Raw genomic sequence first — 56,093 nt, 5'->3', positions numbered from 1 at the left:
TCGCCCTGCTGGTGACCCTGATTACTTTCCGCCAGAACGGCAATGCCGAGCTGGCGCCTGCTTCCAACTGATCAACTTCCTTAATTAAAGAGAGGCTTTTAGACATGGCGACTATTTTCGACCCGATCAAACTCGGCGACATCGAGCTGAACAACCGAATCATCATGGCTCCGCTGACTCGCTGCCGCGCCGACGAAGGCCGTGTGCCGAACGCGCTGATGGCCGAGTACTACGTACAACGCGCCTCGGCCGGCCTGATCCTCAGCGAAGCCACTTCGGTAACGCCGATGGGCGTCGGCTACCCGGACACCCCGGGCATCTGGTCCAACGATCAAGTGCGTGGCTGGGCCAACGTAACCAAGGCGATTCACGGCGCTGGCGGCAAGATCTTCCTGCAACTGTGGCACGTTGGCCGCATTTCTCACCCTTCGTACCTGAACGGTGAAGCACCGGTCGCGCCAAGCGCCATCCAGCCAAAGGGCCACGTCAGCCTGGTTCGCCCACTGGCCGACTACCCAACGCCGCGCGCTCTGGAAACCGCTGAAATCGCCGACATCGTCGACGCCTACCGCACCGGTGCCGAGAACGCCAAAGCCGCCGGTTTCGACGGCGTGGAAATCCACGGCGCCAACGGTTACCTGCTCGACCAGTTCCTGCAAAGCAGCACCAACCAACGCACTGACCAGTACGGCGGCTCGCTGGAAAACCGTGCGCGCCTGCTGCTGGAAGTGACCGATGCCGCAATCGAAGTCTGGGGCGCTGGTCGCGTCGGTGTGCACCTGGCTCCACGTGCCGATTCCCACGACATGGGCGATGACAACCTCGCCGAAACCTTCACCTACGTCGCCCGTGAGCTGGGCAAGCGTGGCATCGCGTTCATCTGCTCGCGTGAAAAAGAAGGCGCCGACAGCCTTGGCCCGCAATTGAAAGAAGCCTTCGGTGGCCCCTACATCGCCAACGAGAAATTCACCAAGGAAAGTGCCAACGAATGGCTGGCCAGCGGTAAGGCAGACGCCGTAGCGTTCGGCGTGCCGTTCATTGCCAACCCGGATCTGCCGGCACGTTTGCAGGCTGATGCGCCGTTGAACGAGCCGCATCCGGAGACGTTCTACGGTAAAGGTCCGGTCGGTTACATCGACTATCCGACCTTGTAATCACGCTGTAGCGCAGAAACAAGAAAGCCCCTGACTCGTGAGAGTCAGGGGCTTTTTGCTATGGGCGCAGGACAAGCGCAAGCAAACACCGTTTAACAACAGCGACACAATTTCCCTACAAAATCCGCGACTGGCTACGTTTAAACTCTCCGCCGCGATGATCAGCCATGAGGGCTGATTGACATCTCACCAGACAATTGCGCATTTTGTTTCATTTGCGCAGGCTTGGGCTCAGGCGCAGCATGTCCAGCCCGGTGTCGACCCAGCGTTCAGCCTCGGCATGCAGTTCAAAGCTGTCCGGAGCCAGCAGCCAGCCGTACAGCAGGCCGTCGATGTAGGCATGAATGCTGATCGCCGCACGGGCAGTGTCGAGATCTTCCGGCAACTGGCCGCGGTTCACTGCATTACGCAAGGTCAGGCCGATGCGCAGGTTGCAATCGAGACTGGCCGTCCGGCGCTGCTGGCGCAGATCGCACATTTCATCGGTGAATTCGCACTTATGAAACAGAATTTCGTTGATGCGCCGGGTTTTCGGGTCCAGTGCAACTTGATGAAACAAATGAATCAGCAACTGCCGCATGCAGCCCAGCGGGTCAGGTTCGTCCTCGCTTTCGCTGGCCTTGGCCAGTTCATCCAGCGGTTCGTGCAGGCTGTCGAGCATCGCCTGGACCAGGTCAGCCTTGTTGCTGAAATGCCAGTAGATGGCGCCACGCGTCACGCCGGCGAGGGTCGCGATGTCCGCCAGGGTGGTGCGGGCAACCCCCCTTTCATAGAAGGCTTTCTCGGCCGCTTCCAGGATCTGGCTGCGGGTTTCCTGAGCTTCCTCTTTGGTACGACGGACCATGGCAGTAAAACCTCAAACAGGATGTTTCAGGGATGGCTGAATATCCGCTGAATAAAGAGGGGGCGATCTCTCGTGAATCGACTCCCCGGCCTACAATTTCAAACCTTGCGACGACTTTTGTATCAGGGTGGGTACGCGGCGCAGGTGTTTACAAACAACCATGAACGTAAGTATATTACTTAGCAAGCTACTTATCCACCCGGTGCCCGATTTTTACTCTTTCACACTTCTTGTGCGCTTCTTGCGCGCCTGACCCGAGGATCTTCATGCAATTCAAGCCAGCTGTTACCGCTCTGGTCACTGCCGTCGCCCTGGCATCGCTGCTCAGCGGATGTAAAAAGGAAGAAGCGGCCCCTGCCGCTCCGCCTCCTCAGGTCGGCGTCGTCACCCTGCAACCACAAGCCTTTACCCTCACCTCCGAGCTGCCGGGTCGCACCAGTGCGTTCCGCATCGCTGAAGTTCGCCCGCAGGTCAACGGCATCATCCTCAAGCGTCTGTTCAAGGAAGGCGCCGACGTCAAAGCCGGCCAGCAGCTGTATCAGATCGATCCGTCGGTCTACGAAGCGACCTTGAAAAGCGCCGAAGCCAACCTGCGTTCGACCAAGTCGATCTCCGACCGCTACAAGCAACTGGTTGATGAGCAAGCGGTGAGCCGTCAGGAATACGACACCGCGCTGGCCAACCGTCTGCAATCGGAAGCGTCGCTGCAGACTGCGCAGATCAACGTGCGTTACACCAAGGTCTACGCGCCGATCTCAGGCCGTATCGGCCGTTCTTCGGTCACCGAAGGCGCTCTGGTCAGCAATGGTCAGGCCGATGCGATGGCCGTGATTCAGCAGCTCGACCCGATCTACGTCGACGTCACCCAGTCGTCGGTGGAACTGCTGGAACTGCGCCGTGAACTGGAAAGCGGCCGTCTGCAGAAGGCTGGCGACAACGCCGCAGCGGTCAAGCTGACCCTGGAAGACGGCAGCCAGTACAAGCTCGACGGCAAGCTGGAATTCTCCGAAGTCTCGGTTGACCAGACCACTGGCTCGGTGACCCTGCGCGCGGTGTTCCCGAACCCCGATCACACCCTGCTGCCAGGCATGTTTGTCCACGCCCAGCTGCAGGCCGGCGTCAACAGCGCAGCAATTCTCGCACCGCAGCAAGGCGTGACCCGCGACCTCAAAGGCACCCCGACCGCACTGGTGGTCGGCGCCGACAACAAAGTCGAGCTGCGTCAGCTCAAGGCCAGCCGCACCGTCGGTAGCCAATGGCTGATCGAAGACGGCCTGAAAGCCGGCGATCGTCTGATCACCGAAGGGCTGCAGTACGTCAAACCGGGCGTCGAGGTCAAAGCGACCGAAGCGACTAACGTCGGCACCAAGAACCCGGCCCCCGCACAGGCAGCTGACAAAGCCGCCGGCGGCAAAGGGGAGTAACCCATGTCAAAATTCTTCATCGACCGTCCGATTTTCGCCTGGGTAATCGCCCTGGTGATCATGCTGGTCGGGGCACTTTCGATCCTGAAATTGCCGATCAACCAATACCCGAGCATTGCGCCACCGGCCATTGCGATCCAGGTGACCTACCCAGGTGCGTCCGCACAAACCGTGCAGGACACCGTGGTTCAGGTCATCGAGCAACAGCTCAACGGTATCGACAACCTGCGTTATGTGTCGTCGGAAAGTAACTCCGACGGCAGCATGACCATCACCGCGACCTTCGAGCAAGGCACCAACTCCGACACCGCGCAGGTCCAGGTCCAGAACAAGCTGAACCTGGCCACCCCGCTGCTGCCGCAGGAAGTGCAGCAACAGGGTATCCGCGTGACCAAGGCAGTGAAGAACTTCCTGCTGGTGATCGGCGTGGTGTCGCGTGACGGCAGCATGACCAAGGACGACCTGTCCAACTACATCGTGTCGAACATGCAGGACCCGATCTCGCGGACCGCCGGTGTCGGTGACTTCCAGGTCTTCGGTGCGCAGTACGCGATGCGTATCTGGCTTGACCCGGCCAAGTTGAACAACTTCAACCTGACCCCGGTCGACGTGAAAAACGCCATTGCTGCGCAGAACGTCCAGGTGTCGTCCGGTCAGCTCGGTGGGTTGCCTGCCGTACAGGGCCAGCAACTGAACGCGACGATCATCGGCAAGACCCGTCTGCAGACCGCCGAGCAGTTCAAGGAAATCCTCCTCAAGGTCAACAAGGACGGTTCGCAGGTTCGCCTCAAAGACGTGGCTGAAGTCGGCCTCGGCGGTGAGAACTACGCGATCAGCGCCCAGTTCAACGGCAGCCCGGCGTCCGGTCTGGCGGTGAAACTGGCCAACGGCGCCAACGCCCTCGATACCGCCAAAGCGCTGCGCAACACCATCGACAGCCTCAAGCCGTTCTTCCCGCAAGGCATGGAAGTGGTGTTCCCGTATGACACCACCCCAGTGGTGACCGAGTCGATCAAAGGCGTGGTGCACACCCTGGTCGAAGCGATCGCGCTGGTGTTCCTGGTGATGTTCCTGTTCCTGCAGAACTTCCGCGCCACCGTCATCACCACGATGACCGTGCCGGTGGTACTGCTCGGTACGTTCGGCATCCTCGCCGCCGCCGGCTTCAGCATCAACACCCTGACCATGTTCGGCATGGTGCTGGCCATCGGTCTGCTGGTGGACGACGCCATCGTCGTGGTGGAAAACGTCGAGCGGGTGATGAGCGAAGAAGGCTTGTCACCGAAGGAAGCGACGAAGAAATCCATGGGCCAGATCCAGGGTGCACTGGTCGGTATCGCCCTCGTGCTCTCGGCGGTACTGCTGCCGATGGCGTTCTTCAGTGGCTCCACCGGTGTGATCTACAAGCAATTCTCGATCACCATCGTGTCGGCCATGGCCCTGTCGGTACTGGTTGCCCTGATCTTCACCCCGGCGCTGTGCGCAACCATGCTCAAGCCGATTCCGAAAGGCGAGCACGGAACCCCGAAGAAAGGTTTCTTCGGCTGGTTCAACCGCAACTTCGACCGTGGCGTACGCAGCTACGAGCGTGGCGTCGGCAACATGCTGACCCGCAAGGCGCCGTACCTGCTGGCGTATCTGCTGATCGTCGTGGGCATGATCTGGCTGTTCACCCGCATCCCGACCGCGTTCCTCCCGGAAGAAGACCAGGGCGTTCTGTTCGCTCAGGTGCAGACCCCGGCCGGTTCCAGTGCCCAGCGCACGCAGGTGGTGGTGGATGAAATGCGTGAGTACCTGCTGCGTCCGAACAAGGACGGCGGTGAAGCGGACGCGGTGGCTTCGGTGTTCACCGTGACCGGTTTCAACTTCGCCGGCCGTGGCCAGAGCTCGGGTATGGCGTTCATCATGCTCAAACCGTGGGGCGAACGTAACGCCGACAACAGCGTGTTCAACCTCGCTGCGCGTGCCCAGCAACACTTCTTCAGCTTCCGCGACGCGATGGTATTCGCCTTCGCCCCGCCAGCGGTTCTGGAATTGGGTAACGCCACCGGTTTCGACGTGTTCCTGCAAGACCGCGCCGGCATCGGTCACGAAAAACTGATGGAAGCGCGTAACCAGTTCCTCGGCATGGCGGCGCAAAGCAAGGTGCTGACCCAGGTGCGTCCGAACGGCCTGAACGATGAGCCGCAGTTCCAGCTGGAAATCGATGACGAGAAGGCCAGTGCCCTCGGCATCACCATCAGCGACATCAACAACACCTTGTCGATCGCGCTGGGCAGTAGCTACGTCAACGACTTCATCGACCGTGGTCGGGTGAAGAAAGTCTACGTGCAGGGCCAGCCGGACTCGCGCATGAGCCCGGAAGACCTGAAGAAGTGGTACGTGCGTAACGCCGAAGGCACCATGGTTCCGTTCTCGGCATTTGCCAAAGGCGAGTGGGTCTACGGTTCGCCGAAACTGGCGCGCTACAACGGTGTGGAAGCGGTCGAGGTCCTCGGGGCTCCGGCGCCTGGCTACTCCACCGGTGAAGCGATGGCCGAAGTCGAAGCGATTGCCAAGAAACTGCCGTCCGGTGTCGGTATCTCCTGGACCGGTCTGTCCTACGAGGAGCGTCTTTCTGGCTCGCAAGCGCCAGCGCTGTACGCCCTGTCGCTGCTGATGGTGTTCCTGTGTCTGGCGGCGCTGTATGAAAGCTGGTCGATTCCGATCGCGGTCATGCTCGTGGTACCGCTGGGGATCATCGGTGCACTGATGGCGACCAGTCTGCGCGGTCTGTCCAACGACGTGTACTTCCAGGTAGGCCTGTTGACGACCATCGGTCTGGCGGCTAAAAACGCCATTCTGATCGTCGAATTCGCCAAGGAACTGCATGAACAGGGACGCACCCTGCGTGAAGCGGCAATCGAAGCCTGCCGCATGCGTCTGCGCCCGATCATCATGACCTCGCTGGCCTTCGTCCTCGGTGTGGTACCGCTGGCGATCTCCACCGGCGCCGGTTCAGGCAGTCAACATGCGATCGGTACCGGCGTGATTGGCGGTATGCTCACGGCCACGATCCTGGCGATCTTCTGGGTCCCACTGTTCTTCGTTACTGTGTCGTCGATCGGTCAGCGCAAAAAGACCGACGCGGATGAGACTACTGAAACTCCTAAAGAGGCTGGCCAATGAGCAAGTCGCTACTCTCCATCGCAGTCGCCGCCTTCGTGCTGAGCGGTTGCTCGCTGATACCTGACTATCAGCAGCCTGAGGCTCCGGTCGCAGGCCAGTACCCGCAGGGGCCGGCATATTCGCCGGCCCAGGCTCCGGCGCAAGCCGCTGCCGAACAGGGCTGGAAGCAGTTTTTCCATGATCCTGCCCTGCAACAGCTGATCCAGGTCGCCCTGGAAAACAACCGCGACCTGCGGGTCGCGGCGCTGAACATCGACGCTTATGCAGCGCAGTACCGCATCCAGCGCGCCGATCTGTTCCCGGCGGTGTCGGCCAACGCCGCCGGCAGCCGTCAGCGGGTTCCGGCCCGTGCCTCGCAGACTGGCGAGTCGGGGATCACCAGCTCCTACTCGGCGACCGTCGGCGTCAGCGCCTACGAACTCGACCTGTTCGGTCGGGTGCGCAGCCTGAGCGAGCAAGCGTTGCAACAGTACTTCGCTACTGAAGAAGCACGCCGCAGCACACAGATCAGTCTGGTGGCCAACGTCGCCAATGCCTACCTGACCTGGCAAGCGGACAAGGAACTGCTCAAGCTAACTCAGGACACCCTCGGTGCCTTCGAAGAAAGCTACAAGCTGACCAGCCGCAGCAACGAAGTCGGTGTGGCTTCGGCGCTGGACCTGGCGCAGTCGCGCACTTCCGTGGAAAACGCCCGGGCACAACTGGCGCGTTACACCCGCCAGGTCGCGCAGGACGAAAACAGTCTGACCCTGCTGCTTGGCACCGGTATTCCGGCCAATCTGCAAGCGGCCAAACCGCTGTCTGATGACTTGCTCAGCGACGTGCCCGCCGGTCTGCCTTCGGATCTGCTGCAACGTCGTCCGGACATTCTGCAGGCCGAGTACAACCTGAAGGCGGCCAACGCCAACATCGGCGCGGCCCGTGCAGCGTTTTTCCCGAGCATCAGCCTGACCGCCAACGCGGGCAGCCTGAGCCCGGATCTGTCCGGCTTGTTCAAGGGCGGTTCGGGGACGTGGCTGTTCCAGCCGCAGATCAACCTGCCGATCTTCAATGCCGGCAGCCTGCGCGCCAGCCTCGACTACGCCAAGATCCAGAAAGACATTGGCGTGGCGAACTATGAGAAGTCCATTCAAACAGCCTTCCAGGAAGTCGCCGACGGCCTCGCTGCCCGCCAGACCTACACCGAGCAGTTGCAAGCGCAGCGTGACTTCGTTCAGGCCAACCAGGATTACTACCGCCTGGCCGAACGTCGCTACCGCATCGGCGTCGACAGCAACCTGACCTTCCTCGATGCCCAGCGTCAGCTGTTCAGCGCGCAACAGGCACTGATCACCGACCGCCTCGCGCAGCTGAACAGCGCGGTCAACCTGTACAAGGCACTGGGCGGTGGCTGGAACGCGCAAACTGCGCAGAACGAACCGCTGAAAGAAGAAGCGCCGAAGATGAAGTTGTTCTGATCATCGGCTGAAAGCCCACCAATTGGTGGGCTTCTTTTGGCATCAAACTACTTCTCGATGATTTTTGCGCTGAACTCTTTAACCACGACCCTGGTTTTACCAGGACTGCCGAATTCTTTGAATTCAAACCAGCAATTTCCCGACACAGAAAAAAGATTTGGTTCAACACTGGTAATCTCATTCAGCGTCATCTCTCCTGTTCCTTGTTCGTGGAACCCGCCCCCTCCAATTGTTCCTTCTCCCATAGAAGCACTGGTGACAGTTTCGCTAGGGCCCGGTGCTATCTCATACTCCCCCGCCTTATGTGACTTCATAAAAGAAAGTGCAATTATCGGACCTTTAACACCCGGCTCTCCGAAATGAGCGCCGACAAACCAAAGATCACTGGACTCTTTATGGCTAATGTTTACTTCGTTGGTTTCCAAAGAGGAAACGCTTCCGTCTTTATAAACTTCCAGACTAAAAAAACCTTTTACTATTTCGCTGTTCATCTTGACTCTCCAATACGTTAAGAAAGCAGACCTGCATCAGCAGACTATTACAGAGCTGAAAAGCTGCATACTGTCAAACCTGACAGGTGTAATCTGCTCAAAGATAAATTATAAAGGTGATTTAATAGCGCACAGAGATTACCACCCCTTAGTAAAAAAAACATTTCTCGCAGATTCCAATCTTGAGAACATGATTATTTATATGGATCGCACAGTTGAACATAACGAAGCTCCCGTATGAAACTTGCTGCCTGTCAGCCCGAAAAGAGACGAAAACAGTCTGACCCTGCTGCTTGGCACCGGTATTCCGGCCAATCTGCAAGCGGCCAAACCGCTGGCCGACGACCTGCTCAGCGACGTGCCCGCCGGTCTGCCTTCGGATCTGCTGCAACGTCGTCCGGACATTCTGCAGGCCGAGTACAACCTGAAGGCGGCCAACGCCAACATCGGCGCGGCCCGTGCAGCGTTTTTCCCGAGCATCAGCCTGGAATGCGCAGACCGCGCAGAACGAAGCTCTGAAAGAAGAAGCGCCGAAGATGAAGTTGTTCTGATCATTGTTCGAAATGAAAAGCCCACCATTGACTACCAATTGGTGGGCTTTTTAATTGCCAGTTTTTTCGCAAAAATATAAGCACGCGCGGCACGCACTCACCTTCAAAAAGTTTGTTCATCCAACATTTTTCGCCCAAAAAGCCACGCCTTTAACATTAACTGCAAGACCATAACGATCAATATAATTAAAATCAAATGAACCTCGGATCGACTTAGAAGTCGGCGAGTAAAAGAACTCATCTACTACAAACTCTCCCTCGCCAAACGCGTCTCCTCCAATACCAGTTGGACGGCCGAAGCCATATATCGCCGTAACCTCACCCGAGGATTGAATCGGGTACTTACCGACTCCAATTCCACGCATAGTGATAAAAACCGACGGAACGTTCTGTCCTGTGTCCTCTCCAAACAACGCCCGAATACTCCCTTTGGCATATTGGTCATTCTCAGAATAACCAAAAATAACCCAGTTAGTTTTTAATCTTGAAACAAGCCCGGCTCTTGTGACTTCGAGTTCAACATCCCCCGAACTGGTCCCGGCGACAAAATCTCTTTCCGGCAGAATATCAGCCGTAGAAAACTCAATTTCGTGCTTCATCTTAAATACCTCTTTCACTTGAGATTTATTAAACTTCCAATGAAACACTAGCCGCAAAACAAAACCTAGTACACTGTCAGGTCTGACAGTGGACATACCTTCCTTTATTATTCAAAAATGATAAGTTTTCATCAGCTTTTTCCAAGCAATCCTCCCCCATTAACCGACCTGCTCGCGTACAGGCTCAATCTTCACCACAAAACGCAGCTACATCTAGCGTTCGATAACCGCCCAAAACCCGCTACGACCAATTGAATCCCACCATTGCGCCCCGCACCATTCGCCTCAGAAAACCAATAACAACAAGGTTCGACAACATGCTCCAGCGCCCTGCCCCCCCCGGCTGACCGCCACCGTTCCATCTCAAACCTGCACTTCCCGCCTGCGCCGCACCCGCCGCGACAGCGCAGCCGTTCGCCTTACAAAAACAAGAGAGACCCAGTCATGACAGTTTTCCCTGTGCCCTACGCATTGCCCGGTGTGATCGCCCTGGCCATCGCCGGTCTGGCCCTGCCAGCCAGCGCCGAAGAAGGTGGCTTCGTTGAAGGCGCCAAGGTCAACCTCAACCTGCGCAACTTTTACATCAACCGCAATTTCACCAATCCGACCAAGGCCCAGGGCAAGGCTGAAGAGTGGACGCAGAGTTTCATCCTCGACGCGAAATCCGGCTTCACCCAAGGCACCGTCGGTTTCGGCATGGACGTGCTCGGGCTGTATTCGGTCAAGCTCGATGGCGGTAAGGGCACGGGCGGTACGCAGTTGTTGCCGCTGGACCATGACGGTCGCCCGGCGGACAACTTCGGTCGCACCAACGTCGCGTTCAAGGCCAGATTTTCGCAGACCGAAGTCAAGGTCGGTGAGTGGATGCCGGTGCTGCCGATTCTGCGTTCGGACGACGGGCGTTCGCTGCCGCAGACCTTCCGTGGCGGCCAGATCACTTCGAAGGAAATCGCTGGCCTGACCCTCTATGGCGGCCAGTTCCGCGCCAACAGCCCGCGCGATGACAGCAGCATGAGCGACATGTCGATGACCGGCAAAGCCGCGTTCACCTCTGATCGTTTCAACTTCCAGGGCGGCGAATACCTGTTCAACGACAAGCGCACGCAGATCGGCCTGTGGAACGCGCAGCTCAAGGACATCTACAGCCAGCAGTACCTCAACGTGCTGCACAGCCAGCCGCTCGGCGACTGGACGCTGGGCGCCAACCTCGGTTTTTTCTATGGCAAGGAAGATGGCAGCGCGCGTGCCGGCGATCTGGACAACAAGACCTGGTACGGCATGTTTTCGGCCAAGTACGGCGGCAACACGTTCTACCTCGGCCTGCAGAAACTCACCGGCGACAGCGCCTGGATGCGCGTCAACGGCACCAGTGGCGGGACTCTGGCCAACGACAGCTACAACGCCAGTTATGACAACGCTCAGGAACGCTCGTGGCAGTTGCGCCACGACTACAACTTCGCCGCCATGGGCATCCCTGGCCTGACCCTGATGAACCGCTACATCAGCGGCGACAACGTGCACACCGGGACGATCACCGACGGCAAGGAATGGGGTCGCGAATCGGAACTCGGTTACACGGTGCAGAGCGGCACGTTGAAGGATTTGAACGTCAGATGGCGCAACTCGACCATGCGCCGGGATTTCAGCAATAACGAGTTTGATGAGAACCGCTTGATCGTCAGCTACCCGATCAGCCTCCTGTAACCACCGATTACGTGTAGGAGCTGCCTTCGGCAGCTCCTACACAGGAATGCATTCCAAGGTGGCAGCGAGCCTGCTCGCGAAGGCGATGGCTCAGGCAACATCAATCGCGGGATTCGATACCCAATTCATCCCACACCGATTCCGCCAGATGAAACGTCGCATTCGCCGCCGGGATGCCGCAGTAGATTGCGCTCTGCATGATCACTTCCTTGATCTCGCCACGGCTCACGCCGTTGTTGGCCGCGGCGCGCAGGTGCAGTTTCAGTTCGCCTTCGCGGTTCATGCCGATCAGCATGGCGATGGTGATCAGGCTGCGGGTATGGCGTGGCAGGCCCGGGCGGGTCCAGATGTCGCCCCAGGCGTGGCGGGTGATCATCTCTTGGAATTCCGAGTTGAACTCGGTCAGCGTGGTCAGACTGCGATCAACGTGGGCATCGCCCAGCACCGCGCGGCGCACTTGCATGCCTTCGTCGTAACGTTGTTTCTCGTCCACAAATTCTTCCTCACTGAGCCTGCAGAAACGTCAGCACCCGATCACTGAAATCGGCGCCAGCCTGCACGTTGGACAAATGCGCCGCATGGAACTCGGCGTACTCGGCGCCGCGCACATGGTCGCGAATGAAGTGCCCGCCGGACGGCGGCGTTACCGCATCTTCGCTGCCGGCAATCACCAGCAACGGCACGTTGATCGAAGCCAGTTGGTCACGGAAATCGGCATCGCGCACGGCTGCGCAGTTGGCCGCATAGCCTTGTGGATTGGTCGCGGCGAGCATGTCGGTAATCTTCTTCGCCGCGTCCGGGTGCGCCGCCGAAAAATCCGGGGTGAACCAGCGCGCGATCGAGGCATCACGCAGCGCGACCATCGCCGCCGGGCCGTCGCGCAATACGGTTTCGATGCGTGGATTCCACACCGACGGATCACCGATCTTCGCCGCTGTGTTGCAGACGATCAGTTTGTGCAGACGCTGCCCGGCATTGATCCCCAGCCACTGACCGATCAGCCCACCCATCGACAGTCCGCAAAAATGCGCGCGCTCGATGTGCAGCGCATCGAGCAGACCGAGCACGTCGCGACCGAGTTGTTCGATGCTGTACGGCCCTTCGGTAACCAGCGATTGCCCATGGCCGCGCGTGTCGAAACGCAGCACGCGGAAATGCTCGGTGAACGCCGGCATCTGCGCGTCCCACATGTGCAGGTCGGTGCCCAGCGAGTTGGACAGCACCAGCACCGGCGCATCGGCCGGGCCTTCTATTTGATAGTGCAGTTCGCCATCGGCGAGTTGAACGAAAGCCACAGCTCTCTCCTTCAGACAGTCAAAGCGTTGTGTTCGGCCACCGCGCGCTCGACCCAGACTTGCGCCTGACCAAGGTAATGCGCGGGGTTCAGAAGATCATCGAGTTCCGCGCCACTGAGTTCGGCGGTGACTTGCGGCTCGTCAGCGAGCACCGCACGCAAATGGCGTTGCTCGGCCACGGCGCGTTTGCAGCACTGCTCGAGCAGATGATGCGCGGTGTCGCGACCGACGCGTTGGGCGAGGACGATGCTCACCGCTTCGGCCAGCACCAGGCCTTGGGTCAGTTCGAGGTTGCGGGCCATGCGCGCCGCGTCGACCTCCAGACCGTCGGCCAGCAAGCGCGCCTGTTGCAGCGAACCGGACACCAGGCAGCAGATCTCCGGCAGGGTTTCCCATTCGGCGTGCCACAAACCGAGGCTGCGCTCGTGTTCCTGGGGCATGGCGCTAAACAGTGTCGACACCAGCCCCGGCACCCGCGTTGCCGCGCCGATCAGCACCGCCGCGCCGACCGGGTTGCGTTTGTGCGGCATGGTCGACGAGCCGCCCTTGCCCGGTGCCGCAGGCTCGAAAACCTCCGCTGCTTCGGTCTGCATCAACAGGCTAATGTCGCGGCCGAATTTGCCGAGGCTGCCGGCGATCAGGCCCAACACAGCGCCGAACTCGACAATGCGATCGCGCTGGGTGTGCCACGGTTGCTCGGGCAGGCTCAGTTGCAGTTCCTCGGCCAGCGCTTGAGCAATCGGCAACGCCTGCTCGCCCAGCGCCGCGAGCGTGCCCGACGCGCCACCGAATTGCAGCACCAGCAGCCGTGGCTTGAGTTCTCGCAGACGCTGGCGGCTGCGCGTCACAGCGCCCAGCCAACCGGCGATCTTCATGCCCAGCGTCACTGGCGTCGCGTGTTGCAGCCAGGTGCGCCCGGCCAGTGGCGTGGTGGCGAAACGTTGTGCCTGAGTGGCGAGCGAGTCGGCCAGTTGTGCCAGTTGGTTTTCGATCAGCGCCAGCGCCTGGCGCAATTGCACGACCAGTCCGGAATCCATCACGTCCTGACTGGTCGCGCCCAGATGCACATAGCGCTCGGCTTCGGCGTCGGTCGAGGCGATCTGCTTGCCCAACGCCTTGACCAGTGGAATCGCCGAATTGCCGGCCGTGGCAATCGCCTCGCCCAGCGCCGCGAAGTCATACAGGCCCGCGTCGCACGCTGCGGCAATCGGTGCCACGGCCGATGAAGGAATCAGCCCGACCCGCGCTTCGGCCCGGGCCAGCGCCGCTTCGAAATCGAGCATCGCCTGCACCCGGCCCTGATCGCAGAACACTTCGCGCATATCGCGGGCGGTGAAGTAGGCATCGAACAATTGATTGCCCGGTCGCTGAGTCATAAACAGTCCTTGCCGGCGCGGGCCTCGCAGCCCGCGCACATGGGTTTACAGATCGTGGTGCAGATACTTCGCCTGCTTGGGCAAACGCAGACTGAACAGGAAGGCCACCGCCATCATCGCCGTGACGTACCAGTAGAAGGCGTTTTCCATGCCGCCGGCCTTGAGGCTCAGGGCAACAAATTCCGCCGAACCGCCGAAGATCGCGTTGGCCACCGCGTAGGCCAGGCCGACACCGAGGGCGCGGACTTCCGGCGGGAACATCTCGGCTTTCACCAGACCGCTGATCGAGGTGTAGAAGCTCACAATCGCCAGCGCCAGGGTGATCAGTACGAAGGCGAGGAACGGGCTGCTGATGCTTTTCAGGCTGAGCAGAATCGGCACAGTGAACAGCGTGCCGAGGGCGCCGAACCAGAGCATCGAGTTCCGTCGGCCGATCTTGTCGGCGAGCATGCCGAACAACGGCTGCATGCACATATACAGGAACAGCGCGCCGGTCATGATGTAGCTGGCGGTCTTGGCGTGCATCCCGGCGGTGTTCACCAGGTATTTCTGCATGTAGGTGGTGAAGGTGTAGAAAATCAGCGAGCCGCCGGCGGTGTAACCGAGGACGGTGATGAACGCCGCTTTGTGATCGCGGAACAATGCAGTGATGCTGCCGGCGTCTTTATGCGCACGGGTTTCCTCGTTGGTGGTTTCCTTCAGCGAACGACGCAGGAACAGCGAAATCAGCGCCGCCACCGCACCGACCACGAACGGGATCCGCCAGCCGTAGGCACGCAGGTCTTCTTCAGTGAGGAACTGTTGCAGCACCACCACCAGCGACACCGCCAGCAGTTGTCCGCCGATCAGGGTCACGTACTGGAACGAGGCGAAGAATCCGCGCTGGCCCTTGAGCGCGACTTCGCTCATGTAAGTCGCGGTGGTGCCGTATTCGCCGCCCACCGACAGACCTTGCAGCAGACGCGCGAACAGCAACAGCAGTGGCGCCCAGACGCCGATGTCCTTGTAGGTCGGCAAACAGGCAATCAACAGCGAGCCGAAGCACATCATCAGAATCGAGATGAGCATCGAGTTCTTGCGCCCGTGCTTGTCAGCGACGCGGCCAAAGATCCAGCCACCAATCGGCCGCATCAGGAACCCGGCAGCGAACACGCCAGCGGTGTTGACCAGTTGCACAGTCGGGTTATCGGAGGGGAAAAACGCCGGGGCGAAATAGATCGCGCAGAAGGCGTAGACGTAGAAGTCGAACCATTCGACGAGGTTGCCGGACGAAGCGCCGACGATGGCGAAGATGCGCTTGCTGCGCTCTTCGCCGGTGTAGTGGGAGGTGGTGGTTGTCATTGTTTTTTCACTCGATAGGGACAGTCACAGTCTAGACATACTTTGCAACAGTCCCGTTCCACAAGGCGAAACATCAAAAGATCGCAGCCTTCGGCAGCTCCTACATGGGGATGGAGTACACCCTGTAGGAGCTGCCGGAGGCTGCGATCTTTTGATCTTAATAATCGAAGAATACCGTCTCGGCATCGGTGCCCTGCAGAACGACATTCCACTGGTACACACCCGACGCATCCGCCTTGGCCAGCAACGTCTGACGACGCTCCGCCGGCACACACTCGAGCAACGGATCAGCAACGTTCGCCGGTTCGCCTTCAAAATAAATCCGCGTCAGCAAGTGCTTGACCAGACCGCGAGCAAACACCAGCACCACCAGATGCGGCGCCTGGGTCGAGCCCTTCAAGCCTTGCACGGTCCCCGGTTTGATCGTGGTGAAACGAAACCGCCCTTCGGCATCCACCGGCACCCGGCCGAAGCCTTCGAAATTCGGGTCGAGCGGTTTGTCCTGCTGATCTTCCGGGTGGTCGTACTTGCCGGCGGCGTTGGCCTGCCAGACTTCGAGCATGGCGTCGTTGACGACATCGCCGTTGCCGTCCACCACCTGGCCGGTGATTGCCACGCGCTCGCCAAGGGTCAGCTCGTTGGCCAGGGTTTCGCGGTTCAGCCAGGTCAGGCCGATGTGGTAATACGGCCCGACGGTGTGGGACGTGGTCGCATAGAGCGTCATCTTATTTCTCCATCGGCGTGGCTTCACGGCCGCGCAGCACGATGTCCCAGCGGTAACCGAGGGCGTAGGACGGAATGGTTTTTTCCAGATCGAAAGCAGCGATCAGGCGTTCCTTGGCCGAAGTGTCCGGCACGCAGTTGTAGATCGGGTCATACGCCAGCAACGGGTCGCCGGGGAAGTACATTTGCGTGACCAGTCGGGTGAGGATGCTCGGCCCGAACAGGGAAAAGTGGATGTGCGCCGGGCGCCAGGCGTTGTGGTGGTTGCCCCACGGATAGGCGCCGGGCTTGATGGTCTGGAACTGATACCAGCCATCGGCATCGGTGACGGTGCGGCCGGTGCCGGTGAAGTTCGGGTCCAGCGGCGCGTCGTGCAGGTCGCGGGCATGGTTGTAGCGGCCGGCGGCGTTGGCCTGCCAGATCTCCACCAGAATCCCCGGTACCGGCAGACCGTCCTCGTCGAGCACACGGCCGTGAATGATGATGCGCTCGCCCAACGGCTCGCCGTCGTGCTGCGCGGTCAGGTCATTATCCTTCTCGGCAACATGCTCGGCACCGATGGTCGGCCCGGTGATTTCCGAGAGTGAATGGGGCAGGTACACCAAAGGCTTGGACGGCGAGCGCAGGTTGGTGGATTGATACGTCGGGTGCAGGTATTCAGGCTGAGTGCCTGCCTGTGGGCGACGGTAACCAGGCTTGTCAGTCATTTCGCTTTCCTCAGTTCTTGTAAGTGCCGCAGCGCGTCAGACGCGTTCGATGGCCAAGGCCAGACCCTGGCCGACACCGACGCACATGGTCGCCAGACCTTTCTTGCCAGCGGTCTTTTCCAGATGATGCAACGCGGTCAACACCAGCCGCGCACCGCTCATTCCCAACGGGTGACCGAGAGCGATCGCGCCGCCATTCGGGTTGACCTGCGGCGCGTCATCCGCCAGCCCCAGTTCACGCAGTACCGCCAGACCCTGGCTGGCAAACGCCTCGTTGAGTTCGATCACGTCGAAATCGCTGACCGCTACGCCAAGGCGCTCGGTGAGTTTGCGCACCGCTGGCACCGGGCCAATGCCCATCACCCGAGGTGCGACACCGGCGCTGGCCATGCCGAGCACTTTTGCGCGAGCGGTGAGGCCGTGTTTTTTCACCGCTTCGGCTGACGCCAGAATCAGCGCAGCAGCACCATCGTTGACCCCGGAGGCATTGCCGGCAGTAACGGTTTTGTCAGCGCCGTTGACCGGTTTCAGCTTGGCCAGTGCCTGGATCGTGGTGTCGGCGCGCGGATGTTCGTCCTGGCTGACCACGGTTTCGCCCTTTTTGTGGGCGATGCGCACTTCGACGATTTCTTCAGCGAAGTAACCGGCAGCCTGCGCGGCGGCGGTACGTTGCTGACTGCGCAGAGCAAAGGCGTCCTGATCTTCGCGCGAGACTTTGTAGTCGTCGGCAACGTTGTCAGCAGTCTGCGGCATGGCATCGACGCCGTACTGCGCCTTCATCAGCGGGTTGATGAAACGCCAGCCGATGGTGGTGTCTTCCAGTTTCATGTTGCGCGAGAACGCCGCGTCGGCCTTGCCCATCACGAACGGTGCGCGGGACATCGACTCGACGCCGCCGGCAATCGCCAGCTCCATCTCGCCGCTGGCAATCGCACGGAATGCGGTGCCGATCGCATCCATGCCCGAAGCGCATAGGCGGTTGAGCGTGACGCCGGGCACGCTGTCCGGCAGACCGGCGAGCAGCAATGCCATGCGCGCGACGTTGCGGTTGTCTTCGCCGGCCTGGTTGGCGCAGCCGAGGAACACTTCATCGACGGCATTCCAGTCCACCGAAGGATTGCGCTCCATCAGGGCCTTGATCGGCACGGCGGCCAGGTCGTCGGCGCGCACGGCAGACAATGCGCCACCGAAGCGGCCAATGGGGGTGCGAATCGCGTCGCAGATATACACGTCACGCATCATGCTTCTCCCGGCGCCTGACCATGAGCGGCGGCGGTGCGCGCTTCAAGATCACGCAGCGCCGTCAGCTCGACTTCGGTCGGCTCAGCGGTGGTTTCAACAGAGTCGGCAAAACGAATCGCCCAACCGGTGGCGGCGACCACTTGCTCGCGGGTCACGCCCGGATGCAACGCGGTAACCACGAACTCGTGAGTGCCCTCCTCCGGTTCCATGATGCACAGGTCGGTGATGATCCCCACCGGCCCGGCGCCCGGCAGACCCAGGCGTTTACGCGAATCACCGCCCTCGCCGTGACCGACGGAGGTGATGAAATCGAGTTTGTCGACAAACGACCGCGCCGACTGTTTAAGGATGATCAACACGCTTTTCGCCGAACCGGCAATCTCCGGCGCGCCACCGGCACCCGGCAGGCGCACTTTCGGCGCGTGGTAGTCGCCGACCACGGTGGTGTTGATGTTGCCGAAACGGTCGACCTGCGCGGCGCCGAGGAAACCGACGTCGATGCGCCCGCCTTGCAGCCAGTAGCGAAAAATCTCACCGGTCGGTACCACCGTGTCGGCGGTCTCGGCCAACTCGCCGTCACCGATGGACAGCGGCAGCACGCTCGGCTTGGCGCCAATCGGGCCGGATTCGTAGATCAATACCACGTCTGGCGATGAAGTCAGGCGCGCAAGGTTGGCGGCTTTCGACGGCAGGCCGATACCGACGAAACATACCGAGCCGTTCTTCAGGCGCCGGGCCGCAGCGACGGTCATCATTTCATTGGTGGTGTAAGTCATTACTTGGCCTCCGAAGCAGCGGCCAATTTGGCCTGGAATTCGCTGAAGTCAGCGCAGCCATGGATGTATTCGTTGATCCACGCGGTAAACGTCTCACGGTCGCGAGCGATCGGGTCCCACGCCTGATAGAAACGATTGTCACGCTCGGTGTAACCGTGGGCGTAGGACGGATGCGCGCCACCTGGCACATGGCAGACCGCACTCAAGGCCCAGGTCGGCAGTACGCAAGCGTTCATCGGTGCATTGAGGTCGTCGACGATTTCTTCTACGGTGACGATGCAACGCTTGGCGGCCAGCGCGGCTTCTTTCTGCACACCGAGAATGCCCCAGAGCAACACGTTGCCCTTGCGGTCGGCTTTCTGCGCGTGAATCACGGTAACGTCAGGACGCACCGATGGCACTGCCGCCAACACTTCGCCGGTGAACGGGCAGGTCACGGTTTTGATCAGCGGATTGACCTTCGGCAGGTCGGAGCCGGCGTAGGCACGCAGCACCGCGAACGGCAGGCCGGAAGCGCCGGCGACGTAAGCGTTGGCGAGGTCGGCGTGGCTGTGCTCTTCGATTTCCAGCGCGTGCGGCCATTGTTTCTCGACCGCGTCACGCAAGCGGTGCAGCGAGCCCACGCCCGGGTTACCGCCCCAGGAGAAAATCAGTTTGCGCGCGCAACCGGCGCCGATCAGTTGGTCGTAGATCAGGTCAGGCGTCATCCGCACCAGCGTCAGATCTTTCTTGCCTTGACGAATGATTTCATGACCCGCTGCCGTAGGGATCAGGTGAGTGAAGCCTTCGAGGGCGACGGTGTCGCCGTCGTTGACGAATTGCTTCACCGCGTCGTGCAGCGAAAGGATCTCAGCCATGGAGCGGGCTCCTGTTCTTGTAAGGAATCGCCAGTGATAAAAAGGCGCGAGGTTCAGCGCCGGAGTCACTGGAGATTAAGCTCGGGAAATTCACCAAACAATCCGATAATCGACTGAGTGTTCGTTTATCGAACGGATTGTTGCTTCCCTATCGTTTTGTGTTGCCAGCAAAAGATCGCAGCCTTCGGCAGCTCCTACATTTGAAATGCATTCCCCCTGTAGGAGCTGCCGAAGGCTGCGATCTTTTCGCTCTAAACGGAAATATCAGGTCGCATCCGCATGACTGACCATGCCCTTGATCAGCACCGCCGCCGTCGCCAACCCTGCCGGGATCACCAGTGCAGTCAGCACCTGCTCGAAATTCCAGCCCAGGCCAAGCAAGGTTGCGCCCATCCACGCGCCGAGAATCGCGCCAAAGCGGCCGATGCCGAGCATCCACGACACCCCGGTCGCGCGGCCTTGGGTCGGGTAGAAGCGTGCTGCCAGTGATGGCATCGCCGATTGCGCGCCGTTGACGCACATGCCCGCCACCAGTACCAGCGTTGCCAGCAAGGTGATGTTGCCCAGGCTCTGCCCTACCGCGTAGGCAAACACCCCGGCCAGCAGGTAGAAAATGCCGATGACCTTGTGCGGATTGAAGCGATCCATCGCCCAGCCCACCCCGACCGCGCTCAACACGCCGCCAAACTGGAACAACGCGCCGATGAACGCGGCCTGTTCCATGCTCGCACCGCTGTCGCGCATCAGCGTCGGCAGCCAACTGGTGAGCAGGTACACGATCACCAGGCCCATGAAATAGGTCAGCCACAGCAGCAAGGTGCCGGTGCTGTATGTGCCGGAGAAAATCACCGCAAAGACATTGCGCGCCTTGACGGTTTTCTGTTCCGGCACGCTGAAGCTCGAAGCCTGGGCGACGGTGACAGGATCGATCGGCGCGAGGGTCTTGCGTACTTTGTCGGTGCCACGATTGCGTACCACCAGGTAGCGCGCCGATTCCGGCAACCAGAACAGCAGCACTACCGCGAGGATCAGTGGCAGGATCCCGCCGATCATCAGCAAGGCGTGCCAGCCGAACGCCGGAATCAGTTTTGCAGAGATGAAGCCGCCGCCGGCCATGCCAAGGTTGAAGCCACAGAACATGCTGGTCACCAGCAGCGACTTCTTGCGCTCCGGGGTGTATTCCGAGAGCAGCGTCGTGGCGTTGGGCATCCCTGCGCCGAGACCGAGGCCTGTGAGAAAGCGCAGCACCAGCAGCTGTTCGACGTTGGTGCTGTACGCCGAGGCCAAGCTGAAGCCGCCGAACAGAATCACCGCACCGACGAGGACGACTTTGCGCCCGAAGCGGTCAGCCAGAGGGCCGGAGCCGAGTGCACCGAAGACCATGCCGATCAGCGCGGCACTCATTACCGGGCCGAGGCTCGCGCGGTCGATACCCCAGTCTTGCGACAGCGCCGGGGCGATGAAGCCCATGGCGGCGGTGTCGAGGCCGTCGAGAAATACGATCAGGAAACACAGGATCACCACCCGCCATTGATAGCGCGAGATCGGTTGGGCGTTGATGAAGGTCTGCACATCAAGGCAGTTACCCACAGCGGACTGAGGCTGGTTCATTATTTTTATTCCACGCAAAAAACGCAGTCGAACGGCGGCCGGCCAAAGCACGGCACGGTCAAGAATAGAAGGTTGTAATCAGGCGTTGCGGTGAACCCGGCAACAACGGGTGAAACATGGACAGACGGGGAGCGGGCGCATGGTGAGTTGCCTCTTGTCATTATTATCGAGGTCGACAATCCGGCGGGCTCATTCACTTCAGCGCCGGATGACGCTGCCGCGACATTAATGATCCGAGGGATTTAGCGTCAATTCGATAAACGCAACACTGTGCGTTTATCGAACAGCTTCCTCAGGCGAACAACTGCGCACTGAGGTCGCGACTGGCGCTGAGCAGGCCCGGTAAAAAGCGTTGCTCCAGCTCGGCACGGCTGACCCGGCCAGCGTGAGTGCTGACATTCAGTGCCGCGACCACCTGGCCGGAGGCGTCGTACACCGGCACGGCAATCGAACGCAGCCCCTGTTCCAGTTCCTGATCGACAATGCACCAGCCCTGCTGACGCACCTGCTGCAAACATTCGAGCAAAGCGTCGGGGGTATGAATGGTGCGGCTGGTCTTGGCCACCAGTTCGGCGTGGTCGAGGTATTCGCCCAGGGATGTGTCGTCCAGCGCTGCCAACAGAATCCGCCCCATCGACGTGCAATATGCCGGCAGCCTTCCACCCACCGAAAGGTCTACCGAGATCAATCGTTGAGTGGTCGCCGAACGAGCGATGTAGAGAATGTCGTCGCCCTCCAGCGTCGCCATGTTGCAGGCTTCGTGCAGTTGCTCGCTCATCCGGTCCAGATACGGCTGGGCGGAAACCGCCAGCGGTGTCGAGGAAAGATAGGCATGGCCGAGGGTCAGCACTTTCGGCAGCAACGAATAGGTGCGGCCATCGGTGGTGGCGTAGCCGAGCTTGATCAAGGTGTGCAGGCAACGGCGCACGGCGGCGCGAGGGATTTCCGTGCGGTGGCTGATCTGCGCGATGGTCAGGTGGCGTTTGCGTTCCTGAAACGCCTGCACCACCGCCAAGCCTCGAGCCAGCGAAGTCATGAAATCCGGATCACCGGTCAGCGCCTGAATGCGTTTGGCCGGCGATGCGACGATGGGCGGCGCCACCGACGTGAAGGAGTTGCGCATTTGATCGTTCATTTCTTGTCCTTGTCCGGCACGCATCGATGCCTAGTCAAACGGCTCGCCGCGCGATGCACAAGCACCGGGGCGCCAACATTGGGCGATTATCGAACCGCCGACCGATTATCGCAATCGAGACCATTTTTCCTCCTCTTCATCCCTGAGGCGGCTTTATCGATTCTGCTCGCAACTTAGTTATTCCACTTAATGGCGCCAAAAACACAACGCCTGTTTTATAACGCTGTCTTTACACTTAACTAGCGGCAAAAGTTGCCGGCAACAAAACCATCACACATTCAGAACCGTTTTTAACTTGGCAAAGATAGTCATTCCCGAATCGGCCGCTATAATGCACCCTAGTCGCGGCGCTTTAATCAAAAGCCCGCGACTTGCTGAAACGAGGTCCTTCGTCTCAGCTCCGGCCAGCGCCCGGCGCCCATCACACATGCAACGCCAGCGCTCGCTGAAACAGGAAACTGATGCTGCGTCAGTTTTTATCTGGTGCCGTAGCCGCCTGTAACACGGAAGTCTTGATCGCCTCTCCAATGCCACCCGGCCTGATCGGGCCGTGGATGACTGGCGGGGGCGCGCAATTGACTCGTTGCAGTGTGTTTCACCGGATATTCAATTCAACTCATACAGGTAGCACCGTGACGAAAGACGAACTGCGCGCGGAACTAGAGCGCCAGGAACAACGTTACAAGGAAGTTTACGGCGGGGAAGTCACCACCTACGCCGCTCAGCCGGAACCGGAACGCAAGGCATGGCGCAAGCGCCCTACCGTTCAGGATCAGGTGTTCAAGCAGGAAATCGAAAAGATCGAAAAGGAACTCAAAGCCGAAGAGCCATGAGCCACGGCGGTTGAGCATTCGAAAGTCGCCGTCCACCTCGACCACAGCGCGGTGGCAAGACGACACCTCGCGCGCCCGCTATCCGCGGGCAGCGGCTGCATCGCTGTTCTGCGGCTTATGAACGAGCGTCCCACAGGTTTCAGAGATATTTCAGACAAACGTTTGAGCCTATGCGGCATCGGAAAAATCGCCGCAAAAATCCTGTTTCTTAAATAAAATCAAACAGTTGAAAAACCCTGCGCACCGCTTGGTTTTCACGCCCTGCAACAAATTAGATCGCAGATGTCTGTGACCAGTGAGCAGACGGGGCATCGATTTCCTGTCTTTTCTGGCATAATCGCGCCCCCTTACGACCGGGTCAGAAAACCTTCATGATCGATTTATTCAGCGGACTGGATGCTTGGGTGCTTGTGAGCCTCTTGCTCGCCCTGACGTTTGTCCTCGCCTTCGAGTTCATCAATGGATTTCATGACACCGCTAACGCGGTAGCCACTGTTATCTACACCAAAGCCATGCCGCCGCACCTGGCGGTGTTCTTTTCCGGTGTGTTCAATTTCCTGGGCGTGCTGCTGGGCGGCGTTGGCGTGGCGTATGCCATCGTCCACTTGCTGCCGGTAGAGCTGCTGATCAATGTGAACACCGGCCATGGCCTGGCGATGGTGTTCTCGTTGCTCGCCGCGGCCATCGCCTGGAATTTGGGCACCTGGTACTTCGGTATCCCGGCTTCCAGCTCGCACACCCTGATCGGCTCGATCCTCGGTGTCGGCCTGGCCAACGCGTTGATCAACGACATCCCGTTGAGAGATGGCGTGAACTGGCAGAAAGCGATCGACATCGGCGCCTCGCTGGTGTTCTCGCCGATGGCCGGCTTCCTCATCGCCGCGCTGGTGCTGATCGGCCTGAAATGGTGGCGGCCGCTGTCGAAGATGCACAAGACGCCGGAACAGCGCCGCAAGATCGACGACAAAAAGCACCCTCCATTCTGGAACCGTCTGGTTCTGGTGATCTCGGCCATGGCCGTGAGCTTCGTGCACGGCTCCAACGATGGCCAGAAAGGCATCGGCCTGATCATGCTGGTGCTGATCGGTATCGTCCCGGCGCAGTTCGTGCTCGACCTGAACAGCACCACCTACCAGATCGAACGCACCCGCGACGCAACCCTGCACCTGAGCCAGTTCTACCAGCGCAACGCCGATTCGCTGGGTGAATTCCTGGCCCTGGGCAAGAGCGTGGAAGGCGACCTGCCGGAGAAATTCCGCTGCAACCCGCAGCAGACCGAACCGACCATCACCGCCTTGCTGCATACGCTTAAAGGCGTAGCGGACTACCATTCGCTGTCGTCGGACAGCCGCATCGAAGTGCGTCGCTACCTGCTCTGCCTGGACGACACGGCAAAGAAAGTCGGCAAATTGCCTGGCCTGGAAGCCCGTGAAAAGGCTGACCTCGACAAGCTGCGCAAAGACCTGACCACCACCACCGAATACGCGCCGTTCTGGGTGATTCTGGCGGTCGCCCTGGCCCTGGGCCTGGGCACCATGGTCGGCTGGAAACGCGTAGTGCTGACCATCGGCGAGAAGATCGGCAAGCAAGGCATGACCTATTCCCAAGGCATGTCGGCGCAGATCACCACAGCCAGCCTGATCGGCATGGCCAATATTTTCAGCCTGCCGGTGTCGACCACTCATGTGTTGTCTTCGGGTGTTGCCGGGACCATGGTTGCCAACAAGAGCGGCCTGCAGGGTGGCACGGTGAAGACTATTCTGCTGGCCTGGGTACTGACCCTGCCGGCGACAGTGGCGCTGTCGGCCGGGTTGTTCTGGTTGGCTTCGAAGGCTTTGGGTAGTTGATCGTTGGCTGTTGATTGGAAAAGGCGTGATTCGTGAGGATCACGCCTTTTTTGTTATTGGGGATTGGGAGCATATCCGTTGCTACCGTAACGGCTGCTTATGGTTTCGCTTTTACAGCGTTTCACTCTTCAAGACGTCGACCGATCCCGATCGCAGCCCGAGCCTTCGGCAGCTCCTACAGTTGGATCGTGGGTATCTGGGAGAAATGGGTTGGTCGACAGATTGCCTTCGCGAGCAGGCTCGCTCCCACAGAACAGCAAGAGCAAGAGCAAGAGCAAGAGCAAGAGCAAGAGCAAGAGCAAGAGCAAGAGCAAGAGCAAGAGCAAGAGCAACAGATCGCAGCCTTCGGCAGCTCCTACAGTTGGATTGGTACCACTTCAAGAACAGGTCGGCTGTCAGGCCGCCTTCGCGAGCAGGCTCGCTCCCACAAAAGCAAAGCAAAGCAAAGCAGCGCAGCTGCCCCGCGGCAAAGCCGCCCCACTCAACAATGAGCGCAAGCTCGAGTGCCCTTGATCTTGATCCACCGGCGACGTCGGAAGGCTGAGTGGAGGGATTGATCCGGGCGTGGGAGCGCAGCGACCGTCTGGCGCAGCCAGACACAGCGGAAGGAGGTGCAGCGAAGCAAACCGTAGCCGCTGCGCCCGGATCAGTCCCGCAGCGAAGGAACCCGAGCCTGCGAGGGCCGAACGTAGGAGCAAGCGTTTTGGGTTACCTTTTTGGCGTTTGAAAAAGGTGACTCGCCGTAAGGGCGAAACCGCCAGCAGCCGCTACCGAAGCAACGGATATTCACCCAAAACCCCAAGAGCCTGGTCGGCCCAAAGGCCGCCAAGGCACAAAAAAAAAGGGGCAACCGAAGTCGCCCCAAAATGCCTTGCGTGCCCATCAATCCAGAAGAACTCACTTGCGCCGCTTATGCGCATCCTTCCAGATAAAAAATCCAAACCCTGCAAAAAACAGCACCATGAGCCCCACCGTGAGAACCCCGGCAAACACCACGTTATCGAAAAACATGACTGACCTCCCGGCCCTGCTTTGCTTTGCTTTGCTTTGCTGCGATGGATTCAAATTAACAAACACACAGGCGCACACATTGACCGGGATCAATATCCGCAACGAAGAGAAATAAAGGAGGGCAAATAACTGACCTGCATCAACGAATGCAGGGGGAGATCAACGCTTTTTCGGTTTGTTCTTCGACTTTTTCTTGGTTTTTCCCAACGGCATCGCCTGCTCGAAAGCGTTGCGCACTTCGATCAAGCGTTTCTCGTTGAGGTCATGCACACGCTTGGCGCGTTCAGTGCTGAGGTCGATCAGTTTATCGTCTTGGCTCATGGCGTCCGGCACATCGCAAAAGAGATCACAGCTGCCGTCACCGGCAGGATTGCGCCAATCATGCCGCTTGGCGCTGGCGCTGACCAGTCACCGCTCAAATCTCGATATCAACCCACAAACCCTGACGCGGCTGATCGTCTATCAACGGCACCACCGGTACGGTGTTATCGGCGTTCAGCTCAGTGCCCGGCACGGCCAGATGCTCTTCCGGATCCTCATCCGCCTCACGGCGTCGACGGTCACGTTCCTGCTGGCGACGCTGTTCTTCGCGCGCCTGCAGGCGATCCTCTTCCGGATCACGCTTGTGCAGATCGATCGTGCTTTCGTTGGAGCTTTCCTGCACCGGCACCACCGGCGGGATGTCCGGCCGCTGGCGGATCGGATCCTGCTGGGACGTGATCGGCACGGCGCTCAAGGGGAGCATCGGTGGCAACATATAAAGGTCTCCTGTCTGCAGGCTATCGGCTGGGGTGCAGGCGCCTTGAGCCGCCTGTCGCAATTGTGTGATGCACCTCGCACCTGTAGGAGCTGCCGCAGGCTGCGATCCTTATCAGACAGCTCAAACCTGAAGGGTTCTCAAAGATCAAAAGATCGCAGCCTTCGGCAGCTCCTACGCCAGTAATCTTTGGCCCTGAAGCCGTCATTCCGTTAAGATAGCCCGCTTTTTCAAGGTGGGAGTCAGGCAGCATGGCGCAGCAGTATCAACCGGGGCAACGCTGGATCAGTGACAGCGAAGCAGAGCTTGGTTTAGGCACCGTTCTGGCACAGGACGGCCGCTTGTTGACCGTGCTTTACCCGGCCACTGGCGAGACCCGCCAGTACGCGCTACGGAATGCGCCCCTGACCCGCGTGCGGTTCTCGCCCGGCGACTCCATCACCCATTTCGAAGGCTGGAAGATGACCGTGCAGCAGGTCGATGACGTCGACGGGCTGATGGTCTACCACGGCCTCAACGGGCAGAACGAAGTTGTCACCCTGCCGGAAACCCAACTGTCGAACTTCATTCAGTTCCGCCTGGCCAGCGACCGTCTGTTCGCCGGGCAGATCGACCCGCTGCCGTGGTTCTCCCTGCGCTACAACACCCTTGAACACACCAGCCGCCAGTTGCAGTCCTCGCTGTGGGGCCTGGGTGGCGTGCGTGCGCAACCGATCGCGCACCAGCTGCACATCGCCCGCGAAGTCGCCGACCGTATCGCCCCGCGCGTATTGCTGGCGGACGAAGTGGGTCTGGGTAAAACCATCGAAGCCGGTCTGGTGATCCATCGCCAACTGCTCTCGGGCCGCGCCAACCGCGTGCTGATCCTCGTTCCGGAAAACCTCCAGCACCAGTGGCTGGTAGAGATGCGCCGCCGCTTCAACCTGCAGGTCGCGCTGTTCGACGAAGAACGCTTCATCGAAAGCGATGCCACCAACCCGTTCGAAGACACGCAACTGGCGCTGGTCGCGCTGGAGTGGCTGGTCGACGACGAGAAGGCGCAGGACGCCTTGTTCGCCGCTGGTTGGGACCTGATGGTGGTCGACGAAGCGCACCACCTGGTCTGGCACGAAGAAAAAGCCAGCGCCGAATATTCGCTGGTCGAACAACTGGCCGAAGTGATTCCCGGCGTGCTGCTGCTCACCGCGACCCCGGAACAACTCGGTCAGGACAGCCACTTCGCCCGTCTGCGCCTGCTCGACCCGAACCGTTTCCACGACCTGGCCGCGTTCCGCGCCGAGAGCGACAACTATCGCCCGGTCGCCGAAGCCGTGCAGGAACTGCTCGACAAGGGCCGCCTCTCGGCCGAAGCGCACAAGACCATTCACGGCTTCCTCGGCAATGAAGGCGAAGCCCTGCTCACCGCCGTCAACGATGGCGACAGCGAAGCCAGCGCCCGCCTCGTGCGTGAACTGCTCGATCGCCACGGCACTGGCCGCGTGCTGTTCCGCAATACCCGCGCCGCCGTGCAGGGGTTCCCCGAGCGCAAACTGCACCCGTACCCGCTGCCGTGCCCGGCCGAATACCTCGAACTGCCGCTGGGCGAACACGCCGAGCTGTACCCGGAAGTCAGCTTCCAGGCCCAGCCGGAGGCCAGCGAAGAAGAACGCTGGTGGAAATTCGACCCGCGCGTCGAGTGGCTGATCGATCAGCTGAAAATGCTCAAGCGCACCAAAGTGCTGGTGATCTGCGCCCACGCCGAAACCGCGATGGATCTGGAAGACGCTTTGCGCGTACGCTCCGGCATCCCGGCCACGGTGTTCCACGAAGGCATGAACATCCTCGAGCGTGACCGCGCTGCCGCCTACTTCGCCGACGAAGAGTTTGGCGCGCAGGTGCTGATCTGCTCGGAGATCGGCAGTGAGGGTCGCAACTTCCAGTTCGCTCATCATCTGGTGCTGTTCGATCTGCCGTCGCACCCGGACCTGCTCGAGCAGCGTATCGGCCGTCTCGACCGGATCGGCCAGAAGCACATCATCGAATTGCACGTGCCATACCTGGAAACCAGCCCGCAAGAGCGCCTGTTCCAGTGGTACCACGAGGCGCTCAACGCCTTCCTCAACACCTGCCCGACCGGCAACGCCTTGCAGCATCAGTTCGGCCCACGCCTGCTGCCGCTGCTCGAAGAGGCTGACGATAGCGAGTGGCAAGCGCTGATCGACGAGGCACGCGCCGAGCGTGAGCGTCTCGAAGCCGAACTGCACACCGGCCGCGACCGTCTGCTGGAGCTCAATTCCGGCGGCGCAGGCGAAGGTGAAGCGCTGGTCGAGGCGATCCTCGAGCAGGACGACCAGTTCGCCCTGCCGATCTACATGGAAACCCTGTTCGACGCCTTCGGCATCGACAGCGAAGACCATTCGGAAAACGCCCTGATCCTCAAGCCGAGCGAGAAGATGCTCGACGCCAGCTTCCCGCTGGGCGACGACGAAGGCGTGACCATCACTTACGACCGCAATCAGGCGCTGTCGCGCGAAGACATGCAGTTCATCACCTGGGAACACCCGATGGTGCAGGGCGGCATGGATCTGGTGCTGTCCGGTTCGATGGGCAACACCGCCGTCGCGCTGATCAAGAACAAGGCGTTGAAGCCGGGCACCGTGTTGCTGGAATTGCTTTACGTCAGCGAAGTGGTCGCACCGCGCTCGCTGCAGCTGGGTCGCTACCTGCCACCGGCGGCGCTGCGTTGCCTGCTCGATGCCAATGGCAATGACCTGTCGCCACGGGTGTCGTTCGAAACCCTCAACGATCAGCTGGAAAGCGTGCCCCGCGCCAGCGCCAACAAGTTCATCCAGGCCCAGCGCGATCAGCTGACGCCACGGATCAACGCCGGCGAAGAAAAAATCGCCCCGCGTCACGCCGAACGTGTGGCCGAAGCGCGCCGCCGTCTGGCCGCCGACACCGACGAAGAACTGGCGCGCCTGACCGCGTTGCAAGCGGTCAACCCGACCGTGCGTGACAGCGAACTGGAGGCGTTGCGTACTCAGCGTGAGCAGGGTCTGGCGATGCTCGACAAAGCGGCGTTGCGCCTGGAAGCGATTCGGGTGCTGGTGGCAGGCTGACCGCCCCGCTCCACCGCAGAAAACCAAAAGGCCCGCAGTAATGCGGGCCTTTTTTACTTCAGAAGCAAAAGCAAAAGATCGCAGCCTTCGGCAGCTCCTACACGTGAATGCGTTTCCCCTGTAGGAGCTGCCGAAGGCTGCGATCTTTTGTTCTTAAGCAGTCGCCGCTGCAACCTCTGGCTCAACCACCGCCACCAACCCGTCCTTCATCCGCTGCGCATCCCGCACAAAGCACCGCGATGCCAGAAATAGAAAGACCATGGTCAGGAACAGCGCCACCGGGATCAGGTACATCGCGTCATGCAGGCCGACAGCCTTGAACGCTTCGGTCATCTGCTCAGCCCCCGCCGCCAGCATTGCCGTATGCGCGAAGTGATCCGACAGCCCGCCCACGACCACTGGCCCCAATCCGCCGCCGAGCAGGTACAGCCCGGCAAAGAACAACGCCATCGCCGTCGCCCGCAGACGTGGTTCGACGACGTCCTGAATCGCCGTGTACACGCAGGTATAGAAGTTGTACGCGAACAGCCAGCCAACGCTGAACACCGCGACGAACACACCGATCTCGATGCGCCCGGCATGCAGCGCCCACGCCGTGCACAGGGTCGAAATGATCAGGCTGAACGCGGCGAACAACAGCCGCCCACTGGCGAAACGCTGATGAATCTTGTCGGCGATCCAGCCGCCAAGGGTCAGCCCGACCAGTCCTGTCACGCCAACGATCACCCCGGTGGCCACCGCCGCCTCCTGCAACGGCATGAGGAAATAGCGCTGCAGCATCGGCACCAGAAACGAGTTGCAGGCATAGGTGGCGAAGTTGAAGCACAGCCCGGCCATCACCAGCCACAGGAAGGTCGGCACGGCGAGGACGCGGCGGATCGGCTTGTCGACTTTCTCCTGCGAGACCTGCACGGTTTCTGCCGCGCCGCGTTTTGGCTCTTTGATGAAGAACATGAAAATGGCCAGGATCAGCCCCGGCACGGCAGCGATGAAGAACGGCGCGCGCCAGCTGTCGAAGGCCTTGACCATCGCGCCGATGGTGAAGAACGCCAACAGCAGCCCCAACGGCAGGCCGAGCATGAAAATACCCATCGCCCGCGCCCGACGGTGTGCTGGAAACAGGTCGCCGATCAGCGAGTTGGCCGCTGGTGCGTAACTGGCTTCGCCGATGCCGATGCCCATGCGCACGATGAGGAAACTCCAGAAACTGCCGACCATACCGTTGACCGCAGTCAGCGCACTCCAGGTCGCCAGGCCCCAGCCCATCAGTTTGCTGCGTGAACCGGTGTCGGCCATGCGCCCCAATGGCAGGCCGGCAATGGCGTATACGATGGTGAACGCAGTGCCGATGATGCCCAGCTGAAAGTCGCTGAGGTGCCATTCCATGCGGATTGGTTCGATGATGATCGCCGGGATGGTGCGGTCGAAGAAATTGAACAGGTTGGCGAGGAACAGCAGGAACAGAATGCGCCAGGCATTCGCCGCTTGGGTCGAGTTCTGCATGGGTCCGTCTCTTTATTGTTATGAGGGCTTCACTGCCAGCGCGTCGAGCCCGGAACCTGCAATCTAGTCAGCCGCGCGGGGGCTGTCTGTCATCATTCGTCAGCCTGATATCGACCCATCGCACTGTAACGAAACGTAAGCCCTTGATAAGTCAGGAATCCCCAGCCATACGGGGCTTTCGCGGCAAAATCCGGCGACAAAAAAATAGTTTCGTGCCCCCCTTCCCAACGCCATGGCAAAGCCTAGAATGGCCGCCGGATCCGTCCGGATCTTCCGATCAATCCCTTTGATACCTCCGCCCATGTCCGAAGCCAGTCCGTGTCTGAATTGCGGTGCCTGCTGTTCCCACTTTCGCGTGTCTTTTTTCTGGGGTGAGTGCTCATCCTCTGGCGGGACGGTGCCCGATGAACTTGTTGCGCAGATCACCCCGAGCCGGGTCGCAATGATCGGCACCGATCGCAAACCGGCGCGTTGCATGTCCCTGGCGGGAGAGGTCGGCAGTGCCGTGGCCTGCACGATCTATGACAAACGTTCGAGCACCTGCCGCGAGTTCGAGGCATCGTGGGAGAACGGCGAGCACAATCCGGACTGCGACAAGGCCCGCGCCGCTCACGGTCTGCCACCCTTGCCGCCACAGTGGAACGACCTGCCGCTGGAGCGCATCGCCTGAGCCTTAGCGCGAATCGCTATGAGGCTAATGGCAAAATCATTACCACCAATGTGCCACTACGGCTTGCAGCCGGAAAACCGCCTCTATACTCCTTTCATTCGCCTGCGTTGATTGACGCACGGGCCAGATGAATCCGAGACGGGGCACGCTATGGAGTGGCTTGGTTTGCAGTTTGTTGCCGAGCTGCCGGCGAGCGGGCAGATTATCCTCGATTGCAGTCACAACCCTCTGTTGGTGATGGTGGCCTATCTGGTCGCCTGCGCGGCGAGCTTCGCCACCCTGGACATGGCAGAGCGCCTGGTGCATGCCGAAGACCCGGGGTCGCGGCGCATCTGGCGCTGGATCGGCGCGACCTGCCTGGCCGGCGGCATCTGGGCCATGCACTTCATCGGCATGCTGGCTTTCCAGACACCCATCGATATTCAGTACGACCTCGGCATCACCCTCTTGTCGTTGCTGATCGCCCTGCTCGCCTCGTGGCTGGCCATGCACACCCTGAGCGAGGTGCAGCCGAGCGCGTTGCATTGCCTGAAGACCGCGTTTGTCATCGGCTTGGGCATCGCAGGCATGCATTACGTCGGCATGGCCGCGATGAAGTCGAGTGCCACCGCCTACTATCAGCCGGGGCTGTTCGCGCTGTCGGTGCTGATTGCCATCGGCGCCAGCTTCACCGCGCTGTGGGTGGCGCGCTACTTGAGCGAGGGCAGCGGCGTCGCCCATCAATTGCTCAAGTACAGCGCGGCGCTGATTCTCGGCGCCGGCATCATCAGCATGCACTTCACCGGCATGGCTGCGCTGGATCTGGTGCTTCCCGAAGGCGTCCTCGCAGCGAGCGGCAGTGAAACCGGGCATTTGCAACTGGGCCTGACCGTGGCGCTGATCATCCTGTTGATCCTCGGCAGTGCGATCAGCGCCGCCCTCGCCGACAAAAAGCTGCAGAACAAGGAAAACGACCTGCGCCGGGTCAACGCCCTGCTCAGCCAACTCGATCAGGCGCGCATGTCCCTGCAGCAAGCGGCCAATTACGACGCGCTGACCAATCTGATCAACCGCCGTGGTTTCAACCAGATGTTCGCCGAAAAACTCAGCCAGAAAACCAGCGAGGGCGGCATGCTCGCGGTGATGTTTCTCGACATCGACCACTTCAAGCGCATCAACGACAGCCTCGGCCATGACGCCGGTGACGCGCTGCTCAAAGTCATCGCCCAACACATCAAGAGCTCGGTGCGCAGCCACGAAGACGTGGTCGCGCGGTTCGGCGGCGACGAGTTCTGCATCCTCATCAGTTTGCGTGACCGCGAAGAGGCGCGTGGTATGGCGCAGCGCATCATGCACAAGATGAAAGAGCCGATTGAACTGGCTGGCCGGCGCATGGTGATGACCACCAGCATCGGCATCAGCCTGTTTCCCGAAGACGGCACCACCTGCGAAGAGCTGCTCAAACACGCCGACCTGGCCCTCTACCAATCCAAGGGCGCCGGGCGCAACGGCCTGCATTTCTTCAATTCCAGCCTGAAAACCCGCGCCAGTTTCGAGCTGCAACTGGAAGAAGAACTGCGCAGTGCGCTGCGGGAAGACAACGCGCTGATGCTCTACTACCAGCCGATCTTCGAATTGAAAACCGGACGCGTGACCAAGCTCGAAGCGCTGATTCGCTGGCAGCATCCGGTTCACGGTTTGCTCACGCCGGATCGCTTCATCGGTATCGCCGAGAACAACGGTTTGATTGCCGAACTGGACAACTGGGTGCTGCGCCGCGCCTGCAAGGATCTTGGCGAGCTGTCGCGGCACGGGTGTGCGGAATTGAAAATCGCCTGGAACTGCTCGCCGCTGAATCTGGCGCGCGAAGAGCTGGCCGAGGAGATCGAACACGCCTTGCACACTGCGGGCGTTGCCCCGGATCGCCTGGAACTGGAGGTCACCGAAAACGCCTTGATGGGCAACATTGCCAACACTCTGGTGCTGTTGCGGCAGATCCGCGCCCTCGGTGTGTCGCTGTCGATCGATGATTTCGGCACCGGCTATTCGTCGCTGGCCTACCTCAAGCGCCTGCCGCTGAACACCCTGAAGATCGACCGCTCGTTCATCCTCGACATCCCCACCGCCACGGCGGACATGGAGATCGTCCAGGCGATCATCGTCATGGCTCACACTCTGCATCTGCAGGTGGTCACCGAGGGCGTCGAGAGCCTGGAGCAATACGAGTTTCTCGAGCGTTCGGGCTGCGACTTCATTCAGGGTTATCTGCTCAGCCGCCCGGTGCCGCTGGACGAATTGCGCGCGGTGCTCGATGAAATCAACCAGCGCAAACCCGTGCTCGGGGTCAATCCGTTGAGTCTGGCGCGCGATACATTTGCACCAGCGTCGCTGGATCCTTCGCTAAAAAGCCTTGCGCCCCATGCAGGCGCATCAACTGTGCGGCCAATCCGCTGATTGGCGTCGCCGAGCCCTGCTCGCGGGAAAATTTCACCGCCGTGTCGAGATCCTTGAGCAGCGTGCGCACGTGCCACTTGACCGGTTCGAAACGGCTTTCGGCCATTTGCGGGGCAAGGATCTGCAACGGTTTCGAATCGGCAAAGCCACCGGCCAGCGCCTCAGCGATCAGGCTGGCATCGACCCCGGCCTGTTCGGCCAACGCCACAACTTCGGCAATCACCAGCGCATTGCAGGCAACGATCATTTGATTGCAGGCCTTGGTCACCTGGCCGGCACCGACGCCGCCCATATGCGTGACGCGCTGACCGAGGCTGAGCAGCACCGGGCGCACGCGCTCAAGATCTGCCGCTGCACCACCGACCATGATCGCCAGACTGCCGGCCTCGGCGCCGACCACGCCGCCGGACACCGGGGAGTCAAGCCAGCCCATGCCGCTTTTCTCAGCCAGCTCTGCGGCCATCTCGCGTGTCGCGGTCGGTTCAAGACTGGAGAAATCCACCAATAGCTGGCCGTTTTTCGCACCTTCGGCGATACCGCCAGTGCCGAACACCACTTCACGCACCACGGCGGTATCGGCCAGACACAGCATGACGATGTCGGCGTGTGCGCACAGTTCGGCGGGGCTCGATACCTGGCGGGCGCCGGCCGCAACCAGCGGTGCGCACTTGTCCGGGTTGCGGTTCCACACCGTCAGCGGGTAACCCGCCGCCAGCAGACGCCGGCACATCGGCAGGCCCATCAGGCCGATTCCGGCAAACCCCAACGAAGGTAGCGTTGACATCATTTCGCCTCTTTTCGATTAAAGATCACCGAATCATGGCCGATTCATCAACGATCAGGAAAGGATTCCGCCCGGCGATCAGACCAGCCAGCACTACGACGCCCGGGCCGTATTCGCGCACACAAGACGCGAGATCTTCTTCCGTGAGGTTCGCCGGCACTGTTCGGCGGGCCAACCCAGTCCAGGTAAATGGCGCACCATGACCTCTAAAAACAACCCCGCCAGTGCAACAGCCGATCTGACCCTGAGCCCCGCCGCGAACAGCGCGTCATTATCCAGACCGACGCAGCCTTCGCGCCCGCTGTCGACCCAGCAATACCTGTACTTCACCGAGACCAACACCGACCGCATCCTCGATAACCTCGACGGCCTACGTGATTCGGTATTCCCGCGCCCGGCGCATCAGGAAGGTGACAACGAGCAGCACAACGACCAGGAATTCCCCTCGGTGTGCCTGATCGGCCTCGGCCGCTGCGGCTCCAACATCGCCCTCGACGTGGCGGAGCTGGTGTACAACGCGCGCAAGTTCTACCTCAACGAATTCAACAACGAAGATCGCCCGACCGACCGGCGTCTGGCCGACAAGGGCTACAGCCCGGCGCAGTGGATCAAGAACAATCTGCGCATCGGTACCAGCAAATCGACCAAACCGGTGTTTCTGGTAGAACCGCTGGTGATGCTCGGCGACCTCGACAAGGACATTGCCGGGCGCATCCGTTTCTCGCGCAAGGGCGAGAAAAGCGGCTTCCTGCGCGACTACAGCAAAATGAAGATCATGGACTTGTCCGAAGTCCACGCCGGTGGCGCCGGTAACGCGCCGATCCTCGGTCAATATCTGGCGAAGATCATCCTCAACAAGGACACCCAGCGCTTCTCCAGCCCCGACTGGAAAATGATCCACTCGTACCTGATCGACAGCTGCGGGATCAAGGCCAACCAGTCGCGCCTGTATTTCTCGATCTTCAGTGCCGGCGGCGGTACCGGTTCGGGCATGGCCTCGGAGTTCGGCCTGGCGCAGCAGCACTCGTACATGAACAAGACCTTCGACACCAAGCCGATGGACGAGCATGACGGCAAGAGCGGTCATTCGTTTGTCTTCGAGCCGATCTTCACCAGCGGCATCTGCGTGCTGCCGAACATTTCCGACCACCGCAGCGAAATGTCCGAAGCGCTGCACATCAACGCCGGGCGCCTGCTGTGCAAATACCTTTCGGAAGAATGGGATTTCTCTTACAACTTCGCCAACGAAGACAGCAGCGAAGCCAGCGTGATGGGGCGTATCCGCCCGTGGAACGCGATGATGCTGATCTCCAACGACATCATGCGTTACGCCGAAGAAAGCGATGACGGCAATATCCAGAACATTGATGTCAATGCCATGGAGAAGCACGCCAACCAGTACATCTCGCAACAGATCTTCAACATTCTGACGGCGCAGGCAGTCACCACTGACTACGACCAGAACTACTTCCGCCGCGCCGGCATCGACATCGGCGAAACCATCCGCCTGGATGCCAACGACCTGTTCATGAGTCTGGCCGGCCCGGTGGCGATTGCCTACGCCGAATCGGTGGTGCCGGAAACGCCACCGCCGAGCAGCGACAAGTTCAAGGTCTTCGATAAAGAGCCGCAGCGCCTGAACATCGACGACCTGTTCTTCCGCTCGATCGACCTGCCGCACTTCAACAAGGTCACTCAGGCGATCGAAGGCATCAGCCTGTTGCCGATCGAGTCCAAGCGTTATCGCGCTTCGCTTGAGCAGTACAAGAATTCCGGCTACGACGCCGCCGCGCTACACGACCTGCACTTCTTCAAGAATTGCTCGTCGGTGGTCTCGATCGTCTCGCTGCCAAAAGACTACAAACTGTCCTACATGGACCTGAACCGGTTGAAGACCCACCTCAACAGCCTGTTCCCCAACACCACGCTCAAGCGCTATGCGCTGGTGATCGGCGCTTCGGCCAACCTGTCGCTGACCACCCTGATCGCCAAGAGCCCGTGCCTGTCGGACGATTTCCTCACGTTGATCGTGGCGTTCATCAAGCGCTGCTTTGCGAAGAATCCGTACCGTTTCGACGAGACGCTGGATAACTCGATTCTCGACTTCATCATTCAGGAAGACTTCGACGAGGAGCGGATCGACGACCTGCTCAACGAATTCGAAAACCCGGCGAAGATCCTCGATACCAACTGGTACGCGATCAAACCGATGTACGAAAAGAAATACCGTGAGTTGATCAACGACAAGGACAAGTTCGTCTCGATCAATGACATTCGCCTGTCGCGCGACTGCGTGAAGAAGTCGATCAAGTACCTGCGCGAGATCTACCGCCACCGCATTGGCAAGACCAAGGTGATCTCGCTGAATAACCATACCGGGAAGACGTTCTCGGTCTGATCCAGCAGCGAGTCGCTCCATTCGCGAGCAGGCTCGCTCCCACAGGGAAATGCATTCCAGTGTGGGAGCGAGCCTGCTCGCGAAGGAGCCCTCGAATTCACCGACGAATTCAGCTTTACGAACATCCAGAAACAATTAAGCGACCCTCAGGCCGCTCCATAAACTGTTCCCGTTACGTTTACGTCACCGTGAGGCGTGGTGTTTCTCCACGGCAAGGTGCCATCACGCTACTCCGCTACACACTTGCGGCGCGGCAATCGAGGCACCAAAAAGGTGCAGGCAATTAAACAGACGCCCTTTCCTGGATCAGAATCCACGGCGAAACCACTACGGCCCAGAGCTGCGGATCACGTTCGAAAATATCCAGTGCCCGCGTTTCAGACAGCTTGGCGACCTTGTCGTCGGCCAGCCAGGCCGCGACTTTCTCGCCTTCATCCGATGCCACGGCCTCGGCGGCGGCGATCAAATCGAGCGCTGGGTCGACCCACAATAGGGCACCCTTGGCAAAGAACGGCTCCAGCTCTTTCCAGGTAATAGATGCCGTTTCCCCAAGCAGCTTGGCATAGAGGGTGCTAGGTTCTTGATTCATGGGAGCTGTCCGGAAAAGAAATCGACGCGAATGATAACGTCGGTGGTCCGTCAGAAAAACCCGGTTGCAAATCGCTGCACCGAACGAAAAGAGCAGGAACGCCAGGGAATGCTGCCTTTTGGGATATATGCCCCCGATTGCCCCGCCGCAATTCTGTCTCTTTCATTCAAAAATGCGACACCCCCAAGTTTTGCCCCGTGGCGCCCGCTTCCCAGTTGATCAAGCGGCGCTCTACACTGTACCGGTACAGTTGCCGGGGCATTTTCCGGAGGGTATCGCAAAGATATCTGACCCGGTTCTGCTGCTACGGCGCCAGAACTCTAAAAAATACAACAGTAAGAGTGGAGCACTATGACTAAGGCTACTAAGCAGATTTCCAAACTGTTTGCCGCTATGGTTCTGGCCGGGGTTGCCAGCCATTCGTTCGCAGCTGACACCATCAAAATCGGTATCGCCGGCCCTAAAACCGGTCCAGTAGCCCAGTACGGCGACATGCAGTTCAGTGGCGCGAAAATGGCCATCGAGCAGATCAACGCCAAGGGCGGCGTCGACGGCAAGAAACTCGAAGCCGTTGAATACGACGATGCCTGCGATCCGAAACAAGCGGTAGCGGTAGCGAACAAGGTCGTCAACGACGGCGTCAAGTTCGTGGTCGGTCACCTGTGCTCCAGCTCTACCCAGCCAGCTTCGGACATCTACGAAGACGAAGGCGTGATCATGATCACCCCGGCTGCCACCAGCCCGGACATCACCGCCCGTGGCTACAAAATGATCTTCCGCACCATCGGTCTCGACAGCGCCCAGGGCCCTGCCGCCGGCAACTACATCGCCGATCACGTGAAACCGAAAGTGGTTGGCGTGCTGCACGACAAACAGCAGTACGGTGAAGGCATCGCCACCGCCGTGAAATCGACCCTCGAGAAGAAAGGCACCAAGGTTGCCGTCTTCGAAGGCGTCAACGCCGGCGACAAAGACTTCTCCGCAATCATCGCCAAGCTCAAGCAAGCCGGCGTCGACTTCGTCTACTACGGCGGCTACCACCCGGAGCTGGGTCTGATCCTGCGTCAGGCTCAGGAAAAAGGCCTGAAAGCCCGCTTCATGGGTCCGGAAGGCGTGGGTAACGACTCGATCACCCAGATCGCCAAGGACGCGTCCGAAGGCCTGCTGGTGACCCTGCCAAAATCCTTCGACCAGGATCCGGCCAACGTTGCCTTGGCTGACGCGTTCAAAGCCAAGAAGGAAGATCCGAGCGGTCCGTTCGTGTTCCCGTCCTACTCGGCAGTGACCGTGATTGCCGAAGGCATCAAGGCGGCCAAGTCCGAAGACGCGACCAAAGTGGCTGAAGCCATCCACGCCGGTTCGTTCAAGACCCCGACCGGCGACCTGAGCTTCGACGACAAGGGCGACCTGAAGGACTTCAAATTTGTCGTGTACGAGTGGCACAACGGCAAACCTAAAACCGAAGTTTCGCCTCAGTAAGGCCTTGCCCGACTGACTGCCAATAAAGCCCACGGCGTGCCGTGGGCTTTGTTTTGCGAATGTAAGGGCCGCGCTGGCGTGATCCGCCAGTCGGCCCACCTGAAAATCTCAAAACCGTCATCAGCGGTTCGCTGGCAAAACCCGGATTCGAAGTGGATAGAGATCCACGGGGCCGGGCGGGAAAATGACTCCACCAGTGAAATGCGTACAGGTTTTTAGGAGCGCTGTAATGCCTGACCTCTATCACTTCTTCCAACAGCTGGTTAACGGCCTCAACGTTGGCAGCATGTATGCCCTGATCGCCATCGGCTACACGATGGTTTACGGCATCATTGGAATGATCAACTTCGCCCACGGCGAGGTGTACATGATCGGTTCCTACGTGGCGTTCATCGCCATCGCCGGGCTGACCATGATGGGACTCGACAGTGTCCCGCTGTTGATGACCGCGGCGTTCATCGCCAGCATCGTCGTCACCAGTTCCTACGGTTACAGCATCGAACGGATCGCCTACCGCCCCCTGCGCGGCAGCAACCGTCTGATCCCGCTGATTTCCGCCATCGGTATGTCGATATTCCTGCAGAACACCGTTCTGCTGGCGCAAGACTCCAAGGACAAAGCGATCCCCAACCTGATCCCGGGCAACTTCGCCTTCGGTCCGGGTGGCGCACAAGAAGTGCTGATTTCCTACATGCAGATCGTGGTGTTCGTGGTGACCCTGATCGCCATGCTCGGCCTGACCCTGTTCATCTCCCGTTCCCGCCTGGGCCGCGCCTGCCGTGCCTGTGCCGAGGACATCAAGATGGCCAACCTGCTCGGCATCAACACCAACAACATCATCGCCCTGACCTTCGTCATCGGTGCTGCGCTGGCGGCAGTCGCTGCCGTGCTGCTGAGCATGCAATACGGCGTGATCAACCCCAACGCCGGTTTCCTCGTCGGCCTCAAGGCCTTCACCGCTGCGGTACTGGGCGGCATCGGCAGTATCCCCGGGGCCATGCTCGGCGGGTTGGTGCTCGGTGTAGCGGAAGCGTTCGGTGCCGATATCTTCGGCGACCAGTACAAGGACGTCGTTGCGTTCGGCCTGCTGGTTCTGGTGCTGTTGTTCCGTCCGACCGGCATTCTGGGCCGTCCGGAGGTTGAGAAAGTATGACTAGGAATCTTAAACAGGCACTGTTCAGTGCCTTGCTGGTGTGGGCGGTGGCCTACCCGGTACTGGGTCTGAAACTGACCATCGTCGGCATCAATCTGGAAGTGCACAACACCAGCCCTGCGGTACTTGCGACCATCGCGATCTGCTCGGTGCTGATGTTCTTGCGGGTGCTGTTCAACCAGCAGATCAGCAAGGCCTGGCGCTCCTCGCCGGGCATGCCGCTGATCCCGGCCAAGGCCAGCAACTTTCTGACCCTGCCGACCACCCAGCGCTATTTCATCATCGCGCTGATTCTGATCGCCCTGGTCTGGCCGTTCTTCGGCTCCCGTGGCGCGGTGGATATCGCGACGCTGATCCTGATCTACGTGATGCTCGGCCTGGGCCTGAACATCGTTGTCGGTCTGGCCGGTCTGCTTGACCTGGGTTACGTCGGCTTCTACGCCGTCGGCGCCTACAGCTACGCGCTGCTGTCGCATTACTACGGCCTGAGCTTCTGGATCTGCCTGCCGATTGCCGGCCTGATGGCGGCGACGTTCGGCTTCCTGCTGGGCTTCCCGGTGTTGCGTCTGCGTGGCGACTATCTGGCGATCGTGACCTTGGGTTTCGGCGAAATCATCCGTCTGTTCCTGCGTAACCTGACCGACATCACCGGTGGCCCGAACGGCATCAGCAACATCGAGAAACCGACGTTCTTCGGCCTGACCTTCGAGCGCAAAGCCGCCGAAGGCCTGCAGACGTTCCACGAGTATTTCGGCCTGCAATACAACTCGATCAACAAGGTGATCTTCCTTTACCTGGTGGCGCTGTTGCTCGCACTGGCTGCGCTGTTCGTGATCAACCGTCTGCTGCGCATGCCGATCGGCCGTGCGTGGGAAGCGCTGCGTGAAGACGAAATCGCTTGCCGCGCGCTGGGCCTGAACCCGACCGTGATCAAGCTCTCCGCGTTCACCCTGGGTGCTGCGTTCGCCGGTTTCGCCGGCAGCTTCTTTGCTGCGCGTCAGGGTCTGGTGACACCCGAGTCGTTCACCTTCATCGAGTCGGCGATCATCCTCGCCATCGTCGTGTTGGGTGGCATGGGCTCGCAACTGGGTGTGATCCTGGCGGCGATCGTGATGATCCTGTTGCCGGAAATGATGCGTGAGTTCAGCGAGTACCGCATGTTGATGTTCGGTGCGCTGATGGTGCTGATGATGATCTGGCGTCCACAAGGTCTGCTGCCGATGCAACGCCCACACATGGAGTTGCGCAAATGAGCCGCGAGATCCTTAAAGTCGAAAATCTGAGCATGCGCTTCGGCGGCTTGCTGGCGGTCAACGGCGTGGCGCTGACCGTCAAGGAAAAACAGGTGGTTGCCCTGATCGGCCCGAACGGCGCCGGCAAGACCACCGTGTTCAACTGCCTGACCGGCTTCTATCAACCTACCGGCGGCAGCATCCTGCTCGACGGCGAGCCGATCCAGGGCCTGCCGGGCCACAAGATCGCCCTCAAAGGCGTGGTGCGTACCTTCCAGAACGTGCGTTTGTTCAAGGACATGACCGCGGTCGAGAACCTGTTGATCGCCCAGCACCGTCACTTGAACACCAACTTCCTGTCCGGCCTGTTCAAGACCCCGGCGTTCCGCAAAAGCGAGCGCGAGGCCATGGAATTTGCCGAGTACTGGCTGGAAAAGGTCAATCTCAAAGAGTTCGCCAACCGCACCGCCGGCACCCTCGCCTACGGCCAGCAACGGCGTCTGGAAATCGCCCGCTGCATGATGACCCGTCCGCGGATCCTCATGCTCGACGAACCGGCCGCCGGCCTGAACCCGAAGGAAACCGAAGACCTCAAGGCGCTGATCGGTGTGTTGCGCGAAGAGCACAACGTCACCGTGCTGCTGATTGAACACGACATGAAACTGGTCATGAGCATTTCCGACCACATCGTCGTGATCAACCAGGGCACACCGCTGGCCGACGGCACGCCGGACCAGATCCGCGACAATCCTGAAGTGATCAAAGCCTACCTGGGGGAAGCGTAAATGCTGCAGTTCGAAAACGTTTCCACCTTCTACGGCAAGATCCAGGCCCTGCACAGCGTCAACGTCGAAGTCCGTCAGGGCGAGATCGTGACGCTGATCGGCGCCAACGGTGCAGGCAAATCCACGCTGCTGATGACGCTGTGCGGTTCGCCGCAGGCGCACAGCGGCAGCATCCGCTACATGGGTGAGGAACTGGTCGGCCAGGACTCCTCGCAGATCATGCGCAAGAGCATCGCCGTGGTGCCGGAGGGTCGTCGGGTGTTTGCCCGTCTGACCGTGGAAGAAAACCTGTCCATGGGCGGATTCTTCACCGACAAGGGCGACTATCAGGAACAGATGGACAAGGTTCTCGGACTTTTCCCACGCCTGAAAGAACGCTTCAACCAGCGCGGCGGCACCATGTCCGGCGGTGAACAGCAAATGCTCGCCATCGGCCGTGCGCTGATGAGCAAGCCCAAGCTGCTGCTGCTCGACGAGCCATCGCTGGGTCTGGCACCGATCATCATCCAGCAGATCTTCGACATCATCGAACAGCTGCGCAAGGACGGTGTGACGGTGTTCCTGGTCGAGCAGAACGCCAACCAGGCACTGAAAATCGCCGACCGCGCCTACGTTCTAGAGAACGGCCGCGTGGTCATGCAAGGCACCGGTGAAGCGCTGCTGACCGACCCGAAAGTACGCGAGGCGTACCTCGGCGGTTGAGTGTTATCGCTGCACAAAAAAACGGCCTTCGGGCCGTTTTTTTATGCCCACGAAACTGCGGATTTACTCCCCCCTGTGGGGAGCGGGCTTGCTCGCGAAAGCAGTGTGTCAGTTTACGAAGATGTCGACTGATTCACCGCTTTCGCGAGCAAGCCCGCGCGCACAAGGGATAGCCGTGTCAGGAAAATCTCTGAAAAATTTTTGCGGCCCGCTGTAACGCATCGCGGTGAGCGTTCTCTAGAGGGACAAGCAAGCGCAAACCGCTTGCAGTAACCCTGATAAAAAACTGGAGAAACATCATGACTGCGACTACCCGTACCCTGTCCGCTACCGCCCTGGTTCTGGCCCTCGGTTCCGCTCTGAGCATCGCCACTGTCTCCACCGCCCAGGCCGCTGATGCGGACATGGAAAAATGCTTCGGCGTGGCCCTCAAAGGCAAGAACGATTGCGCCGCAGGTGCCGGCACTACCTGCGCCGGCACGGCGAAAGTGGACTATCAGACCAACGCCTGGAAACTTGTTCCAAAAGGCACCTGCGCTACCACCGAAAGCAAAACCTCGCCGACCGGTTTCGGTCAGCTCGAAGCCTTCAAAGCCAAGTCCTGATCCACGGCCTGCCTGAGTGACGCCCATGTTCAATCAACACGAACCGTCCCTGCCGCGCACTCAGGCAGCTCGTTCCGAGCTTCCTGCCCGCGCCGGGCTGGGGCTCAAGACCGGGCACTTCCTCGAAGTGCTCGGCTCCATTCCCGACCTTGGTTTCTTCGAGGTCCACGCCGAAAACTACATGGTGGCCGGCGGCCCGTTTCATCATTTTCTCGGTTTGATCCGCGAGCAGTACCCGCTGTCATTGCACGGCGTGGGCCTGTCGATCGGTGGCGAAGGCCCGCTAGACAGCCAGCACCTCAAACGCCTTGCCGAGCTGATCGAGCGCTATCAACCGCAAGCCTTTTCCGAACATCTGGCCTGGTCGAGCCACGGCCCGGTGTTCCTCAATGATCTGCTGCCACTGGCCTATGACACGCCGACGCTGAACCGCGTCTGTGCGCACATCGACCAGGTGCAGAACACTCTGAAACGACCGATGCTGCTGGAGAACCCGGCGACCTATCTGGGGTTTGAGCACTCGACGATCGACGAGGCCGAGTTCATCGCCGAAGTGATCCGCCGCAGCGGCTGCGGCTTGTTGCTAGACGTCAATAATGTCTACGTGTCGTGCATCAATCATCAGCGCAATCCTTTGGCCTACCTTGATGCGTTACCGCTGCACGCGGTCGGCGAGATTCATCTGGCCGGCTTCGCTGAGGATTGCGACAACCTCGGCGACCGCTTGCTGATCGACGATCACGGCGCGCCGATTGATCAGGCCGTCTGGGATCTGTACCGGCAAGTGCTGCGCCGTATCGGCCCGGTGGCGACGTTGATCGAACGTGATAATCACGTGCCGGCCTTTGACGTATTGCTCGCCGAAGCGCGACAAGCCGCGACGCTGTTGCGTCGCGCGGAGCGTGCGGCATGAGTACGCAAGCGGACTTCGCCGCCGCCCTGCTCAATGTGCAACTGCCGTACCCCAAGGGCCTGTGCAGCCGCAACGGCGCCGATCCGTCACGGCGTTTCGCGGTTTATCGCAACAATGTGCAGAGCTCGCTGATCAATGCTCTGGCCGACAGTTACCCGGTGGTGCAGCAGTTGGTCGGTGAGGAATTTTTCCGTGCCATGGCGGCGATTTTCGTACGCGGTCAGCCGCCGCGAAGTCCGTTGATGAGCCGTTATGGCGAGGACTTCGCCGACTTCATCGCGCAATTCGAACCGATTGCCGGCGTGCCTTATGTCGCGGACGTCGCGCGCCTCGAGTACCTGCGCACTGTCGCTTACCACGCCGCCGATGCGCAGCCCATCCGGCCGGAGCAAGTCAGCGCCGCGCTGGCCGATCCGCAGTCGCTGAGTGAGTTGTGTTTCAAACTGCATCCCTCCCTGCACCTGCTCGACTCAGCCTACGCGGTCGTTGCGATCTGGGCCGCGCATCAGCAGGAGCAAGGTCTGGCGGGAATCGGCCTGAACCAGGGCCAGCATGCCTTGGTACTGCGCAACGGTCTCGACGTTGAAGTATTTGCTCTTGAGCCGGGGGCGAGCGTGTTCATTCGCCATCTGCTCAAGGGTTCGCCATTGCTCGCGGCGGCAGAGAACAGTCCGCCGTTCGATCTCGCCCAAACCCTCGCCTTACTGATTGCGCACAACGCGATCACCCAGCTGAGTTACAAGGAGTTGCCATGAACGCTTTTATCCTGCGCGTCATCGCGCTGTTCGAAAAAATCCCGCACAGCCTGATTGCCTTCATCGCGCGTTTCTCCATTGCCGCGGTGTTCTGGAAGTCCGGGCAAACCAAGGTCGAAGGTCTGGCCATCGACTTGATTGACGGCACCTTTGAACTGGGCTGGCCACGTTTGGCCGATTCGACGATTCCGTTGTTCCAGAGCGAGTACAACCTGCCGTTGCTGTCGCCGGAAATGGCCGCGCATCTGGCGGCGTTTGCCGAGCATGTGTTTCCGCTGCTGATCCTGCTCGGCCTGGCGACGCGGTTTTCGGCGCTGGCTCTTCTCGGCATGACCCTGACCATTCAACTGTTTGTCTACCCGGATGCCTACCCGACCCACGGCACCTGGGCGGCGGTGTTGCTGTACCTGATGGCGACCGGGCCGGGCAAATTGTCGATCGATCACCTGATTGCCCGCCGATGCCAAGGCTGACTTGAAACAGTAGGAGCTGCCGAAGGCTGCGATCTTTTGATCTTGCTTCTAAAAATCAAAAGATCGCAGCCTTCGGCAGCTCCTACAAAGGTTCGGTGTCAGCGCTGGAGTCGATCCAGCGCCACGCCACTGCGCTTGAACCAGCCCATCAGATAATCCGCGAGCACTTGCGTGCGTTTCGGCAATCCCCCCTGATACGGGTGCACCAGATACATCGGCATCCGTCGGGTCTGGTAATCGCGCAGCAGCCAGCGCAAGCGGCCGTCAGCCAATTCGGCTTGCAGCAGATACGAAGGCAAACGGGCGATGCCGGCACCGGACAGCGCGGCTTTTTTCAGCAGGTTGTAATGGTTGCTGGCGAATGGGCCTGAGACCCGCACCCGCAGCAATTCGTGTTGCTGGTGATACAGCCATTCTTCGCGCCCGCTGTAATGACTGTTGAGCAGGCAACGATGCTCGGCCAAGGCATGCGGCGTCGCCGGCTCGCCGAATCGCTCAAGGTAGGCCGGGCTGGCGCAGGTCATTTCGTGCCACGCCAACAGCGGCTTGGCCACCAGCCGATCGTCATTGGCCACTTCGGCGCGAATCGCCAGATCAAAGCCATCGCGCGACAGATCGCGATAGTTGTTGTTCAGCTCCAACTCGATCTGCACCTCAGGGTATTGCCCGGAAAATTCCAGCAGCAAGCCATCGAAGAAAGTCTCGCCGAGCGATACCGGAACCGTCATGCGTACGGGGCCGGCCATGTCGTCCTTCAAACGTGCCAAAGCCTGCCGCGCGCGTTCGACCTGAGCCACCAGCGCCTGCGCCTGTGGCAGCAGCGCCGCCCCCGCTGCCGTCAGGCTCAAGCGCCGGGTGGTGCGTTGCAGCAACACCACACTGAATTGTGCTTCGAGCTGGCTGATGCGCTTGGACAACTGGCCCTTGCTGCAGCCCAACTGCTGTGCAGCGAGGGTGAAACTGCCGGCCTCGATCAGTACCGCAAACGCAGCGAGGTCATCCATTTCGCTCATGGATTGTTTCCATTTGAAAACCAAAGGTTGCCTATTAGTGCGCTTATCCACCGAAAAAACCACTCTAGACTGAAACCTCATTACTCACTTGGGGTACAGCTCGATGAAGATTCTGTTGATAGGCGCCGGTGGCACCATCGGTTCGGCGGTGGACACCGAGTTGTCACAACGCCATGAGGTCATTCGTATCGGACGCAGCAGCGGTGACTTGCAGGTGGATATCAGCGACAGCGCCTCGATCCGCAAGCTGTTCGAACAGACCGGCAAGTTCGACGCGCTGATCTGCGCGGCGGGCAACGTGACGTTCGCAGCGCTGGACGAAATGACCGAAGACAGCTTCGCCCTCGGCCTGAAAGACAAGTTGATGGGCCAGGTCAACCTGCTGCTGATCGGCCGCGAGTACGCCAATGACGGCGCCTCGTTCACCTTCACCACCGGCGTACTCAGCCACGACCCGATTCGCAGCGGCGCCTCGGCAGCGCTGGTCAACGGCGCGCTCGACAGCTTCGTCCGCGCCGCCGCCATCGAACTGCCGCGTGGTCTGCGGGTGAACTCGGTGAGCCCGACCGTACTGACCGAAGCCCTGGGCAAATACGCGCCTTACTTCCGTGGCTTCAAGTCAGTTCCTGCAGTGGAAGTGGCGTTGGCCTACGCGAAAAGTGTCGAAGGCCTGCAAACAGGGCAGACGTTTCACGTGGCCTGAATGACTAATCGATCAAGGTAGGTAAAAGCCGTTTGGCGACAGACCGCGACATTGAGATCCTGAACTCCCCACCCAGCTCGGATCGCACTGTCGCCGTGGAAATGTGCTGGCCGTTGATCGAAAGATTCAATGGCTGGCCCATCGCCTGATGACTGATTGCCTTAGCCCTCTCAGTGGCTGCGGGTGTCAACACCAGGGATAGTTCGACAAGATCCGGATTGGGCCCCTGATCATCCTTGAGCAGCATTACCATCTTTGTGAAATCAACCCCTGAAGAGAAAGCCAAATCGGCTGCCTGGACGCTGGCAGCGCTTGCAGATGCCAACAGCAACAGCGCAATTTTCCATCTCATTGAACACTCCCTGATCTATCAAAAAAGTGCATGAGACTATGCGGCGCTCCCGCGCCTGACTCAATAGTGGCAGACCAGACCTTGTGATCGGCACTCAGCCTCAGTAACGTGGCGACACTTGTCTGGAGAGCCAAAGATGCGTGTTGCCCGTTCGATCATCCTCGTTGCCCTGCTGCCGTTGTTTGCCGCCTGCCAGTTGTTCGACGGCCAGCGGGAAAGTGTGTCCCATGCCGGGCAGACGCGCATGCAGGGGCAACTGACCGCCGCCGACGGCAAACTGATGTTCCAGCCGTGTCAGGATCAGCGGCAACTGGTGGTCAACGACATCGGCGGTACCAGCGTCCTGCAAGAGGCCGCCACCCTCGCCGACGAGCAGGGCAAGCTGTTTGCCGATGTGCGCGGCAAGGTCTCCGGCGACCGCCTCGACCTGGGTCAGTTGTATCGTGTCGAACGCTCGGGCACGGCCTGCGACGATCCAAACTTCAAACTGTTGATTCTGCGCGCTGCCGGCCATGGCCCGGAGTGGAATGTGAAGGTCAGCGGCAAAGGCATGGTCATCGAGCGCGACGGCCAGGCTCCACTGGCCGTGCCGTATGTGGAAGAGCAACTGGGCGACGGCCGCTTCAATCTCAGCAGCGAAGCCAACAACCAGCGCATTGAATTGTGGATCGCGCCACAGCGCTGTGCCGACAGCAGCACCGGCAGCGTGCAGCACATGAGCGCCGAGTTGCGTATCGACGGTCAGGTCCAGCGCGGCTGCGGCTATTTCGGCGGCGCACGCAACGACTGATCGTTTTTCCCCCACGGATCCGCTCGCGGCGGCTTATAATCGCCGCCTTCAAACGCCCTGGCGCAGTTGTGCGCCCCGCGAATCCGGATCCCCGCCATGTTACGAATCACCGAACTCAAGCTGCCAATCGATCATCCCGAAGAAGACCTGCGCGTCGCCATCGTGCAACGCCTGGGCATCACCAGCGATGATCTGCTCGATTTCACCTTGTTCAAGCGCAGCTATGACGCGCGCAAAAAGTCCTCCGAACTGTGCTTCATCTACACCATCGACCTCAACGTACGCGACGAGGCCAAGGTGTTGGGCAAGTTCGCCGACGACCGTAACGTCAACGTGGCACCGGATGTCAGCTACAAATTCGTCGGCCAGGCACCCAGCGATCTCGGCCAGCGGCCGATCGTCGTCGGTTTCGGCCCGTGCGGCATTTTCGCCGGCCTGCTGCTGGCACAGATGGGCTTCAAACCGATCATTCTCGAGCGCGGCACCGAAGTCCGTCAGCGCACCAAGGACACCTGGGGCCTGTGGCGCAAAAGCGTACTCAACCCCGAGTCCAACGTGCAGTTCGGCGAAGGCGGCGCGGGGACGTTCTCCGACGGCAAACTCTACAGCCAGATCAAGGACCCGAAATTCCTCGGCCGCAAAGTCCTGCACGAGTTCGTCAAGGCCGGTGCGCCGGAAGAAATTCTCTACGTCAGCAAGCCGCACATCGGTACGTTCCGCCTGACCGGTATGGTCGAAAACATGCGCGAGCAGATCCGCGAACTGGGCGGTGAAGTGCGCTTCCAGGAGCGCGTCAGCGACGTGCTGATCGAAGACGGCCAACTGGTGGGCGTGCAACTGGCCAGCGGCGAAACCCTGCATTCCAAACACGTGGTCCTGGCCCTCGGCCACAGCGCCCGCGACACCTTCCGCATGCTCCACAGCCGTGGTGTGTTCATGGAAGCCAAGCCGTTCTCGGTGGGTTTCCGCATCGAACACCCACAATCGTTGATCGACCGCGCGCGCCTGGGCAAGTACGCCGGCCACCCGAAACTCGGCGCTGCCGATTACAAACTGGTGCACCACGCCAAGAACGGCCGTTCGGTCTACAGCTTCTGCATGTGCCCGGGCGGCACTGTGGTCGCGGCGACGTCCGAGCCCAATCGCGTGGTCACCAATGGCATGAGCCAATACTCGCGTAACGAGCGCAATGCCAACTCCGGCATCGTCGTCGGCATCACCCCGGAAGTCGATTATCCGGGCGGCCCGCTCGCCGGTATCGAGTTGCAGGAGCGCCTGGAATCCCACGCGTTCATCCTTGGCGGCAGCGACTACAAGGCTCCGGCGCAACTGGTTGGCGACTTCATCAACGGCAAGCCTTCGACCGAGCTGGGCGAAGTCGAGCCGTCGTACAAGCCGGGCGTCGCGCTGGGCGATCTGGCGCTGGCGCTGCCGGACTTTGCCATTGAGGCGATCCGTGAAGCCTTGCCGGCGTTCGAGAAGCAGATTCGCGGTTATTCCCTGCACGACGCGGTGCTGACGGGAATCGAGACGCGCACTTCGTCGCCGCTGCGCATCACCCGCAACGAGTCGCTGCAGAGCATGAACGTCAAAGGCCTGTTCCCGGCCGGTGAAGGCGCGGGCTATGCGGGCGGAATTCTCTCGGCGGGTGTCGACGGGATTCGCATTGCCGAGGCAGTGGCGCGGGATATCCTCGGCCTCGACGCCTGATCCGCTAAGTTCGCAACAACGCAAAACCCTGTGGGAGCGAGCCTGCTCGCGAAAGCGGTCTGTCACTCAACGAAGTTGTTGAATGTGACTCCGCCTTCGCGAGCAGGCTCGCTCCCACAGTGGTTTCTGCATTTGGCTTTAGATATTCGCGCGCAGCACCGAGCCCGGCAGCGCCTCCCCGCGCTCGGCACTCGCCGCCACCGCTGCAATCAAATCACCCAGTTCATACCCCTGCGCCTTCAGCCATTCCTGATCGTAATACGTGTCGGCATAACGCTCGCCGCCATCGCACAGGATCGCCACGATCGACCCCGACTGCCCCGCCGCTTTCATCTGCTGCGCCGCCATCAGCGCACCGATCAGATTGGTCCCGCTCGACCCGCCAACATGCCGCCCCAAACGCTGCGCCAGATAATGCATGGCCGCCAGCGACAAGGCGTCCGGCACCTTGACCATCGCATCGATCACCTTGGGCAGGAACGACGCTTCGACCCGAGGCCGGCCAATGCCTTCGATGCGTGAGCCGCAGTCCAGGCGAAGGCTGGCATCTCCCGTCTGGTAGAAATCGAAGAACACCGAGCGCTCGGCATCGGCACACAACACCCGGGTGCAGTGCTGGCGATAGCGCACGTATCGGCCGAGGGTCGCCGTAGTGCCGCCAGTGCCGGGGCTGGAAATCAGCCAGGTCGGCTCAGGGTGTTTTTCGTAGCGCATCTGCTGGAAGATCGACTCGGCGATGTTGTTGTTCGCTCGCCAGTCGGTGGCACGTTCGGCGTAGGTGAACTGGTCGATGAAGTGACCGCCATGCTCGCGGGCCAGGCGCTCGGATTCGGCGTAGATCTGCGTCGGATCCTGCACCAGGTGGCTCTGGCCGCCGTAGAAGGCAATCTGGGCAATCTTCTCTTTCGAGGTGGTCGCGGGCATCACCGCGATAAACGGCAAACCGAGCATGCGCGCGAAATACGCTTCCGAAATCGCCGTCGAGCCGCTGGACGCTTCGATCACCGGCGCACCGGGTTTCAGCCAGCCGTTGCACAGCGCGTAAAGGAACAGCGAACGTGCCAGGCGATGCTTGAGGCTGCCGGTCGGGTGGCTGGACTCGTCCTTGAAATACAACTCGATGCCGGCAAAACCTGGCAGCGGCAAGGGGATCAGGTGGGTGTCGGCGCTGCGCTGGAAGTCCGCCTCAATGATGCGGATGGCTTCGCGGGCCCACTGTCGGTTGTCGCTCATGGTTTCGGTTCTCGTTGAATCAGCAGGAGATCGGTCTCCTGAAAAGGTCTGGCGCAAGCTTAGGAAAAATCCGGCAGACGGCAAAGATACAGCTGAGTCTCAATGTGTCAGGCAACTGCTAGGCTCAGTGTTGCCCGAGGCAGACAGCCTGTAACGACATATAACAAAAAAGAATATAACTTTTGTTTTAACAACTAACGGTACGGGTTAGGGTGTTTCACCTTTTCTTGAATCGATGGAGAGCGACCTTGCCTCTGCGTAGCACTTTCACGCGTTTCTTTCAGTTGGAAGCCGCCAGCGGTCTGCTGTTGATCGCCGCAGCCGTTCTCGCGCTGATCATCAACAATTCACCGCTGTCGTGGCTGTATACCGGCCTGCTCGACACCCCTGTGGTGGCGCAGATCGGTGCGTTGAAAATCGCCAAACCCCTGCTGCTGTGGATCAATGACGGCCTGATGGCGATGTTCTTCCTGCTGATCGGTCTGGAAGTGAAACGCGAAGTGCTCGACGGTCAACTGTCCAGGCCCTCACAGATCGTCCTCCCTGGCGCAGCGGCGATCGGCGGCATGCTGGTGCCGGCGCTGATCTACTGGTTCCTCAATCGCGACAACCCTGCCGCCCTGAGTGGCTGGGCCATTCCGACCGCCACCGACATTGCCTTCGCCCTCGGCGTATTGGCCCTGCTCGGCAAACGCGTGCCGGTGTCGCTGAAACTGTTCCTGATGACCCTGGCGATCATTGATGACCTCGGCGCCATCGTCATCATCGCAATCTTCTATTCCGGCGAACTCTCGACCCTGTCCCTTGGCCTGGCGGCTGCGTGCATTGCCGCGCTGGTGGCGATGAACCGGCTCGGCGTGGTCAAGCTCGGGCCGTACATGATCATCGGCCTGATCCTCTGGGTCTGCGTGCTCAAGAGCGGTGTCCACGCGACACTGGCCGGTGTGACCCTGGCTTTCTGCATTCCCCTGCGCACGAAAAACGCCGAGTCGTCGCCGCTGCTGACCCTCGAACACGCGCTGCACCCCTGGGTCGCCTACGGCATCCTGCCGCTGTTCGCCTTCGCGAACGCCGGCCTGTCACTGAGCGGCGTCACCGTCGAAAGCTTCACCCACGACGTACCGATGGGCATCGCCATCGGCCTGCTGCTGGGCAAGACCGTCGGCGTGTTCGGCCTGACCTGGCTGGCGGTCAAGATCGGCATCGCCGCCCTGCCCCAAGGCGCCAACTGGGGCCAGGTCCTCGGCGTCGCGATCCTCTGCGGCATCGGCTTCACCATGAGCCTGTTCGTCGGCTCGCTGGCCTTCGAGCCCGGCGTCAGTGATTACGCCGGCATGGATCGCATGGGCATCCTCACCGGCTCGATTCTCGCAGCGGTGATTGGTTATGCGGTGACGGCGGCGGCGAGTCGCAAGAATTCACAACTGCAATGACCCCTGTGGCGAGGGAGCTTGCCCCTCGCCACAGATTCTCCGCCTGACAGTTACGCAGCGAACAATCCCCACGTCATTAGCGACCCGTCCTACAGCCACACTTTCTCCGCTTCGATAACGTCCTGCAGCCCCTTTCCGAGGGGCTGTCGATGATGAACGAAGGGACGATCAGTGGCGCGGAACAAGGACATTCCCCGGGTGCAAAACCCACCGCAGGGCGACGGGCATCACGTTACCTGGCGGTATATGACGGCCGCAGAACTGGCCGAGCGCGAAGCCGGGCAAAACGCTTACGACGCGATGCTGGCGCGGCAGGAGGCTTTCGAGCACAGCCGTGAAGTGCCTGCGAAAAAACCTGAAGCCGTGCGTGCCGGCTGTGTATTCGCCAAGTCCTGCAAGTTGCCGGATGCGATTATCGATTACAGCAATCCTTCCGGCATGGTGCCGACCGACAGCCTGAAGGATTACGGCGAGCTGATCCTGCTCGGCGCTCGCGAAGCCGACGCAAGCGGCGGCATTCCTCTCAAGAAAATCAGCGCCAACGCCATCCCGGTCGGGTTCGGCAGTCTGGCACTGGCAGGTTCGGCTTTTGAAGCGCTGCCAGCGCTCGCATCAAGCGCAGCCGCTGCGTCTTTGGTGGGCCTGGTTGCGCTGCTGATGCCGTCAAGCCTGGGCGACAGCGCGCTCTACACCGATGAGCAACTAAGCACACTCAAACAAGCCCGAACCCGCGTGCGCCTGCGCGTCGAGCAACAGGCCGACGGCAGCCTCAAGGGTTACGGTTTCTACACCGGTAAGAACCGCGATTGGGAAATGGTCGATGTCGTGCAGTTCATTGCCCGCGGCGACCGGTTCGTTGCGGATCTTGGTGAAGGCGTCGAACTGCTCTGGACCCCGGCGGTGGATGGCTCGGACATTCTCGGCATTCCAGCACTGGAGGCCGCACCGCAGGCACCGCATATCTGGGTGTATCCACCGACGAAGGCGGCGGACGGGATACTGGTGAATCCGCTTTATCCACCGGAGTACAAAGATTTCATTCTGGTGTTTCCCGCAGACTCGGGTGTAAAACCGATTTATATCGTTGTCAGCTCTGCGAAAGGCACCGCTGAAGCGGGACATACCTATCACCCCGCTCCCGAAACGTCGGATATCACAGCCTTTCCCGATTTAAGAAGAGCGAAAAAGAAAACACCGTTCAACGGTGGGCTTAGGGATCGCTGGATCAACGCAAAAGGCCGAATAATCTATGAATGGGACTATCTACATGGCGAGCTTGAAGCCTACCGCGCAAGCGATGGTAGCCATTTAGGCTCTTACGACCACAGAACTGGTGAACAGATAGATCCACCCAAAAAGAACCGTAGTATCAAAAAATATTTATGAGGATTACATGGGACTTAAAGCCAGACTCGAATGGTATGACCAACAAACCGAACTGGGTGAAGGGGAGGAACTATCGAAAGACCTAGGCGAGGACGGCTCATTAATGGAAGCATTAGGCCTACCGTCGAAGAGCTTCAATAACGGCGGATTTGATGTGAAAGCCGATTGGATCAAGACTCTCCAGCCCCACTTCCAGCATTCCATTCAATTTTCTTCTTACGACTATCAGGTATCGTTCGTTTACCGGGATCAATGGTAGATGGGACTGGAACTGAGATTGGAATGGTACGACACAGCAGCCTTGGAGTTTCAGGGGGAAGAGTCGTCAAAAGACCTGGGTGGTGACGAGTCAGTGTTAAGCGCCTTGGGGATTCCCGCCGCAGACAACATCAACAATGGCAGTTTCAACGTCGCTCAAAATTGGCTCGCCACCATTCAGCCGTATTTTCAACATCAAATCGATTTGAGAGTTCACGACTATCAAATTTCGTTTGACTACGGCTAACAGCCCCGGAAGTATTAGCTCCATGCACTTTCTTTTAATTACCGGTTTTTTCCCTGACGAAGTCCAAGATGACTCCTTGCAATTCGAGCTGGATATCACAGGCAGCGAGATGAATGAAAAAGTGGCTCAGCTCATTGAATCCAAGCCCTTGGATGAGGTGGAACCCGGCGAGCTGCTGTTGACTCAGGATCAGGTAACCGCATTGGAAACCCTGCTCAACGTCAGTTTTCCAAAGGGCCTCGAATACTTCATGGGCACCTGCGCCACATACTGAATGAGCAATTCACAAACAAAGAAAAACCCCGACCAGTCACCTGATCGGGGTTTCTTTTACCCGCCTTCCCGCTTAGTGCGAAACGCGGCTGGTTCCGCCAACGGTGGAAATCCGTACCCGCTCGCCAACGCGGAATACTTCATTTTCCTGAACCTGCTGCACATAGGCACGCATGCTGCCGTCGTCTTCGCGGACGGTGATTTCCACGCCTTGGGTGCG

The 56,093-nt window shown here is 60.0% G+C and carries 54 protein-coding genes and 1 pseudogene (2 of these 55 running past the window's edge); 31 read left to right on the top strand and 24 right to left on the bottom strand.

Annotated features, from left to right (window positions below; all coding sequences use genetic code 11):
• Both AC4IHP_RS03470 and AC4IHP_RS03465 read left to right on the top strand, forming a co-directional pair.
• On the top strand, positions 1 to 71 hold the final stretch of the coding sequence (locus AC4IHP_RS03470) for an MFS transporter (protein ID WP_490830876.1). Its footprint begins 1,096 nt before the window's first position; the window shows 71 of its 1,167 coding nt (coding positions 1,097–1,167); its start codon lies beyond the left edge, outside the window; the stop codon is at positions 69 to 71.
• 33 nt (positions 72 to 104) lie between these two features.
• Entirely contained in the window at positions 105 to 1,154 is a 1,050-nt protein-coding gene (locus AC4IHP_RS03465; RefSeq protein WP_016771329.1) for an alkene reductase, read from the top strand.
• 211 nt (positions 1,155 to 1,365) lie between these two features.
• On the opposite strand, the gene emhR is transcribed toward AC4IHP_RS03465, so the two are convergent.
• The gene (gene emhR / locus AC4IHP_RS03460; RefSeq protein ID WP_016771330.1) at positions 1,366 to 1,998 is read right to left on the bottom strand and encodes an efflux system transcriptional repressor EmhR; all 633 of its coding nucleotides are present in this window, start codon (positions 1,996 to 1,998) and stop codon (positions 1,366 to 1,368) included.
• Between the two features lie 266 nt (positions 1,999 to 2,264).
• Here emhR and emhA point away from each other — a divergent pair, with 266 nt between their 5' ends.
• From emhA to emhC, 3 genes are read left to right on the top strand one after another with little or no spacing between them, the layout of a single operon-like run.
• Positions 2,265 to 3,422 (top strand): efflux RND transporter periplasmic adaptor subunit EmhA, encoded by a 1,158-nt coding sequence (gene emhA, locus AC4IHP_RS03455; protein ID WP_039762673.1) that lies wholly within the window; start codon positions 2,265 to 2,267, stop codon positions 3,420 to 3,422.
• Between the two features lie 3 nt (positions 3,423 to 3,425).
• Positions 3,426 to 6,590 (top strand): efflux RND transporter permease subunit EmhB, encoded by a 3,165-nt coding sequence (emhB, locus tag AC4IHP_RS03450; protein ID WP_039762672.1) that lies wholly within the window; start codon positions 3,426 to 3,428, stop codon positions 6,588 to 6,590.
• Positions 6,587 to 8,047, top strand: a complete 1,461-nt coding sequence (gene emhC / locus AC4IHP_RS03445; RefSeq protein WP_434767969.1) for an efflux RND transporter outer membrane subunit EmhC — start codon at positions 6,587 to 6,589, stop codon at positions 8,045 to 8,047. Before emhB ends, emhC begins: the two co-directional genes overlap by 4 nt.
• A 47-nt stretch (positions 8,048 to 8,094) precedes the next feature.
• Here the strand turns inward: emhC and AC4IHP_RS03440 are convergent, their stop codons facing one another.
• Positions 8,095 to 8,538 carry a hypothetical protein gene (locus AC4IHP_RS03440; RefSeq protein ID WP_490830875.1) on the bottom strand — a complete coding sequence of 148 codons (444 nt, stop codon included), beginning with the start codon at positions 8,536 to 8,538 and terminating at the stop codon, positions 8,095 to 8,097.
• Positions 8,539 to 8,803: 265 nt separating this feature from the next.
• Between AC4IHP_RS03440 and AC4IHP_RS03435 the strand changes: the two are divergent.
• Positions 8,804 to 9,169: pseudogene (locus AC4IHP_RS03435) on the top strand (TolC family protein); the annotation flags it as partial.
• Between the two features lie 36 nt (positions 9,170 to 9,205).
• Here the strand turns inward: AC4IHP_RS03435 and AC4IHP_RS03430 are convergent.
• Positions 9,206 to 9,688, bottom strand: a complete 483-nt coding sequence (locus AC4IHP_RS03430) for a hypothetical protein (RefSeq protein ID WP_490830874.1) — start codon at positions 9,686 to 9,688, stop codon at positions 9,206 to 9,208.
• 444 nt (positions 9,689 to 10,132) lie between these two features.
• Here AC4IHP_RS03430 and AC4IHP_RS03425 point away from each other — a divergent pair, with 444 nt between their 5' ends.
• Positions 10,133 to 11,392, top strand: coding sequence for an OprD family porin (locus tag AC4IHP_RS03425; protein ID WP_490830873.1), 1,260 nt, complete (start codon positions 10,133 to 10,135; stop codon positions 11,390 to 11,392).
• A gap of 100 nt (positions 11,393 to 11,492) precedes the next feature.
• On the opposite strand, the gene pcaC is transcribed toward AC4IHP_RS03425, so the two are convergent.
• The 11 genes from pcaC to pcaR all read right to left on the bottom strand — a co-directional run bounded on the left by pcaC (position 11,493) and on the right by pcaR (position 22,455).
• A complete protein-coding gene (gene pcaC, locus AC4IHP_RS03420) occupies positions 11,493 to 11,885 on the bottom strand; it encodes a 4-carboxymuconolactone decarboxylase (protein ID WP_460124739.1) in 393 nt (130 codons plus the stop codon).
• 10 nt (positions 11,886 to 11,895) lie between these two features.
• Positions 11,896 to 12,687, bottom strand: a complete 792-nt coding sequence (gene pcaD / locus AC4IHP_RS03415; RefSeq protein WP_490830872.1) for a 3-oxoadipate enol-lactonase — start codon at positions 12,685 to 12,687, stop codon at positions 11,896 to 11,898.
• 11 nt (positions 12,688 to 12,698) lie between these two features.
• Complete coding sequence (locus AC4IHP_RS03410) at positions 12,699 to 14,063, bottom strand: 3-carboxy-cis,cis-muconate cycloisomerase (RefSeq protein WP_490830871.1); 1,365 nt, start codon at positions 14,061 to 14,063, stop codon at positions 12,699 to 12,701.
• Positions 14,064 to 14,108: 45 nt separating this feature from the next.
• The gene (locus AC4IHP_RS03405; RefSeq protein ID WP_130901042.1) at positions 14,109 to 15,404 is read right to left on the bottom strand and encodes an MFS family transporter; all 1,296 of its coding nucleotides are present in this window, start codon (positions 15,402 to 15,404) and stop codon (positions 14,109 to 14,111) included.
• 157 nt (positions 15,405 to 15,561) lie between these two features.
• Positions 15,562 to 16,128, bottom strand: a complete 567-nt coding sequence (gene pcaG / locus AC4IHP_RS03400) for a protocatechuate 3,4-dioxygenase subunit alpha (protein WP_460124727.1) — start codon at positions 16,126 to 16,128, stop codon at positions 15,562 to 15,564.
• A 1-nt stretch (position 16,129) separates the two neighbouring features.
• Entirely contained in the window at positions 16,130 to 16,834 is a 705-nt protein-coding gene (gene pcaH / locus AC4IHP_RS03395) for a protocatechuate 3,4-dioxygenase subunit beta (RefSeq protein WP_460124724.1), read from the bottom strand.
• A 36-nt stretch (positions 16,835 to 16,870) separates the two neighbouring features.
• Positions 16,871 to 18,076, bottom strand: a complete 1,206-nt coding sequence (gene pcaF / locus AC4IHP_RS03390; protein ID WP_460124721.1) for a 3-oxoadipyl-CoA thiolase — start codon at positions 18,074 to 18,076, stop codon at positions 16,871 to 16,873.
• Entirely contained in the window at positions 18,073 to 18,852 is a 780-nt protein-coding gene (locus AC4IHP_RS03385) for a CoA-transferase subunit beta (protein WP_016771341.1), read from the bottom strand. The genes pcaF and AC4IHP_RS03385 overlap by 4 nt, the downstream gene beginning before the upstream one ends.
• Positions 18,852 to 19,709: a CoA transferase subunit A gene (locus AC4IHP_RS03380; RefSeq protein WP_024011937.1), complete on the bottom strand. Its 858-nt coding sequence runs from the start codon at positions 19,707 to 19,709 to the stop codon at positions 18,852 to 18,854. The genes AC4IHP_RS03385 and AC4IHP_RS03380 overlap by 1 nt, the downstream gene beginning before the upstream one ends.
• Before the next feature lie 264 nt (positions 19,710 to 19,973).
• Positions 19,974 to 21,320, bottom strand: coding sequence for a 4-hydroxybenzoate transporter PcaK (gene pcaK, locus AC4IHP_RS03375; protein ID WP_460124718.1), 1,347 nt, complete (start codon positions 21,318 to 21,320; stop codon positions 19,974 to 19,976).
• 292 nt (positions 21,321 to 21,612) lie between these two features.
• Positions 21,613 to 22,455: a pca regulon transcriptional regulator PcaR gene (gene pcaR / locus AC4IHP_RS03370; protein WP_016771343.1), complete on the bottom strand. Its 843-nt coding sequence runs from the start codon at positions 22,453 to 22,455 to the stop codon at positions 21,613 to 21,615.
• A 632-nt stretch (positions 22,456 to 23,087) separates the two neighbouring features.
• On the opposite strand from pcaR, the gene AC4IHP_RS03365 reads away from it, so the two are divergent.
• From AC4IHP_RS03365 to AC4IHP_RS03355, 3 genes are all read left to right on the top strand, one after another.
• Positions 23,088 to 23,288 carry a hypothetical protein gene (locus tag AC4IHP_RS03365; protein ID WP_008080067.1) on the top strand — a complete coding sequence of 67 codons (201 nt, stop codon included), beginning with the start codon at positions 23,088 to 23,090 and terminating at the stop codon, positions 23,286 to 23,288.
• A 371-nt stretch (positions 23,289 to 23,659) separates the two neighbouring features.
• Positions 23,660 to 25,135, top strand: a complete 1,476-nt coding sequence (locus AC4IHP_RS03360; RefSeq protein WP_016771345.1) for an inorganic phosphate transporter — start codon at positions 23,660 to 23,662, stop codon at positions 25,133 to 25,135.
• A 32-nt stretch (positions 25,136 to 25,167) separates the two neighbouring features.
• Positions 25,168 to 25,626: a hypothetical protein gene (locus AC4IHP_RS03355; protein WP_490830870.1), complete on the top strand. Its 459-nt coding sequence runs from the start codon at positions 25,168 to 25,170 to the stop codon at positions 25,624 to 25,626.
• A gap of 406 nt (positions 25,627 to 26,032) precedes the next feature.
• Here the strand turns inward: AC4IHP_RS03355 and ccoM are convergent, their stop codons facing one another.
• From ccoM to AC4IHP_RS03340, 3 genes are all read right to left on the bottom strand, one after another.
• A complete protein-coding gene (gene ccoM, locus AC4IHP_RS03350) occupies positions 26,033 to 26,146 on the bottom strand; it encodes a cytochrome c oxidase subunit CcoM (RefSeq protein WP_016771346.1) in 114 nt (37 codons plus the stop codon).
• A 159-nt stretch (positions 26,147 to 26,305) separates the two neighbouring features.
• The gene (locus AC4IHP_RS03345; RefSeq protein WP_460124715.1) at positions 26,306 to 26,467 is read right to left on the bottom strand and encodes a hypothetical protein; all 162 of its coding nucleotides are present in this window, start codon (positions 26,465 to 26,467) and stop codon (positions 26,306 to 26,308) included.
• 94 nt (positions 26,468 to 26,561) lie between these two features.
• Complete coding sequence (locus AC4IHP_RS03340; RefSeq protein ID WP_460124712.1) at positions 26,562 to 26,903, bottom strand: aspartate-semialdehyde dehydrogenase; 342 nt, start codon at positions 26,901 to 26,903, stop codon at positions 26,562 to 26,564.
• Between the two features lie 251 nt (positions 26,904 to 27,154).
• Here AC4IHP_RS03340 and rapA point away from each other — a divergent pair, with 251 nt between their 5' ends.
• Entirely contained in the window at positions 27,155 to 30,001 is a 2,847-nt protein-coding gene (gene rapA / locus AC4IHP_RS03335) for an RNA polymerase-associated protein RapA (protein ID WP_490830869.1), read from the top strand.
• Between the two features lie 153 nt (positions 30,002 to 30,154).
• Here the strand turns inward: rapA and AC4IHP_RS03330 are convergent, their stop codons facing one another.
• Positions 30,155 to 31,504 carry a spinster family MFS transporter gene (locus tag AC4IHP_RS03330; protein WP_460124706.1) on the bottom strand — a complete coding sequence of 450 codons (1,350 nt, stop codon included), beginning with the start codon at positions 31,502 to 31,504 and terminating at the stop codon, positions 30,155 to 30,157.
• 301 nt (positions 31,505 to 31,805) lie between these two features.
• Between AC4IHP_RS03330 and AC4IHP_RS03325 the strand changes: the two genes are divergently transcribed.
• Positions 31,806 to 32,174: a YkgJ family cysteine cluster protein gene (locus tag AC4IHP_RS03325; RefSeq protein WP_490830868.1), complete on the top strand. Its 369-nt coding sequence runs from the start codon at positions 31,806 to 31,808 to the stop codon at positions 32,172 to 32,174.
• A gap of 150 nt (positions 32,175 to 32,324) precedes the next feature.
• Positions 32,325 to 34,607 (top strand): putative bifunctional diguanylate cyclase/phosphodiesterase, encoded by a 2,283-nt coding sequence (locus AC4IHP_RS03320; RefSeq protein WP_490830867.1) that lies wholly within the window; start codon positions 32,325 to 32,327, stop codon positions 34,605 to 34,607.
• Here AC4IHP_RS03320 and AC4IHP_RS03315 read toward each other — a convergent pair.
• Complete coding sequence (locus tag AC4IHP_RS03315) at positions 34,498 to 35,394, bottom strand: NAD(P)-dependent oxidoreductase (RefSeq protein WP_490830866.1); 897 nt, start codon at positions 35,392 to 35,394, stop codon at positions 34,498 to 34,500. The two genes, AC4IHP_RS03320 and AC4IHP_RS03315, sit on opposite strands and share 110 nt — an antisense overlap.
• 196 nt (positions 35,395 to 35,590) lie before the next feature.
• Between AC4IHP_RS03315 and AC4IHP_RS03310 the strand changes: the two genes are divergently transcribed.
• Positions 35,591 to 37,789, top strand: a complete 2,199-nt coding sequence (locus AC4IHP_RS03310) for a hypothetical protein (RefSeq protein ID WP_460124696.1) — start codon at positions 35,591 to 35,593, stop codon at positions 37,787 to 37,789.
• A gap of 283 nt (positions 37,790 to 38,072) precedes the next feature.
• Here AC4IHP_RS03310 and AC4IHP_RS03305 read toward each other — a convergent pair whose 3' ends face one another.
• Complete coding sequence (locus AC4IHP_RS03305) at positions 38,073 to 38,378, bottom strand: DUF2288 domain-containing protein (RefSeq protein ID WP_490830865.1); 306 nt, start codon at positions 38,376 to 38,378, stop codon at positions 38,073 to 38,075.
• 351 nt (positions 38,379 to 38,729) lie between these two features.
• On the opposite strand from AC4IHP_RS03305, the gene AC4IHP_RS03300 reads away from it, so the two are divergent.
• From AC4IHP_RS03300 to AC4IHP_RS03260, 9 genes are all read left to right on the top strand, one after another.
• On the top strand, positions 38,730 to 39,857 hold the full coding sequence (locus tag AC4IHP_RS03300; protein ID WP_016771354.1) for a branched-chain amino acid ABC transporter substrate-binding protein: 1,128 nt from the start codon (positions 38,730 to 38,732) through the stop codon (positions 39,855 to 39,857).
• Between the two features lie 229 nt (positions 39,858 to 40,086).
• On the top strand, positions 40,087 to 41,010 hold the full coding sequence (livH, locus tag AC4IHP_RS03295) for a high-affinity branched-chain amino acid ABC transporter permease LivH (RefSeq protein WP_016771355.1): 924 nt from the start codon (positions 40,087 to 40,089) through the stop codon (positions 41,008 to 41,010).
• Entirely contained in the window at positions 41,007 to 42,263 is a 1,257-nt protein-coding gene (locus AC4IHP_RS03290; protein WP_016771356.1) for a high-affinity branched-chain amino acid ABC transporter permease LivM, read from the top strand. Before livH ends, AC4IHP_RS03290 begins: the two co-directional genes overlap by 4 nt.
• Positions 42,260 to 43,027 carry a high-affinity branched-chain amino acid ABC transporter ATP-binding protein LivG gene (gene livG, locus AC4IHP_RS03285; protein ID WP_186534383.1) on the top strand — a complete coding sequence of 256 codons (768 nt, stop codon included), beginning with the start codon at positions 42,260 to 42,262 and terminating at the stop codon, positions 43,025 to 43,027. Before AC4IHP_RS03290 ends, livG begins: the two co-directional genes overlap by 4 nt.
• Positions 43,028 to 43,729, top strand: coding sequence for an ABC transporter ATP-binding protein (locus AC4IHP_RS03280; protein WP_003222380.1), 702 nt, complete (start codon positions 43,028 to 43,030; stop codon positions 43,727 to 43,729).
• A gap of 299 nt (positions 43,730 to 44,028) precedes the next feature.
• Positions 44,029 to 44,334 (top strand): BufA1 family periplasmic bufferin-type metallophore, encoded by a 306-nt coding sequence (locus tag AC4IHP_RS03275; RefSeq protein WP_490830864.1) that lies wholly within the window; start codon positions 44,029 to 44,031, stop codon positions 44,332 to 44,334.
• 25 nt (positions 44,335 to 44,359) lie between these two features.
• The gene (bufB, locus tag AC4IHP_RS03270; protein ID WP_460124689.1) at positions 44,360 to 45,247 is read left to right on the top strand and encodes an MNIO family bufferin maturase; all 888 of its coding nucleotides are present in this window, start codon (positions 44,360 to 44,362) and stop codon (positions 45,245 to 45,247) included.
• Entirely contained in the window at positions 45,244 to 46,002 is a 759-nt protein-coding gene (locus AC4IHP_RS03265) for an HvfC/BufC N-terminal domain-containing protein (RefSeq protein WP_490830863.1), read from the top strand. Before bufB ends, AC4IHP_RS03265 begins: the two co-directional genes overlap by 4 nt.
• The gene (locus AC4IHP_RS03260; RefSeq protein ID WP_460124683.1) at positions 45,999 to 46,475 is read left to right on the top strand and encodes a DoxX family protein; all 477 of its coding nucleotides are present in this window, start codon (positions 45,999 to 46,001) and stop codon (positions 46,473 to 46,475) included. The genes AC4IHP_RS03265 and AC4IHP_RS03260 overlap by 4 nt, the downstream gene beginning before the upstream one ends.
• A gap of 98 nt (positions 46,476 to 46,573) precedes the next feature.
• Here the strand turns inward: AC4IHP_RS03260 and AC4IHP_RS03255 are convergent, their stop codons facing one another.
• Complete coding sequence (locus AC4IHP_RS03255; RefSeq protein ID WP_490830862.1) at positions 46,574 to 47,488, bottom strand: LysR family transcriptional regulator; 915 nt, start codon at positions 47,486 to 47,488, stop codon at positions 46,574 to 46,576.
• Between the two features lie 103 nt (positions 47,489 to 47,591).
• On the opposite strand from AC4IHP_RS03255, the gene AC4IHP_RS03250 reads away from it, so the two are divergent.
• A complete protein-coding gene (locus AC4IHP_RS03250) occupies positions 47,592 to 48,191 on the top strand; it encodes a short chain dehydrogenase (RefSeq protein WP_490830861.1) in 600 nt (199 codons plus the stop codon).
• A 4-nt stretch (positions 48,192 to 48,195) separates the two neighbouring features.
• Here AC4IHP_RS03250 and AC4IHP_RS03245 read toward each other — a convergent pair whose 3' ends face one another.
• Entirely contained in the window at positions 48,196 to 48,543 is a 348-nt protein-coding gene (locus AC4IHP_RS03245; protein ID WP_490830860.1) for a hypothetical protein, read from the bottom strand.
• A 136-nt stretch (positions 48,544 to 48,679) separates the two neighbouring features.
• Here AC4IHP_RS03245 and AC4IHP_RS03240 point away from each other — a divergent pair, with 136 nt between their 5' ends.
• Together AC4IHP_RS03240 and AC4IHP_RS03235 are read left to right on the top strand one after the other, a co-directional pair.
• Positions 48,680 to 49,333 (top strand): COG3650 family protein, encoded by a 654-nt coding sequence (locus AC4IHP_RS03240; protein WP_490830859.1) that lies wholly within the window; start codon positions 48,680 to 48,682, stop codon positions 49,331 to 49,333.
• 96 nt (positions 49,334 to 49,429) lie between these two features.
• Positions 49,430 to 51,043, top strand: coding sequence for an NAD(P)/FAD-dependent oxidoreductase (locus tag AC4IHP_RS03235; RefSeq protein ID WP_490830858.1), 1,614 nt, complete (start codon positions 49,430 to 49,432; stop codon positions 51,041 to 51,043).
• A 138-nt stretch (positions 51,044 to 51,181) separates the two neighbouring features.
• Here the strand turns inward: AC4IHP_RS03235 and AC4IHP_RS03230 are convergent, their stop codons facing one another.
• On the bottom strand, positions 51,182 to 52,276 hold the full coding sequence (locus AC4IHP_RS03230) for a PLP-dependent cysteine synthase family protein (RefSeq protein WP_490830857.1): 1,095 nt from the start codon (positions 52,274 to 52,276) through the stop codon (positions 51,182 to 51,184).
• A 248-nt stretch (positions 52,277 to 52,524) separates the two neighbouring features.
• Between AC4IHP_RS03230 and nhaA the strand changes: the two genes are divergently transcribed.
• The 5 genes from nhaA (at position 52,525) to AC4IHP_RS03205 (ending at position 55,874) form a co-directional block, all read left to right on the top strand.
• Entirely contained in the window at positions 52,525 to 53,709 is a 1,185-nt protein-coding gene (gene nhaA / locus AC4IHP_RS03225; protein ID WP_490830856.1) for a Na+/H+ antiporter NhaA, read from the top strand.
• A 171-nt stretch (positions 53,710 to 53,880) separates the two neighbouring features.
• On the top strand, positions 53,881 to 55,095 hold the full coding sequence (locus AC4IHP_RS03220) for an S-type pyocin domain-containing protein (protein ID WP_490830855.1): 1,215 nt from the start codon (positions 53,881 to 53,883) through the stop codon (positions 55,093 to 55,095).
• A gap of 7 nt (positions 55,096 to 55,102) precedes the next feature.
• Positions 55,103 to 55,354 carry a colicin E3-like toxin immunity protein gene (locus tag AC4IHP_RS03215; protein ID WP_434767940.1) on the top strand — a complete coding sequence of 84 codons (252 nt, stop codon included), beginning with the start codon at positions 55,103 to 55,105 and terminating at the stop codon, positions 55,352 to 55,354.
• A complete protein-coding gene (locus AC4IHP_RS03210; protein ID WP_460124666.1) occupies positions 55,355 to 55,600 on the top strand; it encodes a colicin E3-like toxin immunity protein in 246 nt (81 codons plus the stop codon).
• A gap of 22 nt (positions 55,601 to 55,622) precedes the next feature.
• Positions 55,623 to 55,874: a pyocin S6 family toxin immunity protein gene (locus AC4IHP_RS03205; RefSeq protein WP_460124664.1), complete on the top strand. Its 252-nt coding sequence runs from the start codon at positions 55,623 to 55,625 to the stop codon at positions 55,872 to 55,874.
• Between the two features lie 72 nt (positions 55,875 to 55,946).
• Here AC4IHP_RS03205 and AC4IHP_RS03200 read toward each other — a convergent pair whose 3' ends face one another.
• On the bottom strand, positions 55,947 to 56,093 hold the end of the coding sequence (locus AC4IHP_RS03200) for an outer membrane lipoprotein (protein ID WP_016771369.1). The gene runs 318 nt beyond the window's last position; 147 of the gene's 465 nt are visible here — the last part of the coding sequence; the start codon falls outside the window, past its right edge — the gene reads right to left on this strand; it ends in the stop codon at positions 55,947 to 55,949.

The organism is Pseudomonas sp. UF-293, from assembly GCF_058245595.1.
The sequence above is the reverse complement of the archived record's forward strand: the minus strand, read 5'-3'. Positions and strand labels throughout refer to the sequence as shown.

What these genes read in the sequence shown, in the direction of transcription:
- AC4IHP_RS03465 (WP_016771329.1), top strand. Translation starts at nt 105, where the DNA reads ATGGCGACTATTTTCGACCCGATCAAACTCGGCGACATCGAGCTGAAC.
- emhR (WP_016771330.1), bottom strand. Translation starts at nt 1,998, where the DNA reads ATGGTCCGTCGTACCAAAGAGGAAGCTCAGGAAACCCGCAGCCAGATC.
- emhA (WP_039762673.1), top strand. Translation starts at nt 2,265, where the DNA reads ATGCAATTCAAGCCAGCTGTTACCGCTCTGGTCACTGCCGTCGCCCTG.
- emhB (WP_039762672.1), top strand. Translation starts at nt 3,426, where the DNA reads ATGTCAAAATTCTTCATCGACCGTCCGATTTTCGCCTGGGTAATCGCC.
- emhC (WP_434767969.1), top strand. Translation starts at nt 6,587, where the DNA reads ATGAGCAAGTCGCTACTCTCCATCGCAGTCGCCGCCTTCGTGCTGAGC.
- AC4IHP_RS03440 (WP_490830875.1), bottom strand. Translation starts at nt 8,538, where the DNA reads ATGAACAGCGAAATAGTAAAAGGTTTTTTTAGTCTGGAAGTTTATAAA.
- AC4IHP_RS03430 (WP_490830874.1), bottom strand. Translation starts at nt 9,688, where the DNA reads ATGAAGCACGAAATTGAGTTTTCTACGGCTGATATTCTGCCGGAAAGA.
- AC4IHP_RS03425 (WP_490830873.1), top strand. Translation starts at nt 10,133, where the DNA reads ATGACAGTTTTCCCTGTGCCCTACGCATTGCCCGGTGTGATCGCCCTG.
- AC4IHP_RS03410 (WP_490830871.1), bottom strand. Translation starts at nt 14,063, where the DNA reads ATGACTCAGCGACCGGGCAATCAATTGTTCGATGCCTACTTCACCGCC.
- AC4IHP_RS03405 (WP_130901042.1), bottom strand. Translation starts at nt 15,404, where the DNA reads ATGACAACCACCACCTCCCACTACACCGGCGAAGAGCGCAGCAAGCGC.
- pcaG (WP_460124727.1), bottom strand. Translation starts at nt 16,128, where the DNA reads ATGACGCTCTATGCGACCACGTCCCACACCGTCGGGCCGTATTACCAC.
- pcaH (WP_460124724.1), bottom strand. Translation starts at nt 16,834, where the DNA reads ATGACTGACAAGCCTGGTTACCGTCGCCCACAGGCAGGCACTCAGCCT.
- pcaF (WP_460124721.1), bottom strand. Translation starts at nt 18,076, where the DNA reads ATGATGCGTGACGTGTATATCTGCGACGCGATTCGCACCCCCATTGGC.
- AC4IHP_RS03385 (WP_016771341.1), bottom strand. Translation starts at nt 18,852, where the DNA reads ATGACTTACACCACCAATGAAATGATGACCGTCGCTGCGGCCCGGCGC.
- AC4IHP_RS03380 (WP_024011937.1), bottom strand. Translation starts at nt 19,709, where the DNA reads ATGGCTGAGATCCTTTCGCTGCACGACGCGGTGAAGCAATTCGTCAAC.
- pcaK (WP_460124718.1), bottom strand. Translation starts at nt 21,320, where the DNA reads ATGAACCAGCCTCAGTCCGCTGTGGGTAACTGCCTTGATGTGCAGACC.
- pcaR (WP_016771343.1), bottom strand. Translation starts at nt 22,455, where the DNA reads ATGAACGATCAAATGCGCAACTCCTTCACGTCGGTGGCGCCGCCCATC.
- AC4IHP_RS03360 (WP_016771345.1), top strand. Translation starts at nt 23,660, where the DNA reads ATGATCGATTTATTCAGCGGACTGGATGCTTGGGTGCTTGTGAGCCTC.
- ccoM (WP_016771346.1), bottom strand. Translation starts at nt 26,146, where the DNA reads ATGTTTTTCGATAACGTGGTGTTTGCCGGGGTTCTCACGGTGGGGCTC.
- AC4IHP_RS03345 (WP_460124715.1), bottom strand. Translation starts at nt 26,467, where the DNA reads ATGAGCCAAGACGATAAACTGATCGACCTCAGCACTGAACGCGCCAAG.
- AC4IHP_RS03340 (WP_460124712.1), bottom strand. Translation starts at nt 26,903, where the DNA reads ATGTTGCCACCGATGCTCCCCTTGAGCGCCGTGCCGATCACGTCCCAG.
- rapA (WP_490830869.1), top strand. Translation starts at nt 27,155, where the DNA reads ATGGCGCAGCAGTATCAACCGGGGCAACGCTGGATCAGTGACAGCGAA.
- AC4IHP_RS03330 (WP_460124706.1), bottom strand. Translation starts at nt 31,504, where the DNA reads ATGCAGAACTCGACCCAAGCGGCGAATGCCTGGCGCATTCTGTTCCTG.
- AC4IHP_RS03325 (WP_490830868.1), top strand. Translation starts at nt 31,806, where the DNA reads ATGTCCGAAGCCAGTCCGTGTCTGAATTGCGGTGCCTGCTGTTCCCAC.
- AC4IHP_RS03320 (WP_490830867.1), top strand. Translation starts at nt 32,325, where the DNA reads ATGGAGTGGCTTGGTTTGCAGTTTGTTGCCGAGCTGCCGGCGAGCGGG.
- AC4IHP_RS03315 (WP_490830866.1), bottom strand. Translation starts at nt 35,394, where the DNA reads ATGATGTCAACGCTACCTTCGTTGGGGTTTGCCGGAATCGGCCTGATG.
- AC4IHP_RS03310 (WP_460124696.1), top strand. Translation starts at nt 35,591, where the DNA reads ATGACCTCTAAAAACAACCCCGCCAGTGCAACAGCCGATCTGACCCTG.
- AC4IHP_RS03305 (WP_490830865.1), bottom strand. Translation starts at nt 38,378, where the DNA reads ATGAATCAAGAACCTAGCACCCTCTATGCCAAGCTGCTTGGGGAAACG.
- AC4IHP_RS03300 (WP_016771354.1), top strand. Translation starts at nt 38,730, where the DNA reads ATGACTAAGGCTACTAAGCAGATTTCCAAACTGTTTGCCGCTATGGTT.
- livH (WP_016771355.1), top strand. Translation starts at nt 40,087, where the DNA reads ATGCCTGACCTCTATCACTTCTTCCAACAGCTGGTTAACGGCCTCAAC.
- AC4IHP_RS03290 (WP_016771356.1), top strand. Translation starts at nt 41,007, where the DNA reads ATGACTAGGAATCTTAAACAGGCACTGTTCAGTGCCTTGCTGGTGTGG.
- livG (WP_186534383.1), top strand. Translation starts at nt 42,260, where the DNA reads ATGAGCCGCGAGATCCTTAAAGTCGAAAATCTGAGCATGCGCTTCGGC.
- AC4IHP_RS03280 (WP_003222380.1), top strand. Translation starts at nt 43,028, where the DNA reads ATGCTGCAGTTCGAAAACGTTTCCACCTTCTACGGCAAGATCCAGGCC.
- AC4IHP_RS03275 (WP_490830864.1), top strand. Translation starts at nt 44,029, where the DNA reads ATGACTGCGACTACCCGTACCCTGTCCGCTACCGCCCTGGTTCTGGCC.
- bufB (WP_460124689.1), top strand. Translation starts at nt 44,360, where the DNA reads ATGTTCAATCAACACGAACCGTCCCTGCCGCGCACTCAGGCAGCTCGT.
- AC4IHP_RS03265 (WP_490830863.1), top strand. Translation starts at nt 45,244, where the DNA reads ATGAGTACGCAAGCGGACTTCGCCGCCGCCCTGCTCAATGTGCAACTG.
- AC4IHP_RS03260 (WP_460124683.1), top strand. Translation starts at nt 45,999, where the DNA reads ATGAACGCTTTTATCCTGCGCGTCATCGCGCTGTTCGAAAAAATCCCG.
- AC4IHP_RS03255 (WP_490830862.1), bottom strand. Translation starts at nt 47,488, where the DNA reads ATGAGCGAAATGGATGACCTCGCTGCGTTTGCGGTACTGATCGAGGCC.
- AC4IHP_RS03250 (WP_490830861.1), top strand. Translation starts at nt 47,592, where the DNA reads ATGAAGATTCTGTTGATAGGCGCCGGTGGCACCATCGGTTCGGCGGTG.
- AC4IHP_RS03245 (WP_490830860.1), bottom strand. Translation starts at nt 48,543, where the DNA reads ATGAGATGGAAAATTGCGCTGTTGCTGTTGGCATCTGCAAGCGCTGCC.
- AC4IHP_RS03240 (WP_490830859.1), top strand. Translation starts at nt 48,680, where the DNA reads ATGCGTGTTGCCCGTTCGATCATCCTCGTTGCCCTGCTGCCGTTGTTT.
- AC4IHP_RS03235 (WP_490830858.1), top strand. Translation starts at nt 49,430, where the DNA reads ATGTTACGAATCACCGAACTCAAGCTGCCAATCGATCATCCCGAAGAA.
- AC4IHP_RS03230 (WP_490830857.1), bottom strand. Translation starts at nt 52,276, where the DNA reads ATGAGCGACAACCGACAGTGGGCCCGCGAAGCCATCCGCATCATTGAG.
- AC4IHP_RS03215 (WP_434767940.1), top strand. Translation starts at nt 55,103, where the DNA reads ATGGGACTTAAAGCCAGACTCGAATGGTATGACCAACAAACCGAACTG.
- AC4IHP_RS03210 (WP_460124666.1), top strand. Translation starts at nt 55,355, where the DNA reads ATGGGACTGGAACTGAGATTGGAATGGTACGACACAGCAGCCTTGGAG.
- AC4IHP_RS03205 (WP_460124664.1), top strand. Translation starts at nt 55,623, where the DNA reads ATGCACTTTCTTTTAATTACCGGTTTTTTCCCTGACGAAGTCCAAGAT.